Origin of the sequence: Pseudomonas sp. SJZ078 (genome assembly GCF_007828255.1) — a bacterium.
In the GTDB taxonomy this organism is placed as follows: Bacteria; Pseudomonadota; Gammaproteobacteria; order Pseudomonadales; family Pseudomonadaceae; genus Aquipseudomonas.
This window is the reverse complement of the sequence record NZ_VIUG01000037.1, coordinates 1-48,588: the sequence shown is the minus strand read 5'-3', so window position 1 is coordinate 48,588 and position 48,588 is coordinate 1. Positions and strand designations below refer to the sequence as shown.

Below are 48,588 nucleotides of genomic sequence, written 5' to 3'. Positions count from 1 at the left end.
ACCGGCCCGACCAGCGGCCCCGCGCCGGCAATGGCGGCGAAGTGGTGACCGAAGAGGATGTGCTTGTTGGTCGGGACGAAGTCCAGGCCATCGTTGTTGAGCACGGCAGGGGTGGCCCGGCGCGCATCGAGTTGCATCACGTTGTTGGCGATGAAGAGGCTGTAGTAGCGATAGGCGACCAGGTAGATGGCCACGGCTGCGACGACGATCCAGAGGGCGTTGATCGCCTCGCCTCGGCGCAAGGCCACTACGCCCAGGGCGCACGCTCCTACAACGGCCAGCAGGAGCCAGGGCAGATGGCGCAGCAGGCTATTATTGTTTTTCATTTTTATATTCCAGCCAGGGGTGGACAAGAAAGACAGCCACCGAAGTTTAGCTCTAACGGCAGCAAAGGCCATACCCGACATTCGTCTGTCATCGGCCAAACGGTGCCAGCGACGCGCCAGTTGGGTCTATAGTCAGTGAATCTTCAGAGGGATTGGGCAATGAGCGAACGCCGCCGCTTCGTACGAATCGAGTTTCATGCCAGGACCGAACTGAGCCAGCCCCCATACACTTGGCCAGTGGAATTGCTGGACCTGTCCCTGAAGGGCCTGTTGATCGAAAAGCCCGAACCCTGGCAGGGCAATCCTGAAAAAACCTTCGTCGCCAACATCCACCTGGGCAATGACGTGAAGTTGAGGATGGAGGTTCGGTTGGCCCACGACGACCACGACCACCTGGGCTTCGTCTGCGAGCATATCGACCTCGACTCCATCGCCCACCTGCGTCGGCTGGTGGAGCTGAACCTGGCCGATCATGATGAGCTGGAGCGGGAATTGGCGGCGTTGATTCAGGTTTAAAATCGACCAGGCCTGTTGAGGGCTGCCATGCAGCCCAGCGGGGATAAATCCCCTTGCCACAAAAAACCCACACAAAGGCCACTGCACAGCCTTTGTTTACTCAAACAACGCATCCAACGCCTGCTCCAACCGCGTCACGGCAATGATCTGCAACCCCTGCGGCGCTTCCTTCGGTGCGTTGCCCTTGGGCACGATAGCGCGCTTGAAGCCATGCTTGGCTGCCTCCTTGAGTCGCTCCTGCCCGCTGGGCACCGGCCGGACTTCGCCCGACAGGCCGACTTCACCGAATACCAGCAGGTCATGGGGCAACGGTCGATTGCGCAGGCTGGACATGACCGCTGCCATCAACGCCAGGTCGGAGGCGGTTTCCAGTACCTTCACGCCGCCCACCACATTGAGAAAAACGTCCTGGTCGTGGGTAGGAATGCCGCCGTGCCGATGCAGTACGGCCAGTAGCATCGCGAGCCGGTTCTGATCCAGCCCCAGGGTGACCCGGCGCGGGTTCGCCAGGTGACTGTCATCCACCAGCGCCTGCACCTCCACCAACATTGGTCGAGTGCCTTCCCAGGTCGCCATGACCACGCTGCCCGGTACTTCTTCCTGGGCACGCGTCAAAAAAATTGCCGAAGGATTGGAGACTTCTTTCAGGCCCCTGTCGGTCATACCGAACACACCCAGCTCATTCACGGCGCCAAAGCGATTCTTCACCGCCCGCAACAACCGCAGGCGCCCATCGGACTCGCCCTCGAAATACAACACGGTATCGACCATATGCTCCAGCACCCGCGGCCCCGCCAGCGCGCCTTCTTTGGTGACATGACCCACCAGGAAAATCGCCGTGCCGCTCTGCTTGGCGTAACGCACCAACAACGCCGCGCTTTCACGCACCTGGGACACACCGCCCGGCGCCGATTGCAACTGTTCGGTGAAAATCGTCTGGATCGAGTCGATCACCATCACCTTGGGCTTTTCCAGGCGCGCCGTGGCGATGATGGTTTCGATGCAGGTTTCGGTCATGACCCGCAACTGATCCTGGGGCAGCCCCAGGCGCCGGGCACGCATGGCGACTTGCTGCTGAGACTCTTCGCCAGTGACGTACAGCGCCGGCATGCGCGTGGCGATGTTGCACAAGGTTTGCAGCAGGATGGTGGATTTGCCAATCCCTGGGTCGCCGCCGATCAAGACCACCGAGCCGTCCACCAGACCGCCACCCAACACACGGTCCAGTTCACCGGACGCGGTGGAAAATCGCGGGATCTCCTCGACGCTGACTTCGGCCAGGGTCTTGATCTGCGCCTGCTGGCCGGCCCACCCGGTGCGTCCGGTGGGCGCCGCGGCAGCGCCACTTTCCACCATGGTTTCGGTCAAGGTGTTCCAGGCGCCGCACTCACCGCACTGGCCGGCCCATTTGGGAAAGGTCGAGCCGCACTCGGTGCAGCCGTACATGCGCTTTGCCTTGGCCATCTGAACTCCGGGAGAAAAACCGCGATGATAGCCCAGGCGAGGGTCAGCGCGGGGCCGGCATTCTGATTTCACCGCTGGCCAGATTCGCCGCCGTATTGCCCAACGGGTCCGCAGCGTCCATGTCGGCGCCCTTGGCCTTCAAGGCATCGAGCAGCTCGACACGGTTGAACAGGCCGGCATACATGGCGGCGGTCTGCCCGGCGCCGTTGCGCTGATCCGGGCTGCAATCGGTGGATAACAGGCGCCGCGCGATCTGCACTTCCCCCTTGAAAATGGCCCCCATCAACGCCGTGTTGCCGCGCTTGTCCTGGACACAGGCATCGGCCCCCGCGGCCAGCAGCCGCTCCACCGCAGGGCCGTGACCGTGGTAAGCCGCCAGGATCAGGGCGGTGTAGCCCTTTTCGTCCTGGGTATTGAGCGAGTAATGAGCGTCGATAAAGGCATCGAGCATGGACACATCACCCCGACGGGCGGCATCGAAGTAATAGGTTTGCAGCTCTTCTTGTACAACTGCCGGATCGGTCGGCAGGGACTGATCGGCCAACGCGGCCAATGACCAGGTGGCAAGCAACGAACACAGGAAATAACGCATCACGGTGCCTCCTTTTGACACAGGACTGTGGGAGCAGACCTTGCTCCCACAGGGCATGTACCTGACCTATGGATCAGTCGGTCAGTTTTTCCGCCAGCGCCTTGACGCGGGCCAGGTCACCCTTGGCGACACGGGCCACGCCAGTGCCATATTCCGGGTCGGCCTTGTAGAGGAACGACAGGATGATGTGCTTGCTCTCGTCATCGGTGGTGGCCAATGAGCCGCCGAAGCTTTCGATCAGGTCATTGCGCTCCTTCTGGCTGAACGAGCGGTACAGGTCGCCGGCCTGCTTGAAGTTCTGCTCGCGCTGGATCTTCGCCTGCTGGGTACTGCCGCTCAACGCGGTCTGGCTGTAGCGCGCCGATTGCAGCTCCTCGCGGGGCATCAGGCGGCTCGGCTGGTAATTCACCCCGGTGCTGGTGCTCCCCGGGTTCATCGCGCCGTCCTGGTTACCGGTGTTCACCGCCACCTTGGGGGCGTTGATCGGCAATTGCAGGGCATTGGCGCCTATCCGGTACATTTGCGTATCGGCATAGGAAAACACCCGGCCCTGCAACAGACGATCTTCCGAAGGCTCGATACCGGGAACCAGATTGGCCGGGGCCATCGCCACCTGTTCGGTTTCCTGGAAGACATTGGCCGGATTGCGGTTCAAGACCATTTGCCCGACTTTACGCTCAGGCACGCCCGGCCAGATCTTGGTGGCATCCAGCGGGTCGAAATCGAACTTGGACAAGTCCTGCGGGTTCAGGACCTGGACATACAAGTCCCACTTCGGAAAGTCACCCTTATTGATATGGCTGACCAAGTCGTTGGTCATGTGGCTGTAATCCTGCCCTTGAACCTTCACAACTTCTTTCGGATCGAGATTCTTCAGGCCCTGCAGACTTTTCCAATGGAACTTGACGTAATGAACTTCGCCCTTGGCATTCACCAACTTGTAGGCATGCACGCCATTACCGTCCATTTCACGGTAACTCGCCGGAGTACCGGAGTTTGAGTACAACTCGGTCAGTGTCCGAGTTGCTTCTGGTACATGGGAGAAGAAGTCGAAACGACGTGAATCGTCGTCCAGGTTGGTCCGTGGATCGGGTTTGAAGGCATGGACCATGTCCGGAAACTTGATGGCGTCGCGAATGAAGAAGGTCGGGAAGTTGTTCCCAACCAGGTCCCAGTTACCGTCGGCCGTGTAGAACTTGGTGGCAAAACCACGGGGGTCACGCAGGGTTTCCGGCGAATGATTGCCATGCACCACGGCAGAAAAACGCACGAATACGGGAGTGACCTGCCCTGCCGCAAAGACCTTCGCCTTGGTCAGATCACTGAGGTCGTTGGACACGGTAAAGGTGCCATGGGCACCGGTGCCACGGGCATGCACCACGCGCTCGGGAATGCGCTCACGATCGAAACGCTGGAGTTTCTGGATCAGCTGCACGTCCTGCAGCAAAGTCGGCCCATTGGGGCCTGCCGTCTGCGAGTTCTGGTTGTCGCCGACAGCGGCCCCGTTATCGCGGGTCAGGGTGGCAGCGTTGACGGAAAAAGACAGCAGGCCAGCGGTCAGCACAAAAAGGGCGCGACGTTGGGGAAGAGTCCCGCCGCCAAGGGAAGTGTTCATAGAATTTCCTCTGATGTTATAGAGCGCATCCATGTGCGCTTGTCAGAGGCTAGTGCTCGAAAAAGCAAAACCTAAATAGAAATGCCATACCGCACTGATAGAGAAAACCTTATAGGGAGCCCACTTGAAACCGGGTATCACGCGCGATTGATAGCACTTTGTAAACCTTTAGCGGGAAGCCAGGTCGATAGCTGGGGAGCTTTGTAAGTAGACGTGTCGAGCGAGGTGCGTTTGACTGGATTACACTGCCACTCAACTCATTTGTCACAAGGAACCATTCATGGGCATGTTAAGCGAGTTCAAGGCCTTCGCGGTCAAAGGCAATGTCGTCGACATGGCCGTCGGGATCATCATCGGCGCCGCTTTCGGCAAAATCGTTTCGTCATTTGTTGGCGACGTGGTCATGCCGCCAATCGGCCTGCTGATTGGCGGGGTGGACTTCAGTGACCTGGCCATCACCCTCAAGGCTGCCCAAGGTGACACACCGGCGGTGGTGCTGGCCTACGGCAAATTCATCCAGAGCACCATCGATTTCATCATCGTTGCGTTCGCCATCTTCATGGGCGTCAAGGCAATCAACCGTCTCAAGCGTGAAGAGGCCGTTGCCCCGAGTGCGCCACCAGTTCCCAGCAAGGAAGAACTGTTGCTGAGTGAGATTCGCGACCTGCTCAAGGCCCAGAACGAAAGGTCCTGAGCGCTATTTGCTGAGGTGGTTCGTCAATTGAACACTGTCTATCAGCAGCCCTGACTTGGGGCTGCTGCGCAGCCCGGCGGGAGCAAGCTCCCTCGCCACAAGCTTCCTGCTGGCACTGGCCTACCAATAGTTTTCCACCGCCACCTGGCCCGGCCGCCGGGAAAGGCTCAGTTGCAGGCCCCTGGCCTTGAGCAGCTTGCGCGTGTCATCGATCATCTGCGGATTGCCGCACAACATGACCCGCGAATGCTCCGGCGTCAGCGTGACCCCCGCCGCTCGCTCCAACTCGCCATTTTCCAGCAGCGTCGTGATACGTCCGTTCAATGCCCCGGGATGCTGCTCCCGGGTCACGGTTGCGATAAAACGAAACTTGTGGGCGTGCTCGGCCAGGTAATCGCGCTGGCCCAACCCATCAATAAGTGCCTGATACGCCAGCTCCTTGGCCTCGCGAACACTGTACACGAGGGTAATCCGCTCGAATCTTTCCCATACCTCGAAATCCTGGAGAATCGAAAGAAACGGCGCCACTCCCGTCCCGGTGGACAGTAGCCATAAATCCCGTCCATCAACGAAGCGGTCAAGCGTCAGGTAACCAAATGCCTGGCGATCTACCAACAGGCTGTCATCCGGTTTCAAACGGCTGAGTTCACTGGTGAACTCGCCATCCGGAACGACGATGGAAAAAAATTCGAGAAACTCGTCGAACGGCGAAGACACCATGGAATAGGCCCTCCAGACAGTATTACCGTCCGCCTTGGCCACCCCCAAACGGGCGAACTGCCCCGCCCGGAAACGAAAGCCACGATCCCGGGTGGTGCGCAAGGTAAACAAATGGGAGGTCAATGGTTGCACGTCCATCAGGGTCTGACGGGTGAACTTCTCTGCGCTGTCGGTCATGAGCCACTCCAAAGGGACGAGGATCACAGTGTCCCGCAAAGTGCGCGCATTAACCACCGACAAAGAGTAGTGGCATTTTAATTACTACTGTTCTATTCACTGTTTGAAACATCTACCAAAGCTATACAAACATGAGAACCTTGTAACAGGACCAACTCTACGCGGTATTTTCGTAAGTACCGTCCGTAATCTGTGAAATTAAAAATTCTAACTACCGCGTAGGAAAAGTCCTACACTGTCCTTTCGCAGCATATTGGATCCACGCCGCTGAACGTCAATCCAGGAGAAGACGATGGACAAGTGGAAGGACTTACAGTTAAGGAAGTTATCTTGCGAAAAAGACCTGCAGACAGCCTATCGCCTGGTCCTGAATTTCTTTAATAATCAAGGCTTTGAATTCTGCGCATTTGCGTCTTATCTCGGCAGTCCGGATAAACATGCCAACAAGGTGAACCTGAATAACTACCCCTATGGCTGGGACAGGTTATATGAACAGAATGGTTATGCCTCCTGCGACCCGGTAGTAGCACACTGCAATCAATCGCCTCTTCCCATTCTTTGGGATGAGAGCCTTTTTGCCCAGGCTCCGAAGTTATGGCTCGAACTGAATCGACAAGGTCTGCGGTATGGTTGGACACAGGCCGTTCATGACGAACACGGGGGTTATTGCAGCCTGTTCAGCCTCGCTCGGACTCATAGCCCTATCGATATCGAGGAGCATTATGGGAACCTGGGTTACGCCATCTTCGCCAGTCAAAGGCTGCATGCGCTGGCGAGCAAGAAAATGGCAGACACCACTACGACCACGCAGAAATACCATTTGTCACCGAGGGAAATCGAAGTCCTGAGATGGTCAGCCGAAGGGAAGACCGCGTCGGAAGTCGGCAGGATACTGTGTCTATCCGAACGTACGGTGAACTTTCATGTCTGCAGTTGCATGCGAAAGCTGAACGTCAACAATAAGATTTCAGCCGTGGCCAAGGCAGCTCACATCCACGTGATCTGATACGGATCGGCCTCCTCGACTTTGAAAACCCTTGGGTATTGCACAGCAAAAAAAAGTACCATCACGGCCCCACTTGAATGATGTCGTCCTCAGCACGATGCAGTTCATTCAAGCGGCCCCGCTGAAACACCTGCCTCAGGGCAGCGGGACATTCGTCGATTGCCAGAGTCCCCACCATGCCTTTGCTTGCCAGCCCCTTCGCTCAACTCGATCTGATCCGCCAACCCGAACAACCGAACGAACCGCTGCAAGCTTTCGATGCAGCCGATGAGTACCTGCTCGCCCATCTGGCCGAACAGCGACCGGCTGCAAATACTCGGGTCCTGGTGCTCAATGACGGTTTCGGTGCCCTCGCCGCCAACCTGGCCGGCCAGGTTGAAGTAATCAGCAGCAGCGACTCGTTCCTGGCCTTGCAAGCATTGCAGAAAAATCTGGTCCGTAACGGACGCCCCTTCGATGCGGTGCCGACACTCCCGGCCAGTGAACCGTTGACCGGGCCCTTCGACCGCGTCCTGATCAAAGTGCCAAAGACCCTGGCCCTGCTGGAAGAACAACTGATTCGCCTGCAAGGCCAACTGGCCCCCGGCGCCCAAGTGGTGGCGGGCGCGATGATCAAGCACCTGCCACGGGCGGCCGGCGACCTGTTGGAGCGTTACATCGGTCCGGTGCAGGCCTCGCTGGCGGTCAAGAAGGCTCGCCTGTTGATCGCCACGCCGCAAGCCGCCTCGTCAGCCCCGCAGGTATCACCCTACCCCACCCGCTACTGGCTGGACGAGCCGAAGATTGAATTGCTCAACCACGCCAATGTGTTCTGCCGCGAAGGACTGGACATCGGCACCCGGGCGTTTTTGCCGCATCTGCCCACAAACCTGGGGACAGCCCGGGTCGCTGACCTGGGCTGCGGCAACGGCGTGCTGGCCATTGCCAGCGCCCTGCGCAACCCCGAAGCCCATTACACGTTGGTGGACGAGTCCTTCATGGCCGTGCAATCGGCCGCGCAGAACTGGCGAGCGGCCCTGGGCGAGCGCGAGGTCACCGTACGGGCCGGCGACGGCCTGTCCGGGCAACAAGCACAGTCGCTGGACGTGGTGCTGTGCAATCCACCGTTCCATCAACAGCAGGTGGTGGGCGACTTCCTGGCCTGGCGGATGTTCCAGCAGGCTCGTGAAGCGCTGGTGGTCGGCGGTGCGCTGTACATCGTCGGCAACCGGCACCTGGGCTATCACAGCAAACTGGCGCGGCTATTCCGCAGCGTCGAGCAAGTGGCCGCCACGCCGAAGTTCGTGATTCTCAAGGCTCGGAAATAATTTGCCATTGTTGTTTGAAGGCAAGGAATTAAGCCTCAAGCGAAATATGCTAGAGTCCAGAGCATATTTAGAGGGTACAGCGTGAACAAACCAGCTCAACGGAAAACTACGCGGCTTGCAGCGGGCAAAAAGACCTCGATTACCATCCGAGACAAGGACGGTCGGGTAACGGCTTTCCTGTCAAATGCTGATGCCGTGGTTGAGCGGCATGCCACGCAAAGCCTCGCTGGTCGAATATTGGGGCATGGGATACCTAAGGGGCGCTCAGTACGTGCGCTTCACTTGTCGGACGTTGAGCGCGAGCTGGCAGAACTCAAGAGGGTAGTTGCTGCATTGGCCGTCCGCTCTGTCGCGCATGAAGAAAAGGCTCTTGATTTTGATGTCGAGGGGATGACCCGGCTTGATGCCGACACTGCATATCAATTGCTCGACAACCCTCCAGAGCCCACTGAGGCTCTTCGCAATCTGCTTACCTTGCGGTGAGGGCTTTCAATGGATTTCATCACCGTCGATTTCGACAGGTCGATTGATCGCTCTGCGTTTGACTGCGAAGTACACCCCGCTTTAAACACATATATCGCCCAACATGCTGGGCAAGACGAGAAACGCAATATCTCACGCACATTCATGTACGTCGAAGACAGAGTATTGCGAGGCTACTATAGCTTGGCGAATACCTCTGTGGCCCTCAGTGAACTCAACGAAGAGCAAAGAAAGAAGGTGCCTCGGTATCCCATGCCGGCGGTGCTGCTGAGTCGCCTGGCTGTTGACAAGAGTATGAGGAGAAAAGGGCTTGGCCAGCGGCTGATGTCTGATTTCTTCCGACGCGTGTATGCGGTTTCCAAGCAATCAGGTGTGGCGTTTATCGTTGTCGACGCCAAAGACTTGGATGCCGCCGATTACTATCAGAACAAGCTTGGTTTCGTACCATCGACAAATAGCCCGCTGCGACTGCTGCTTTCCACCGCAACTCTGATTCAGGCATTCAAGCAGGGCTAACTTCAGTCCAGACACTCAATCGGCAACGCCATTGCGCACACGACTACCTTCTCAGTGAGTCGTCAGCCCCGCAGCATTCATGAACATCCGCATCAGGCTGGCGACGATGAACAGCGCCAGCACGCTCCCCATCCAGATTCCCGCCAGCCAACCGAGACGCTGCCAGAGCGGCTTGCGTTCGGCGGCTTCGATGTCCTTCAAGTCCGGCTTGGCCATTTCAATACCTCGCAGCTCGATCAATGGTAGCCGTCGTCATGGGTCACCTTGCCGCGGAACACGTAGTAGCTCCAGAAGGTGTACACCAGGATCAACGGAATGATGAACAGCGTACCCACCAACATGAACCCCTGGCTCTGGGGCGGCGAGGCGGCGTCCCAGATTGAGATGGATGGTGGCACGATGTTCGGCCACAGGCTGATGCCCAGGCCACTGTAGCCGAGGAATATCAGCACCAGCGTCAGGATGAACGGCGTGTAGTGCGCGTTGCGGGCGACCGCGCGGAATAACCCGTACATGGTCACCAGTACCAGGATCGGCACCGGCAGGAACCAGAACAGGTTCGGCAGGGTGAACCAGCGCGCGGCGATATCGGCGTGGGCCAGCGGTGTCCAGAGGCTGACGATGCCGATCACCGCCAGCACCACGAACGCCAGCGGCCTGGCGAGGTCGTGCATCTGCTCCTGCAGTTTGCCCTCGGTCTTCATGATCAGCCAGGTACACCCGAGCAAGGCATAGGCTGCGATCAACGCCAGGCCGCAGAACATGGTGAACGGCGTGAGCCAGTCCAGGGACCCGCCGGCGAACTGGCGATTGACCACCTGGAATCCATCGATGAACGCGCCCAGCGCCACGCCCTGGAAGAAAGTGGCCGTCAACGAACCACCAATGAACGCCTTGTCCCAGAGATGTCGCTTTTCAGCCTTGGCCTTGAAGCGGAACTCGAAGGCGACACCACGAAAAATCAGGCCGATGAGCATCAGGATCAGCGGCAGATACAGCGCCGACAGCACCACCGAGTAGGCCAGTGGAAACGCCCCGAACAGGCCGGCACCGCCGAGCACCAGCCAGGTTTCATTACCGTCCCAGACCGGTGCCACGGTATTCATCATCACGTCGCGGTCGCGCTCGCCCCTGATGAAGGGGAAGAGAATGCCGATTCCCAGGTCGAAACCGTCCATGATCACGTACATCATGATGCCGAAGATGATGACCACGGCCCAGATCAGCGGAAGATCAATACCCATGACTCAATTCCCCTTGTTCGAGCGGTCGTTGTGGTCCATCTCTTCGTCGCCCTCGTTGGCGGCCGACAGTGGCCGCGCCGGGGTACGTTTCTGGCCCGGGCCGCCATCGGTCGGCTCGGCCTCGTGGGCCACCGGCCCCTTGCGCACCAGGCGCATCATGTAGCTCAGGCCGGCACCGAACAGCGCGAAATAGACCACGACGAACAACACCAGGGTGATACTCATCTGAGTGAAACTATGCCCCGACGACGCATCGGCCGTACGCATCAGGCCGTAGACCACCCACGGTTGGCGACCGATCTCGGTGGTGAACCAGCCGGCCAGGATCGCGACCAGACCGGACGGGCCCATCCATAGCACCAGGTGGAGAAACGGCCGCGATTGATAGAGCCGGTCGTTGCGGCGCAACCAGAGGCTGCACAGGCCGGTGAAAATCATCAGCAGGCCCAGGCCCACCATGACCCGGAACGACCAGAACACGATGGTCGAATTCGGTCGGTCCTCGGGCGGGAATTCCTTGAGGGCCGGCACCTGCTTGTCCAGGCTATGGGTCAGGATCAGGCTGCCCAGGTAAGGAATTTCCACGGCGAAGCGGGTCTTCTCCGCCTTCATGTCCGGCAGTCCGAACAGGATCAGCGGCGTGGGCTCGTTGCCGACGTTTTCCCAATGGCCTTCGATGGCCGCGATCTTCGCTGGTTGATGCTTGAGGGTATTGAGGCCATGGAAGTCGCCGATCACTGCCTGTACCGGCGCTACCAGCAATGCCATCCACATCGCCATCGACAGCATCCGGCGGATGGCCGGGGTATCGCGCCCGCGCAACAAATGCCAGGCGGCCGATGAGCCGACGAAGAACGCCGTGGCGACAAACGCCGCGATGGACATATGCAACAGGCGGTAAGGAAACGAAGGGTTGAAGACCACCGCCAGCCAGTCCACCGGTATGACCCGGCCATCGACGATTTCATAGCCCTGGGGCGTCTGCATCCAGCTGTTGGAAGACAGGATCCAGAATGTCGAGATCAATGTGCCTATCGCCACCATGACCGTGGAAAAGAAGTGCAGGCCTCGGCCGACCCGACTCCAACCGAACAACATCACGCCGAGAAAACCCGCTTCGAGGAAGAACGCCGTGAGTACTTCGTAGGTCAGCAGCGGTCCGGTGACGGCGCCGGCGAAGTCCGAGAAACGGCTCCAGTTGGTGCCGAACTGATAGGCCATCACCAATCCGGACACCACCCCCATGCCGAAGTTGACGGCAAATATCTTCGACCAGAAGTGGTACAGATCGCGGTAGGTATCGTCGCGGGTCTTGAGCCACAGGCCTTCGAGTACCGCCAGGTAACTCGCCAGGCCGATGGTGATAGCCGGAAACAGGATGTGGAACGAGATCGTGAATGCGAACTGGATCCGGGCGAGATCGAGCGCCTCCAAACCGAACATAAGTCTTCCTCTGTCAGGTAAAACCGGCTGCGGGCGGGGCCTGCATCGCTGCCCCCTCGGATATGGAGTGCGATGCCTTTCAAATCGTTCTTTTTAAAACCGTCACGACGCAGGTATCTGGCCGAATGGCCGCCAGGCCAACGCCTCGGACGGCATTGATCTGGGTCAAGCAATGTTCAAAGAGTAGTCGCATTCTGGCCGATGAACGGCGTGGTCTTTTGTCGCGTGACAGGTTGACTCAGTGGCTGGCAACGCTGTTGCAGCTTGGCTGTGCTCAAATCTGTGGAAGCATGGCTTGCCCGCGATGCAGACACCTAGGTCTCAGGGATACTTCGAACAGCATCGCGAGCAAGCTTTGCTCCCAAAAGAAATTCGGTGTTCTACCCATAGGTCGATGTCTGGCTAACTATTTTTTCGCTGGTCGCAACTTCCAGTTACAGCTCGGTGATAATCTCGCTGCCTTCATCAGTGGATCCGTCATCGATGCCCAGCCAAGCGCCCACGCTGCTCCGTCACCACCGCCCCTTCATCGCCTTCTGGCTGGCCCGGATCTTCACCGCCAGCGGCTTTCAGATGCTCACCGTCGCCATCGGCTGGAACCTCTATCAACTGACCGGCAATGTCCTGGACCTGGGCCTCGTCGGGCTGGTGGAGTTCGCGCCGCGGGTGCTGTTCATGTTGCACACCGGGCATGTAGCGGACCGCTATGACCGGCGCAAGGTCGCGGCCCTCTGCCAGTCTTTGCAGGCGATGATCGCCCTGGCGCTGGTGATCGGTAGCGCCACCGACAACGTCACGCGGGAGATGATCTTCATCCTCGCCTTCCTGCTGGGCGCCGCCCGCTCCTTCGAAATGCCGACCACCCAGGCACTGTTGCCGAGCATTGTGCCAGCCGCCCTGTTTCCCCGTGCCGTGGCCGCCGCGCAATCGGCCCAGCAATCGGCGACCATCGTCGCCCCGGCCCTCGGCGGCCTGCTGTATGCCTTCGGCAGCGTCTGGGTTTATGGGCCGACCGTGGTGCTCTACCTCATCGCCTGCTGCCTGATGCTCAACCTGCCCGCTCGTCAGACGCCGCTGAACAAAGGCAAGGCGACCCTGGATTCGTTGCTGGCCGGGATTCGTTTCATCCGCAGCCGTCCGGACATTCTCGGCGCCATTTCCCTGGATCTGTTCGCGGTCCTGCTGGGCGGCGCGACGGCGCTGCTGCCGGTGTTCGCCAAGGACATCCTGCTCACCGGCCCCTGGGGCCTGGGCCTGCTGCGCTCGGCCCCGGCGGTAGGTGCCCTGCTGATGTCGCTGTGGTTGGCACGGTTCGCCGTGGAACGCCAGGTGGGCCGGGTGATGTTCACCGCCGTGGGCGTGTTCGGCGTCGCCACCATTGCGTTCGGCCTCTCCACGTCGTTCTGGTTTTCCCTGGCGGTGCTGGTGGTGCTGGGCGCGGCGGACATGATCAGCATGGTGATCCGCGCGTCCTTCGTGCAGTTGGAAACACCGGATGAGATGCGCGGCCGGGTCAGCGCGGTGAACGGGTTGTTCATCGGCGCGTCGAACCAGCTGGGTGAATTCGAATCCGGCCTGACCGCCCACTGGTTCGGCACAGTGCCGGCGGTGGTCATGGGCGGTGTCGGTACGCTGTTGGTGACCGGGGCCTGGATCAAACTGTTCCCGACCCTGGCCAACCGCGACCGGATGCATGAGCCGGTGGACGACGCTAAAGCAGCTTATCCAGGGTGATGGGAAAGTCCCGGACCCGCTTGCCGGTGGCGTGATAAATCGCATTGGCCACCGCTGCCGCCACGCCGACGATACCGATTTCACCGACGCCCTTGGAACCCAGAGCGTTCACGATGTCGTCCGGCTCTTCGACGAAAACCACATCGATGTCACCGATATCGGCATTCACCGGCACGTGGTATTCGGCAAGGTTGTGATTCATGTGGCGCCCCAGGCCATGGTCGGTCAGGGTCTCTTCGTGCAACGCCATGCCGACGCCCCAGACCACACCGCCCAGGATCTGGCTGCGGGACGTTTTCGGGTTGATCACCCGTCCCGCCGCAATGGCACTGACCACCCGATTGACCTTCACCGTCCCCAAGTCCTCGTCCACCCACACTTCGACGAATACCGCGGAGTGCGTGGCCGTGGCATAGGCTTGGCGTTTCTTGTCCGGCTCGGCGGTCACCTGGGCCTGCAACGGTGTCTCGCCACTGTTTCGAGCCAACTCGGCCAACGACACGCAGGCATCGCCCAAGCGCAACTGACCGTCGGCAAATGTCACTTGCTCAAGGGTCGCACCGCTGAAGGCCGGACAAGTCTGTCGGGCCACGGCCAGCAGTTTTTCCTTCAGGGCTTCACACGCCTGTTGCACCGCCGTGCCCACCGACGAGACGGTGAACGAGCCACCTTGCAACGGTGCGGTAGGCAGCGATGAATCGCCGAGGATGAACCGGACATCGTCCAGGGCAACCCCTGACGCCTCGGCGGCGATCTGAGTCATGACGGTGTAGGTGCCGGTGCCGATGTCCGTGGTGGCACTGCTGACGGTCAGCTTGCCATCCGCCTCCAGCGAAGCCTGGGCACTGGCCTTCTGCTGCATGGCTTCCCAGACACCGCCCGCCATGCCCCAGCCCACCAGTTGCCGGCCCGTGCGCATGCTGCGCGGCTCCGGGTTGCGCTTGTCCCAGCCGAAGCGCCGGGCACCTTCGGCATAGCATTCGCGCAACGCCTTGCTGGAATACGGCTTGCCTTCGTTCTCGTTACGCTCGGCATAGTTGATCAACCGCAACTGGAGCGGATCGATCGCCAAGGCACAGGCCAGCTCGTCCATGGCACACTCCAGGCCGATCAACCCGAGAGCTGCGCCAGGCGCACGCATGTCCAGCGGCGTATAGACATCCAGCGGCACCAGTTTGTAGGTCAACTCCACGTTGTCGCAGTGATAGAGCATGCCGCTCCACTCCACCACGTGCTCGGTGAAATCTTCAAAGCGCGACGTCTGGCCGATGGCGGTGTGGGCCACGGCCAGCAACCGTCCATTGGCCGCGGCGCCCAGTTGCAGGCGCTGGAAGGTCCGCGGCCGATAACCGAAGGTGAACATTTGCTGGCGCGTCAGGCTGACCCGTATCGAGCGCTTGAGCGCCAGCGCGGCCATCACCGCCAGGGGCAGTTGGTATTGCGGCCTCAGCCCGGAACCGAAGGCACCGCCGACAAACGCGGCGAATACGCGCACCTGTTCTTTCTCGAGCCCGAACACTTTTTGCACGTAGGCCTGGCAGTTTTGCGTGCCCTGGGTCTTGTCATGGATGTGCAGGCTGCCATCAGGTCGATACAGCACCGTACTGGCGTGAGGCTCCATCGGGTTGTGATGTTCCACAGGGGTGCTGTAGGAGACATCCAGGCTGATCGCAGAACTGGCGTACTCACCCTGAAAATTCCCACGGGGCTTGGGCAGTTCGGCCGGCGCCGGATGGGCTTCGTTTTGCAAAATGGTCAGATCGGTCTGATGATCTTGGGCTTCATATTCGATTTCAATGAGTGAACCGGCGTAATGGGCCAGTTCGAGATTGTCCGCAACCACCAAGGCCAGCGGCTGACCACTGTAGAGCACCTGGTCGTTGTACAACGGCCGGAACGGCGAACCGTCCGCCGCGTCGGCATCCTGGTAGGGTTCGTCATAGCTGGCGATCCTGGGCCGGTTGGTGTGATCGATCACCGCGACCACGCCGGGCAGCGCCAGGGCTCGGGAGGCATCGATGCGCACCACGCGGCCACGAGCGACAGTACCGGACACGACGCTGCCGTGCAGCAAGCCTTCCTCAGGGTATTCGCCCGCATAACGGGCCCGGCCCGTCACCTTGAGCAGGCCATCGACCCGGTCCAGCGGCTGCCCCATGGGTTTGTTCGGTGCATTCATCTGGCTTCTCCTCCCAGTGCGGCATCGCTCAAGGCGCGAACGATCGCCCGGCGCGCCAGCCTGACCTTGAAGCCGTTGTGTGCCAACGGCTCGGCGTTTTGCAGCAGGGCATCGGCGGCGGTCGTGAAGGTTTCGCGGCTGACGGTCTGGCCCACCAGCCAACTCTCCACGGCCCGGTCGCGCCAGGGTTTGTGGGCCACGCCCCCCAGGGCCAGGCGCGCCTGGCGGATGACCGGCCCATCCAGCTCCAGCGCCGCCGCCACGGAAACCAGCGCAAACGCGTAGGAAGCCCGGTCCCGAATCTTCAGGTAATGGCTGTGTTCGGCAAAACCGGCGGCAGGCAATTCGATGGCGGTGATCAGCTCATCATCGGCCAATTGATTGTCCCGCTCCGGTGCATCGCCGGGCAGGCGGTGGAAGTCGGCGAACTCGATGGTCCGCGCCCCGCCCCGGCCAAGGACATGGACCACCGCCTCGAGGGCGGCCAGTGCGACACACATGTCGGAAGGGTGAGTCGCAACGCAATGATCGCTCGCGCCGAAAATCGCATGGATCCGGTTCAGTCCATCCCGCGCCGGACAGCCACTGCCGGGCCTGCGCTTGTTGCAGGGCACGTTGGCGTCATAGAAGTAATAACAGCGGGTCCGTTGCAGCAGGTTGCCGCCGGTACTGGCCATGTTGCGCAGCTGCGGCGAGGCGCCCGCCAGGATCGCCTGGGACAACAGCGGATAACGACGCTCGATCCACGGATGCCAGGCCAGGTCGGCATTGCTCACCAAGGCACCTATCATCACGCCGCCGGAAGGGGTTTCACTGAGGTCCGCCAGGGGCAGGCCGGTAATGTCAATCAGGTGTCCGGGGCGGGTGAGGTTTTCTTTCATCAGGTCCAGCAGGTTGGTGCCCCCGGCGATGAAGCGCGAAGTGGGACTCGACAAATCAATGGCCGCCTGCACGGTGTCGGGCTTGCTGTAGTGGAAGGGGTTCATTGGTTATCCCCTTGTTGCTGGCACTGCGGGAGCGCCTCTTCGATGGCGTCACGGATATTGTTGTAGGCGCCGCATCGGCAAAGATTGCCACTCATCAGCTCGCTGATGTGGGCGCTCGTCTGCGCCCTCCCCTCGTTGACCAGCCCCACCGCCGAACAGATCTGCCCAGGCGTGCAGTATCCACACTGGAAGGCGTCGTGCTTGATGAAAGCCTGCTGCAAAGGGTGCAATCGATCGCCATCGGCCAAGCCTTCAATGGTGGTCAGCTCAACGCCGTCGCACATCACGGCCAGGGTCAGGCACGCGTTGATACGCTTGCCATCGCGCAGCACGGTACACGCACCGCATTGGCCATGGTCACAGCCTTTCTTGCTGCCCACCAGATCCAACTGCTCGCGCAACAGGTCCAGCAATGTGGTCCAGGGCAACACCTGCAACTCATGCACTTGCCCATTGAGTGTCAGACGGATCGGATGGCGGACAAAGGACGCCGGCGTCGCTTCGGACAGGGTCGCGCTCATGGAACACCTCACGGTTGGTCGTACACGCGGCGTTTTGAAAAACCGCCGTCATAAGGGGTACGACTTCGGGGTGAGGTGAGTGTTCAAGGTAATTGCGCAGGTCTGAAAGACAGTGCCCGATGTCAGTCAGGCCAGCAACTCCGCCGCCACCACGGCGCGCACACCTTTGCCACTGAGCTGTTCCACCAGCGTCAAGGCAAACGCCAGGGCAGCCGCCGAGCCCTGGGCGGTGACGCAGTTGCCATCCACCACTACGGGTTGATCGACGAAACTGCAACCGGACAGTTGCTGGCTGACGGCGGGCAGGCAGGTCATACGCCGCTGGCGCAGCACGCCAAACGCCTGCAGCGCCAACGCCGGCGCTTCGGCGATGGCGGCGAAGAAACGTCCGGCGGCGGCCTGGTCCTTGACCAACTGTTGCAGGGGCTGATGGGCCGCCAGGTGCTGGGCACCGACGATGCCGCCCGGCAGGACGATCAGGTCAAAGTCCTGCACCAGCATGTCCACCAACATGCCATCGGCCGTCAGGCGTGTACCGCGGGCACAGGTCAGCATCCGTCGCCCTTCGATACTCGCCACGACGACTTCGACCTGGGCCCGGCGCAGCACATCGATCAGGGTGACGGCCTGCAAATCGTCGACCCCTTCGGCGACGGCGATCAGGGCCCTGGGGATCTTGGTTCCAGGAATCATGGCGACTCTCCGTTGAGTGATTACTGGAAGCCTAGTCAGGTTTGCCGGATTGCGTGCCAAGCATCGTGTGGGCTATTTGATGTACAGCTGGGTCGACATGCGATTGCCCGGGGCGTTGATCGAGGTATTGCTGAAGCTGAAGGAGCCTTCCTGTTTGCCCTTCAGATCGAAGACATACAGATAGCCGACCACTTGGGTCCGGGTGGAACAATCGGTGAGATTGCCATTGCTGAACGCACACACCGGCGAACGGGTGCCGTCGACTTCGAAACCGTCCAGCGTGACATGGGGCTGGTGGCCGTAGCCAACCTCCAGCACATAGACCTTGATATTCGATCCACCGTGATCACAGCGGGTCTGGGCCTGCCCTTCGGCGATGTCTTCGAAGCCACAGGCCGGCGACTCGACCTTGAGCACCTTGACCTGGCTCAAGGGCGGAGCCGATGCGGCGTTGACGACCTGACCGGGCAACCACAGGCTCACTGCGCATGCCACTGCCAGCAGATTTCTTCTCATTGGACACCTATCGAACCTTCGGGAAACGCGCGCAGTATGGCCCTCTTTTTGCTTCGGTAAAACGTCGACGACGATCGCAGTCACATCGCCACGCTGCTGGTATGATGCGCGGCTTTTTCCGATCCGCAGAAAACTCACCGACGCCATCGGCCGTCTGTGCTTTGCTGTTGAGGTCGATACATTCACGGCGCCCGGCGCGCCACGGGGAGCAGACATGCTGGAAAGGCTGTTTCAACTCAAGGCACACAACACCAACGTGCGGACCGAGATCCTGGCGGGCGTCACGACATTCCTGGCCATGGCCTATATTCTGTTCGTCAACCCGAGCATCCTCGGCGAAACCGGCATGGACAAGGGCGCGGTGTTCGTCGCCACCTGCCTGGCGGCGGCCATCGGTTCCACGGTCATGGGCCTGATCGCCAACTACCCGATCGCCCTCGCTCCGGGCATGGGTCTGAACGCCTTCTTCACCTACACCGTGGTCCTGCACATGGGCCATACCTGGCAAGTGGCGCTGGGTGCGGTGTTCGTCTCCGCCGTGTTGTTCTTCCTGCTGTCGATCTTTCGCATCCGCGAATGGATCATCAACAGCATCCCCTTGCCCCTGCGCTCGGCCATTGCCGCCGGCATCGGCCTGTTCCTGGCGCTGATCGCCCTGGGCAATGCCGGCATCGTGGTGAAGAACCCGGCCACCATGGTCGGCCTTGGCGACTTGAAGCAACCGGCGCCGATTCTCGCCACGCTCGGCTTCATCCTGATCGTCGCCCTCGAAGCACTGAAAGTGCGCGGGGCCGTACTGATCGGCATTCTCGCGGTCACCATCGTCGCGATCCTGATGGGCTTCACCCCGTTCGGCGGCGTGATGTCGATGCCGCCATCCCTGGCCCCGACCTTCCTGCAACTGGACATCAAGGGCGCCCTGGACATCGGTCTGGTCAGCGTGATCTTCGCCTTCCTCTTCGTCGACCTGTTCGACAACTCCGGCACCCTGATCGGCGTCGCCAAGCGTGCCGGGCTGATGGGCAAGGACGGCCACATGCCGAAGATGGGCCGTGCGCTGATCGCCGACAGCACCGCCGCCATGGCCGGTTCGCTGCTGGGCACCTCCACCACCACCAGCTACATCGAATCGGCGGCCGGCGTCAGCGCCGGCGGCCGCACCGGCCTGACCGCCATCGTCGTGGCGATCCTGTTCCTGCTGGCGCTGTTCTTCTCGCCACTGGCCGCCAGCGTGCCAGCCTTTGCCACCGCCCCGGCCTTGTTGTTCGTGGCCGTGCTGATGACATCGGGCCTGGCGGAAATCGACTGGGACGACATCACCGTCGCCGCCCCGGTGGTGATCACTGCCCTGGCGATGCCATTCACCTATTCCATCGCCAACGGCATCGCCTTCGGTTTCATTGCCTGGACCGCCATCAAACTGGTGTCTGGCCGTGGCCGTGAGCTGAACCCGGCGCTGGTCATTCTGTCGATTCTGTTCGTGATCAAGTTGGGTTGGTTCAACGCATGACTTTTGATACCCAGGCCTACACCGCTCAGCTCCAAGACAAGGTCGCCCGCCTGCGCGACCTGCTGGCCCCGTTCAATGCACCGGAGCCGGCCGTGTTTGACTCGCCGCTGCAGAACTTCCGTTTGCGCGCCGAGTTCCGCCTCTGGCGCGAAGCCGGCGAACGGCATTACGCGATGTTCTCCCAGGAGGACAAGCGCACGCCGATCCTCATCGAAGAGTTCCCGATCGCCAGCCTGCGCATCAACCAGCTGATGCCGCAACTCAAGGCAGCCTGGCAGGCCAGCACGCCCCTGAGCCACAAGCTGTTCCAGGTGGAATTCCTGACCACCCTGGCGGGCGATGCGATGATCACCCTGTGTTATCACCGTCCCCTGGATGAGCACTGGCACGCAGCGGCCTCCAAGCTGGCGAGCGACCTGGGCGTCAGCATCATTGGTCGCTCCAAGGGCAAGCGGGAAGTGATCGGCCATGACTACGTGGTAGAAAAACTGGACGTGGGCGGTCGCACCTTCAGCTATCGCCAGCCCGAAGGCGCCTTCACTCAGCCCAACGGCACCGTGAACCAGAAAATGCTCAACTGGGCCTATGAAGCCCTGGGCGATCGCAACGACGACCTGCTGGAGTTGTACTGTGGCAACGGCAACTTCACTCTGCCCCTGGCGACCCGGGTGCGCAACGTGCTGGCCACTGAAATCAGCAAGACTTCGGTGAACGCGGCGCTGAGCAACCTCAGTGAAAACGCGGTGGATAACGTGACGCTGGTGCGTCTGTCGGCCGAAGAGCTGACCGAAGCCTTGAACGAAGTCCGACCGTTCCGCCGCCTGCAGGGCATCGACCTGAAAAGCTACGCATTCGGCAGCGTCTTCGTCGACCCGCCCCGTGCCGGCATGGACCCGGACACGTGCGAGCTGACCCGACGTTTCGACAACATCCTGTACATCTCCTGCAACCCGGAAACCCTCGCAGCGAACATCGCACAACTGCACGACACCCACCGCATTACGCGCTGCGCGTTATTTGACCAGTTTCCATGGACCCACCACATGGAATCCGGGGTGTTGCTGACCCGGCGGTAAGCCCTTCCTTTTGAGGTGGAGGATTCCCCTGTGGCGAGGAGATTTAGCGAAACGTCGCACCGCCCCGCTGGGCTGCGAAGCAGCCCCAAGCTCTTCAATCCTGTAAAAGCTTGCGAGCGCTGCGCACTCGAGCGGGGATAAATCCCCTCGCCACAATGCCCCCCCTTTAACCTCGGCAAGCCCATTGTTCGATCATCGAACACTTATTGCCCGACGTCATCGGCTTTGCTTTGACCAAATTAACCATCTAGTACAATTTATCTCCACCGGTTGAAACCCGACCGAGGCCAACAATAAAAAAGTGGAGAAACTGCAATGCCTCCAATCGTTCTGGTGCTCAACGGCCCGAACCTTAACCTGCTCGGCACCCGTGAGCCTGCAACCTACGGCCATGAAACCCTGGCGGATATCTCGGCGCTGTGCGGCCGTGCCGCTGAAGAATTCGGCCTGGCGGTGGAATTTCGCCAGACCAACCAGGAAAGCGAGCTGCTGGACTGGATTCACGGCGCCCGTGGCCGGTGCGCCGGTATCGTCATCAACCCAGCGGCCTGGACCCACACGTCGGTGGCGATCCGCGATGCGCTGGTCGCCAGCGAAGTACCGGTGATCGAAGTCCACCTGTCCAACGTCCACGCCCGGGAAACGTTCCGTCACCACTCCTTCGTTTCATCCGTCGCCATCGGTGTGATGTGCGGCTTTGGCAGCCATGGCTATCGCCTGGCCCTGGAACATTTCAGTCAGCGGTTGAAAGGTTGAAACGCATGTTGAATAGCACCGTACTGGCCGGCCTGATCGGCGCGGGCATCCAGGCATCTCGCACCCCCGCGCTCCACCAGCATGAAGGCGATGCCCAAGGCATACGCTATCTCTATCGACTGATCGACCTCGACGCGTTGAAACTCGACAGCAGTGCCCTGCCCGATCTGCTGACCGCTGCCGAACGCATGAGCTTCACCGGACTGAACATCACCTTCCCCTGCAAGCAGGCGATCATCCCGCTGCTCGATGAGCTCTCGGCCGAGGCGCGCGGCATTGGCGCGGTGAACACCGTGGTGCTCAAGGACGGCAAGCGCATCGGCCACAACACCGACTGCCTCGGCTTTGCCGAGGGTTTTCGCCGCGGCCTCGGTGATGTCTTGCGTCGATCCGTGGTGCAGATGGGCGCCGGAGGTGCCGGCGCGGCCGTTGCCCATGCGCTGCTGGCGGAAGGTGTCCAGACCCTGAGTATCTTTGATGTCGAATTCAGCCGCGCCGAAGCCCTGGCCAACAACCTGAACCAGCACTTCGGCGCTGGCCGCGCCCGTGCCGGACACGATTTGCCCACGGCCATGGCCGAGGCGAACGGCCTGGTCAACACCACCCCGATGGGCATGGCGAAGCTGCCTGGCATGCCGGTGCCGGTCGAGTTGTTGCGAGGCGAATTGTGGGTCGCCGAGATCGTCTATTTTCCGCTGGAAACCGAACTGCTGCGCAGCGCCCGGGCCCTGGGGTGCCGCACGCTGGATGGCGGCACTATGGCGGTGTTCCAGGCCGTGAAAGCGTTCGAACTGTTCAGCGGCATCGCCCCGGATGCGCAGCGGATGCTGGAGCATTTCCACAGCATGAATCACTGAAGGCCGGGTGACAGGCTCTGTGGGAGCGGGCTTGCTCGCGAAAACGCTTTGAAGGTCACCTCTATAGTGACTGTTCAACCCCATTCGCGAGCAAGCCCGCTCCCACAAGCGCTTGCATTCAGGCTTGCAGATACCGCAACACGGACTCGCAAATCATCTGGCGATGACGTTGCTTGATCGCTTCATCCGCCAGATCGATCTGGAAAATCTCACCGAAGGTGTGACGGTTGGACACGCGGTGAAAACAGAACGAACTGATCAGCAGATGCACATCCCGGGGTTCGAGGCCGGTACGGAATACGCCCTCTTCGGCGCCCCGGCGCAGGATCAGGTCCAGGGCGTCGAGGATGCTGCTGTTCATCGCCTTGATCACGCCTGATTGCTTGACGTATTCGGCGTTGTGGATGTTCTCGATAGAGACGATGCGCACGAAATCCACATTGCGGTCGTGGTGGTCGAAGGTAAACTCCACCAGGCGCCGGATCGCGTCGACCGGTGTCAGCTCCGTCAGGTGCAAGCGGCTCTCGGTGCTGCGGATATCACCGTAGAGTTTTTCCAGCACCTCGATGTACAACTGTTCTTTGCTGTTGAAGTAGTAGTAGATCATCCGCTTGGACGTGTGGATACGCTCAGCGATGGCATCCACCCGGGCACCGGCCAGGCCCTGCTGGACAAACTCGACGATGGCTTCCTGAAGAATGTTTTCCCGGGTCTTTTCCGGGTTGTTCTTGCGCCCCTTGCGCGGCGCGGCGAGAGGCTCGTCGAGGGCATCGGACAGTTCTGGATTCATAGTCATTGCGGGCTCACGGCCATCACTGCACAAGCTGGCGATTATGGGCTGCACCGTGCAGTGAAGGAAGGCACAGGATTGCCGTTTTGCTGCCGCGTTTACGATTTCCCTACAACTTGGCGTGCCGCAGGCCACCGCTGCGGGACTTGGCCATGGCCGCCAGCCGCACCGCGACGTTGGCCGCGCCATAGCCTGCATAACCGTTCTTGCGCTGGATGATTTCAAAGAAGAATCGCCCCTCGAACGGTTCAGTATAGACATGGAACAGTTCACCGCCCTGGGCGTCGCGGTCGTACAACACATTGAAATACGCCAGTTCGCTGAGAAACTCATCGTCGAAATCGAAACGTGCCGCCAGGTCGTCGTAATAGTTGAGCGGAATATCCAGCAACGGCACGCCGGCCTCCTTGGCGCGGCTGACCTGGGCGAAGATGTCGTCACAGTCGAAGGCGATGTGATGCACGCCGGAACCGCGATAGCTCGACAGCGCATGCGAGATCGCGGTATTGCGGTTTTCGGAAATATTCAGGGGCAAGCGGATCGAACTGCAGCGACTGCGCAGAGCCCTGCTCTTCACCAGGCCATAAGGGTCAGGCAACACCACTTCGTCATCGGCTTCGAAATCCAGCAGGCTCTTGTAGAACAGCACCCAACTGTCGAGGCTGTCGGCCGGCAGCGCCATCGCCATGTGGTCGATGCGCTTGAGCCCGGCCCCGATGACCGCGCCCGGTTGCAGGTTGAAATCCGTTCCATAGACGTCCGCCTCCTGGTCCACCAGGTAAATCAGGCTGCCGTCCGGTGCACGCACCGCCGCCAGTTCCAACTCATTGGGCCCCACCAGGCCGCGATAGGGCTGCCCCTTGTAATCCACGGCCCGCTTCAGGGCGCTGGCGCTGTCTTTTAGCCGCACGGCGGTGGCGCACAGCGACGGCCCGTGGGCTTCAAAGAAACTGTGGGCAAAGGAGTACGGCTCGCAGTTGAGGATCAGGTTGATATCGCCCTGGCGCAGCAGGCTCACATTCTTGGAGCGATGCTGGCCGGCCTTGACGAACCCCAACCGCTCCAGCCAATGAGACAGCTTGGCGCCAAGGTTATCGTCCACGGCGAATTCAAGAAACTCGATGCCGTCGTATTCACTGGCCGGTGGCGGGGCAAACAGTGTATCGAGGCTGTCCAGCGGCGCGGCCTCCGCGGCCAGACGCTGGCGGGTCTTCTCCTCCAGGTACAGCAACGAACGCAAGCCATCGGCGGCATTGGCCCGTGGCGGCGCGGCGCGGAAACCGTCGTTGAAGATCTCCAGCGACAGTGGCCCGGCATAGCCGCTCTTGATAATCGGTGCCAGGAACCCCGGTAGGTCGAATTCGCCCTGCCCCGGGAAGCAACGGAAATGCCGGCTCCACTCCAGCACATCCATCGCCAGGATCGGCGCGTCGGCCATCTGCACGAAAAAAATCTTCTCGCCAGGGATCTCGGCGATGGCACTCGGGTCGCCCTTGAGGGACAAGGTGTGGAAACTGTCGAGCAGGACGCCCAGGCTGGGGTGGTCGGCCCGGCGCACAATGTTCCAGACCTGTTGATAAGTGTTCACGTGCCGCCCCCAGGCCAGCGCCTCGTAACCGATGCGCAACCCCCGCGCACTGGCTCGCTCGGCCAGCAGTCGCAAGTCATCCACCAGCATCCGCTCGTCCCCCAGGCTGTCGGCCGAGGCGTTGCTGCACACCAGCACCAGGTCGGTGCCGAGTTCTTGCATCAGGTCGAATTTGCGCTCGGCGCGCTCCAGGTTGCGGGCCAGGCGATCGCGGCGACAACCTTCGAAGTCACGAAACGGCTGGAACAGCGTGATCGCGATGCCCAGGTCGGCGCACATCTGCCGGATTTCCCGAGGGCTGCCGTCGTAATAGAGCAGGTCGTTCTCGAAGATCTCCACTCCGTCGAAACCGGCGGCGGCAATGGCTTCGAGCTTTTCCGGCAGAGTACCGCTCAAGGATACGGTGGCAATGGAACGCTGCATGGGTTCGGCTCCCGGGACAGGCATCGGCTACAGAAGGTTCGCCGCTTTTGAAAGAGTGGACAGATTATTGAGGCGCCAATGCCTTTCAGCAATTTAATATGTACCACCCAGTTAGTTTTATGGGCGATTATCGAACAAAATGCCCTGTGGCGAATTGACGACTTTTCGTCCACTGCCCACCATCAGCTCCACATCGATGCAGGCCCGGAACGCCGACATCAATGGATGAAACTCAGACCACCCCATAAGAATTTCAAAAACGGGTACACCCTATGAATCCTTCCCAAAGTTCTCCCCTGAGCCCAGGCATGGGCGTCACGACCGGCGGCATCGGCGACAAGATCCGCGGCGCCCTGGCCGTGGGCAAGACCCGTTGGGGCATGCTCGCGCTGGTGTTTTTCGCCACTACGCTGAACTACATCGACCGCGCCGCCCTGGGCGTGATGCAGCCCATCCTTGCCAAGGAAATGAGCTGGACGGCGATGGATTACGCCAACATCAACTTCTGGTTCCAGGTCGGCTATGCGGTCGGCTTCATATTGCAGGGCCGGTTGATCGACCGGATCGGCGTCAAGCGCGTGTTCTTCTTCGCCGTGCTGCTCTGGAGCCTGGCGACCGGCGCCCATGGCCTGGCGACTTCCGCGGCGGGTTTCATGGTCTGCCGTTTCATCCTGGGCCTCACCGAAGCCGCCAATTACCCGGCCTGTGTGAAAACCACCCGGCTGTGGTTCCCGGCGGGCGAACGGGCCGTGGCCACCGGCATCTTCAACGCCGGGACCAACGTCGGCGCCATGTTCACGCCTATGCTGCTGCCATTGATCCTGCAGGTGTGGGGCTGGCAGGCGGCTTTCCTGTGCATGGCGGCATTGGGTGGGATCTGGCTGCTGTTCTGGGGCCTGAAATACTTCAATCCGGAAGACCACCCCAGCGTCAAACAGTCGGAACTGGACTACATCCAACGTGAGAGTGAACCGGAACTGGCCCGCGTGCCCTTCTCCCGCATCCTGCGCATGCGCGGCACCTGGGCGTTCGCCCTGGCCTACTCGATCACGGCGCCGGTGTTCTGGTTCTATCTCTATTGGTTGCCACCGTTCCTGAACCAGCAATACAACCTGGGCATCAACGTGACCCAGATGGGCATCCCGCTGATCATCATCTACCTCACCGCCGACTTCGGCAGCGTGGGTGGCGGCATCCTCTCTTCGTTCCTGATCGGCCGCGGGTTGAATCCGATCAAGGCACGATTGGTCTCCATGCTGCTGTTCGCCTGCTGCATCGTCGGCGTGATCATGGCCGCCGGCGCCAGCAACCTGTGGATGGCGGTGTTCGCCATTTCCCTGGCCATCGGCGCGCACCAGGCCTGGACCGCCAACATCTGGAGCCTGGTGATGGACTACACGCCCAAGCACATGATGAGCACCGTGTTCGGCTTCGGCGGCATGTGCGCCGCCATCGGCGGGATGTTCATGACCCAGCTGGTGGGACACATCCTGACGGTGACCCATAACAACTACACCGTGTTGTTCACCCTGATTCCGGCGATGTACTTCACGGCCCTGATCTGGCTGTACTTCATGGCACCGCGCAAGATTCCGACGCTGGATTGATACCGGTCAGTTAGAACAGACACCAGCTTTTGTGGCGAGGGGATTTATCCCCTCGCCACAGGTGGTCCGTGTCATTTGCGTCGCTGCTGCCACGCCGCAGCCAATCCGCTGAGACAGATCAGCACGATACCCAGCACCGTGGTCAGCGTCGGCGTGTGGCTGAACAGCAGCCAACCCAACAGACCGGCGAAGACGATCTGGCAGTAGCTGAAGGGCGCCAGCAGCGCCGGGGCGGCAACGCGGAAGGCCTGGGTCAGCATCAGATGCGCCGTCATCCCACAAGCCCCCAACGCCAGCATCATCGCCCCATGCAACAGGCTCGGCACCTGCCAGAAGAACGGTACCAGTGCACTCATCACCAATGTGTTGCACAAACCGGCGAAGAAATTACTGGTGGTCGGGCTGTCGACTTCGCTGAGCTTGCGCGTGAGCAACTGATAGAAACAGAAGAACAATGCCGAGCAGAACGGCAACAGCACGGCCGGAGTGAACAGGTCCCCGCCCGGATGGACGATGATCAGCACCCCGATGAAGCCGAAGATCACCGCCACCCATTGACCGCGTGTCACCCGCTCGCCCAGCAGCGGCACCGACAACGCCGTGACCAATACCGGGGCCAGGAAGTTGACCGCCGTCGCTTCGGCCAACGGGATGTACAGCAGCGACGTGGTGAAGAAGAGACTGGTGCCCAGCAGGCACAACGCCCGCGCCGACTGCCACAACGGGCGCTTCGTACGCAGCACCCGCAACCCAGAGCGCGGCAGGAAGATGCCCGCCATCAGCAGGGTATGCACCACATAACGGGCCCACACCACCATGATGATCGGATAGAAACCCGAGAGGTATTTCGACAGGGCGTCATGGCTGGAAAACAGGAACGTCGCGAAGACAATCAGCAGGATGCCCTTGAAGGCCTGATTGACACCGGAAAGCGGGGTGCTGACGGTCATGGGGTGATCCTGGGTGACATAATTTAGGGGCCAATCTCTGCTTGTATCAGCTGAATAACTCCGACGCCTGGCTCGCTTGCGACAATTCCTCGGCAAACGCCAGCAAGGTTGGGGCCAATTCATGCAACCGTACCCGCGTCATCCGTGCGCTGGGCCCGGCAACGCTGAGTACGCCGACGACCCGGTCGTCCTGCGGATGACGCACCACGGCGGCAACGGCCGAAGTGCCAATCGCCGAACTCTCTTCGACACAGGCATACCCCTGTTCGCGGGCCGCACGAAGGTATTCCAACAGTTCATGGGTGCTATGGGGCGCGTTTGGCCCCACATCCACCGGTACCTGGGCAGCCTGGCGCTCGACCAACGCCAACGCCTCGGCATCGCTCATGCACGCCAGCCAGGCATGACCCGACGCCGTATAGAACAGCGGCGTCTCGCGGCCCATGTCCGGGTCGTAGCGCAAACCGGACCGCGCCCCTTGAGACTTGGCGATCCAGGTCTGGCGATCCCCTTCGATGACCCCCAGGCGCACCAGTTCACCGGTTTCCCGGGCCAGACGGTCCAGCACCGGCTGCACGATGTCGGCGCCGCTGCGCGAGAGATAGCGAAACCCCAGGGCGACCAGCCGGGTGGACATGTGATAACGCAGGTTCTCGGGGTTCTGGCGCACGTAGCCCAGGCGCATCAGCTCGGCGAGCAAGCGGTGGGTGGCACTCTTGGGGATCTGCAGTTGTTCGGCCAGCCCTTGAAGTGGCCAGCCGCGAGGTTCGCCGGCGAGACTTTCCAGCACATCGAAAACCCGCTCAATCTGACTTCCAGCCATGGGACCCCGATGCAATGTTATCAATTCCAGAATTTTTAAAGTCTAATGCAAATTCTGGAACCAAGTACACTTTCATCGGCTGATGCTGTCTCTTGGGGGAGCTTATGTCACAAATCTGTTAGTAAACTGGCGTCATTCCCACTCAACGGCAACACTGTCCACACGGTCAATCAGAGGACTCCCACATGCTATGGAAAAAAGGTCGCCGCAGTGACAACGTGGTGGACGCCCGTGGCGATGGTGACGGCGGCGGGATGCGCTTTGGTGGGGGCAAGGGGCTGAGCCTGACGGCCATTCTGTTGATCGTTGGCATCGGCTGGATCACCGGCCAGGATCCGATGCAGATCCTCGGGCAACTGGCCGGGCAGATGGATCAGTCCGCACCGACCTCCTCTCAAACCCGCCAGGCGCCACCGGCCAACGATGAACAGGCCGAGTTCGTGCGTTCGATCCTCGGTGATACCGAAGACACCTGGGGCCAGGTCTTCCAGCAGGCCGGACGCCAATACCAGCAGCCCAAACTGGTGCTGTTCAGCGGTCGGGTCAACTCGGCGTGCGGCCTCGCCTCATCGGCAACCGGGCCGTTCTATTGCCCGGCGGATCGGCAGGTCTACCTGGACATGAGCTTCTTCAAGGAGATGTCCCAGCGCTTCTCCGCCGCCGGAGACTTCGCCCAAGCCTATGTCATCGCCCATGAAGTCGGCCACCATGTGCAGACGTTGCTCGGTGTGTCGGCGAAAATCCAGGAAGCTCGCCAACAAGGCCGGCAGATGGAAGGCGACGGCGGCTTGCTGGTGCGTCAGGAATTGCAGGCCGATTGCCTGGCCGGCGTCTGGGCCAATCATGCGCAGAAGCGCCTGAACTGGCTGGAGCCCGGAGACGTCGAAGAAGCTTTGAACGCCGCCAACGCCATCGGTGACGACCGCTTGCAGCAACAAGGCCAGGGCCGCGTGGTGCCGGACTCCTTTACCCACGGCACGTCGGCGCAACGGGTGCGCTGGTTCAAGGCCGGGTTCGCCCAGGGCCTGGTCAGCCAATGCGACACTTTTGCGGCGAAAAACCTGTAGATGAAATGGGCCGCATCGATCGCACTGGTGCTGTGCAGCCTCTTCGCCCAGGCTGACGAACACGCTGTGAACACGGTGGCGCAGGGGCGGCTGCAGCTCAAGGGCGGCAGCATGGTGGTCGGGGTGAGCCCGCCCCCAACGTCTATCCAACGTGTGCTGATCATCCTGCATGGGCGGCTGCGCAACGCCGACACCTACCTGCACAGCGCCGAGAAAGCCGCCGGCCAGGCCGGACAACTGGCCACCACGTTGATCATCGCCCCGCAGTTCCTCAATGAGCAGGACGTCGCCCGTCATCAACTCCCCAATGAGTTGTTGCGCTGGCAAGGCAACGACTGGATGGCCGGCGGTTTATCCACAGGGCCGAGTCCGGTCAGTTCCTACCAGGTTCTCGACGACATCGTTGCACGGGTCAGCGACCGGCAGCAGTTTCCCGACGTGAAGGAAATCGTCGTTGCCGGTCATTCCGGCGGCGCCCAGGTGGTTCAGCGCTACGCCCTGCTCGCCCATGGGCAGTACCGGATCGCCCCGCGTTTCGTCATCGCCAACCCGTCCTCCTATGCCTACTTCGATGCACAGCGGCCCATGGCGTTCGACCCAGGCGGTTGCCCCGGTTTCAATCGCTGGAAATACGGCCTGCACAACCTGCCCGCCTATGCCGCCGGGCAGACAGCCGCCCAACTGGAGGAGAACTACATCAAGCGTGACATCACCTACCTGCTCGGACAACAGGACGTCGATCCGGAGCACCCGGCGCTGGATAAAAGCTGCGAGGCGCAGACCCAGGGGCCGTATCGGTTGTTGCGCGGGCATTTCTACTTCGACTACCTGACCCGGCGCCACGCCGAGGGGCTGAACCAGCGGCTGATCGAAGTGCCGGGGGTGGGGCATGATGGGGATGGGATGTTCAATTCAGCCGAGGGGCTGAAGGCGTTGTTCGGGCAGTAAGTCTTCTGCCAACTGACAGGCCCCCTTCGCGGGCAAGCCCGCTCCCACAGTTTGACGGAGTTACTTCAGATAAAATGCGATCGAATGTGGGAGCGAGCCTGCTCGCGATAGCGATTGACCTGTCGATCTGTCTCTCAAGCCAAAAGCATCCGCCGCAATTCGCCACAATCCCGGGCATGCCAATCCGCTAGCTCCGGCCACGGATTGTCCGGCAGGTTCACCAGCACGGTCCGCGCCCCCGCCGCACGACCACAGTCCAGGTCGAAGCGATAATCGCCGACCATGACCATGTCCGCAGGCGCCACGCGCCAGGCTTCGGCCAGTTTCAACAGGCCACCCGGGTGCGGCTTGGGCGGTGCTTCGTCACGACCCAGCACGTCCTCCACAGCGAAACAATCGGCCAGGCCGATGGCCTCGAGTGTCACATGGGCCAGTTCCCGGGCGTTGCGGGTCAGGATCCCCAGGCGATAGCCACGCCCGGCCAGGTCACGTACCAACTCGACCGCACCCGGCGCCGGTCTGGAGCCCAGCGCCAGGTCCCGCTCGTGCTCCAGCAGCCAGGCATGCTTGGCCGCGGCTTCATCCGCCGGCAAGGCCGCCAGGTGGGTCAGGATGTCGTCTTCGGCCGGAATCGCCAGGGCCACCCGGATGGCCGCGAAATCATGCACGGCAATGGTCAGCGTGCCATCCATGTCGAAGACCCAGTGCCGTACGTCCGCCAGGCTCATGCCCAGTCCTTGCGATGGCGGATCAGGCCTTCCTGGGTCACCGAGGCTACCAGTTGGCCGGCGCGATTGAACACGCTGCCGCGGGAAAATCCGCGGGAATTGCCGGCCCAAGGGCTGTCCATGGCGTAGAGCAACCAGTCGTCGGCACGCAGGTCGGCGTGGAACCACAAAGCGTGGTCGAGACTGGCGACCTGCATGTCCTTCTGCCAGACCGATTTGCCATGGGGCAGCATCGACGTGGTCAGCAGGCCGAAGTCCGAAGCGTAGGCCAGCAGGTATTTGTGCAACGCCGGCGAATCCGCCAGAGCGCCATCGGCGCGGAACCACACGTATTTGATCGGGTCGGCCGGCTGCGGGTTATACGGGTCCTTTTCCGTGACCGGGCGTACCTCGATCGGCTTGGGGCACAGCAGTTTTTCCCGCATGTGCTCGGGCAACAGGTGCGCCCGCTGCTGGGTCAGCTCCAGCTCGGAGGGCAGGTTTTCCGGCCCGACGACCTGGGGCATGGTGCTCTGGTGCTCGAAACCCTGTTCGTCGTACTGGAACGATGCACTGCAGGTGAAAATAGGATTACCTTTCTGGATCGCCGTGACCCGGCGGGTGCTGAAGCTGCCGCCATCGCGTACCCGGTCCACCTGGTAGACCACCGGCAACGCCGCGTCGCCCGGACGCAGGAAATAGCCATGCATCGAATGCACATGGCGCGCCTCTTCCACCGTCTGGCTGGCCGCCGACAACGACTGGCCCAGCACCTGGCCGCCGAACAACTGGCGGAACCCGAGGTCCTGGCTGCGACCGCGGAACAGATTCTCTTCGATCGGTTCCAGGGTCAGCAGGTCGACCAGATCTTCCAACACATGGCTCATTCAGACTTCCTCACACAGCACACCGCGCAGTCTGAGCTGCGACGGTGGATCAATTGTTGGCCCACTAATGTAGACGTCCGTGTCGGTTAACCGTGCAGGGTCTGCAGCCACTGCTCGCGGTTGATGCGGTAGAGCACATGGTGACGCAATGGATGACCGACCGCGAGTTTTGGATGTTCGAAATCGTCAACCGGATCATGGTGCATGCCGATCGCCTGCATGACCTTTTGCGATGGCAGGTTATCGGTCGAGGTGAATGCCACTACCTCGTCCAGCCCCAGGCGGTCAAACCCACAGCGCAACGCCGTCCAGGCAGCCTCGCTGGCATACCCCAGGCCCCAGTGCTCCCGGGCCAGGCGCCAGCCGATCTCGATGGCCGGCGTGAAATGCGCGTCGAACCCCACCACACCCAGCCCGGTAAAACCGATGAAGGCACCGGTGTCCTTGCGCTCCAGCGCCCACAAGCCAAAACCATGTTCGGCAAAGTGCCCACGCACGCGCCCGATCAGCGCGGCACTTTCAAGGCGGCTCAGGGGTGCCGGGAAATAACGCATCACCTGCGAATCGGCAGACATGGCCGCAAACGCCGGCAGATCCTCATCGTGCCACTGCCGCATGAGCAGCCGCGCACTTTCCAGTTCCAGTATCGGCTCCATCTCTACTCCCCTTCCATGCCCCAAAGTCTACATCGCTGGTAGGATCCGTCATTCAATCATCGCTGAAAACACCATGCCGCTGCCGCTTATCTATCACGAAGACTACAGTCCCGAGTTCCCGGCGGAACACCGTTTCCCCATGGACAAATTCCGCTTGCTGCGCGACCACCTGGTTGACAGCCGGCTGACCCGCGACGCGGACCTGTTGCGCCCGTCGCTGTGCCCGCCCGAGATCCTCGCCCTGGCCCATGATCGCGTCTATATCGAACGCTACATGAGTGGCGAGTTGTCCCGCGAAGACCAACGGCGGCTCGGCCTGCCCTGGAGCGAAGCCCTGGCCCGGCGAACGGTACGGGCCGTGGGCGGTTCGTTGCTGGCGGCCGAGCAGGCCCTCGAACACGGGCTGGCCTGTCACCTGGCCGGAGGCACCCACCATGCCCACTACGACCACCCTGCAGGATTTTGCATTTTCAACGACCTGGCGGTGATCAGCCGCTATTTTCTCGCCAGTGGCCGCGTCTCGCGGGTGTTGATTTTCGACTGCGACGTGCATCAGGGCGACGGTACCGCCCGGATACTCCATGACACCCCGGACGCCGTGACAGTTTCCTTGCATTGCGAAAAGAATTTTCCCGCACGCAAGGCTCAGAGCGATTGGGACATTCCATTGCCGATGGGCATTGAAGATTCGGCCTACCTGCAGGTGGTGGACGACGCCCTCAACTATCTGCTGCCGCTCTACCAGCCGGACCTGGTGTTGTATGACGCGGGGGTCGATGTACACAAGGACGACGCCCTCGGTTACCTGAAGCTGACAGACGAAGGGCTCGCCGCCCGGGACGAGAGCGTCATGCGTCATTGTCTCGGGCGCGACATCCCGGTGGTCGGGGTGATCGGCGGCGGCTACAGCAAGGACCGCAGGGCTCTGGCCCGGCGTCACGGGATCCTGCATCACAGCGCACAAAAAGTCTGGTCGTCATCAGGGTGTCATTGAAGTCTGGGTGCGTTACCCACAATGCCTGTGGAGCGGCCTGTGGATAACCTGAGCGAAACGGCCTACAGGCTATATTAGGTATAGCTTGCAGAGGTCTGGTTGTTTTTTAACCACAGACTCAAGAACACCTCCATCCCTGTGGGAGCGGGATTGCTCGCGAAAGCGGTATTTCAGTCGACATCTTCGTTAACTGACACACCGCTTTCGCGAGCAAGCCCGCTCCCACAGAATCTGTGCTGATAGAATGCCGCGCTTATCCCCTCCCTGCAGTTCACGCCATGACCTCGACCGCCCCATCCAACACTCCAACCATCGCGATCATCGGCGGCGGCCCTGCCGGTCTCATGGCAGCGGAGGTTTTGAGCCAGGCCGGCATCCAGGTCGACCTGTACGACGGCATGCCCTCGGTGGGCAGGAAGTTTCTGCTGGCCGGTGTCGGCGGCATGAATATCACCCACTCGGAAGCCTTCCCGGCATTCCTGTCCCGCTACGCCGAACGGGCCGCAGATATCGCCCCGTTGCTGCGGGCCTTCGGCGCGGATGAGCTGTGCACCTGGATTCACGGTCTGGGCATCGACACCTTTGTCGGCAGTTCCGGGCGAGTGTTTCCCACCGACATGAAAGCCGCCCCGCTGCTGCGTGCCTGGCTCAAGCGCCTGCGCGACGCCGGGGTGAAGATCCACACCCGCCATCGCTGGCTCGGCTGGAACCCCGACAACAGCCTGCGAATAGCCAGCCAGGAAGGTGAAAAAACCCTCCAGCCCGTCGCCACGCTGCTTGCGCTGGGCGGCGGCAGTTGGTCACGCCTGGGCTCCGACGGGGCCTGGATGTTGGCGTTGGAACAGCGCGGTGTTGCCCTTGCTCCGTTGCAACCGAGCAACTGCGGCTTCGACGTGCAGGCCTGGAGCGAGCTGATGGTCAGCAAATTCGCCGGCGCCCCGCTGAAAAACATCGCCATCGGCTTGAACGACGACGTTCCCCGTCTCGGCGAATGCGTCATCACCGCCACCGGTATCGAAGGCAGCCTGATCTACGCCTTGTCGGCACCGATTCGAGAAGCCATCAATCGCCACGGCAGTGCGACGATCCATCTGGATCTGTTGCCGGGCCGGCCTATGGATAAAGTGCTCCAGGCCTTGAGCAAACCGCGCGGTTCACGCTCGATGGCCAAGCACCTGCACAGCCAGTTGGGGATCGATGGGGTCAAGGCGGCGTTGTTACGCGAACAGACGTCTGCCGACTGTTTCGCAGACCCGACGCAGCTGGCCCGGGCGATCAAAGCATTACCGATCACCCTGGTAAAAACCCGCCCCCTGGACGAAGCCATCAGCAGCGCCGGTGGCGTGACATTCGACGCCGTGGATGAAAACCTGATGCTCAAGCGGATACCCGGCGTGTTCTGTGCGGGGGAAATGCTCGACTGGGAAGCACCGACCGGGGGGTATCTGCTGACGGCGTGCTTTGCCAGCGGGCGGGCGGCGGGGTTGGGGATGTTGGAGTTTCTGCGAAACAGCGGCAAGCCATAAGCTGCAAGTCGAACGCGTACTGCTTTTAACTTGCAGCTTGAAGCTTGCGGCTTCCCGCTGCTCCGCTACGGCTTGCGTTTACGCGGCCCGGTATTGAACACCGGCACTTTGCGCACCGGCTTGACCGAAGGCTCCACCGGCGCCGAGTCCCCGCTGTCCACCCATTTGCCGAGGTTGCGCTTGCCGCCACCGCCCGACGTCTTTGGCTTCTTCGGCTTTTTCGGCTTCTTGATCACCTGGCCACTGGCGTCGGTATCCGGTACCCGATGTTCAGGCTCGAAGTCCTGCTCCATCTGGCGAGTCAACGTCTGGCGGGTCAACATCTCGATGGCTGACAGCAGGTTCACTTCATCGGCACACACCAGGGAAATCGCTTGCCCCGTGGCGCCCGCCCGGCCAGTACGGCCGATGCGATGAATGTAGTCTTCGGCGACGATCGGCAAATCGAAATTCACCACCAGAGGCAGGTCTTCGATATCCAGACCACGGGCGGCGACATCGGTGGCCACCAGAATCTGGATGTCACCGAGCTTGAAACGGTCCAGTGCGCGCTGGCGGGTGGCCTGGGGTTTGTCGCCGTGGATGCCGTCAGCATTGACGCCCAGTCCCTGGAGTTTTTCCACCAATGCATCGACACCGTTGCGGGTCTTGGCGAACACCAGTACCTGCTTCCACTTGTTCTTGCGCATCAGGTGCACGAACAATTCCGGCTTGCGCTTTTTGTCCACCGTCACCACCCATTGCTTGACGGTGCTGGCGGCGACGTTGCGCGGGCTCACTTCAATGCTCAGCGGATCGTTGAGCATCTGCCCGGCCAGCAAACGGATGGCGTCGGAAAAGGTCGCCGAGAACAGCAGCGTCTGGCGTTTCTTCGGCAGCGCCTTGTAGATATTCGCCAGTTCCTCGGAGAAGCCCAGGTCAAGCATGCGGTCGGCTTCGTCCAGCACCAGGGTCTGCAACTGGTTGAACTTCAGCGCGTTCTGCCGGAACAGATCGAGCAAGCGCCCCGGCGTGGCGACCAGCAGGTCGACGCCTTTGCGCAGTTTCATCATCTGCGGGTTGATGCTGACGCCACCGTAAACGGCGTAGGTGCTCAACGGCAGGTTCTGCGCGTATTGGCGCACGCTTTCATGGACCTGCTCGGCCAATTCGCGGGTCGGTACCAGGATCAGCGCCCGCACCGAGTTGGCGGCCACTTTCGGCCCTTCGGTGGTCAGCAACTGCAACAGCGGCACGGCGAAACCGGCGGTCTTGCCGGTGCCGGTCTGGGCCGCGGCCATCAGGTCGCGACCGGCCAGCACCGCCGGCATGGCCTGAGCCTGCACCGGGGTCGGGGTCTGGTAGCCGAGCGTCTCGAGGGCGCGCAACAAAGGTTCGATCAGGCCAAGGGTGGCGAAAGTCATGGAAGTACCGTCGGAAAAATCAGCGCAGGGTGTGCAATGCGCGGCAGTTTACCTTAATTCAGGATTCAACCGGCGCAGGCTTGGGCTTGCGCCACTGAGGCAGCCCGATCAACACCACGGCACTGATGATCACCAGCATCGCCAGGGACTCTTCGACGCCGATACTTTCGCCGGCAAACACGATCCCCAGCAGCACCGCTACCGCCGGGTTGACGTAGGCATAACTGGTGGCCGCCGCCGGCCGTACATGCTTGAGCAGATACATGTAGGCGTTGAAGGCAATGATCGAACCGAAGAACGTCAGGTAGGCCAGCGCGAACCAGCCCTCGAACGGCGGGATGCGCTCCAGGTGTTCGCCACTGGCGAAGCTGCCGATCAACAGCACCACGCCGCCCACCAGCATTTCCACGGCACTGGCCATCGCCCCCGCCGGCAAAGGCAGATGTTTGCTCAGCACCGAGCCGAAGGCCCACGACGCCGCCGCGAACACCAGCAAGGTTGCCCCCAGCGGACTGGATTGCAGGTTGGAGCCCAGGTTGAGCATGGCGATGCCGATCAGCCCCAGCACAATACCCGCCCATTCAAGGCGTGTATTACGTGCGCCCCAGAAATACCCGCAAAGCAGGGTAAACAAAGGCACCGTCGCCACGGCCAACGCCGCGACCCCGGAAGCCACGCCGGTGTGCTCGGCGACACTGACCGCGCCGTTGCCGAAACTGAGCAGCAACACGCCGATGATGGCTCCGGCCTTCCACTGCGCCCAGGTCGGCGCCGGTGCCCCGCGCCAGCGCAGGAAGCCATACATGAGCGAGCCGGCCAGCACGAAGCGAATCCCGGCCAGCAACAACGGCGGCCAATGCTCCACGCCGATGCGAATCACCAGATAAGTCGATCCCCAGATGACATACAGGGCGAAGAAGGCAGCGATCAGCGGCAGTGGAAAACGGCGTGGGCCAGGCATGGTCAGCTCGAAGTCAGGACAATGAGAGACGCTATTCTAGAAAGGCGATGAACGGAAAATAAGCTACAAAACCTGTTTATCTGGCCCATACACTTTTCAAAACACGGAGATTGGCGCTATAAACCAGCCTTTCGAAAGCCACCCGATCTGGAACCTGAACTGTGGATAAATACGACCGCATGCTGCTCAGCGCCCTGTTGGAAAACGGTCGTGCGTCCTACGCCGAACTGGCCCGCAAAGTGAACCTCTCGGCCCCGGCCGTGGCCGAACGCGTCAGCAAACTGGAAACCAGCGGGATCATTACCGGCTACCAGGCCAAGGTCGACATGGCCAAGATCGGCCTGCCGGTGCAGTGCGTGATCGAATTGCGGATGAACCAGCACGGCAACCAGAAGGCCTACGACGACTTGTGCAAGATTCCCCAACTGACCGAATGCCACCGGGTGACCGGCGACCCCTGCGTGATCATGCAAGCGGCGGTCGGCTCGATGCCGGAGCTGGAAGAGCTGATCAACCGGATCGCCAAGTTCGGCTTCAGCAAGACCTCGATCGTGCTGTCCAGTGCCATTGAAAAGCGGGTGCCGCTGGGGCAATTGGAAGGCAACGGAAAATAATCGGTTCAAGACAAATCAAAACTGTGGGAGCGGGCTTGCTCGCGAAGGCGGTGTATCAGTCGACATCTTCATTAACTGACGCACCGCATTCGCGAGCAAGCCCGCTCCCACAGGGGTTTTGTGGTGTATTTAGCAGTCGCGATAACGCTTGAGATGCTCATTGATCTTCGCCGCCGGCACTTTCTGCAAGCTGCACAGCAAATCATGGGACAACTCCCGCAGCCCATGCGTCTGCCGCAGTTCCGAAGCCAGATGCGCGGTGAGGTTGGCGGCCATTTCAGCGTCGGCCATGGCCCGGTGAGCTTGGCCGGTATGGGGCAGGCCGGCGAAGGCGTTGAGGGTGCCGAGCTTGTGGTTCGGCGCGGCCGGCATCAGGCGTCGGGCGAGCAGCAGCGAACAGGCAAAATTCTGCAGGCGGGTACGCTTGATCCGCCCCAGTTCGAAGTCCCAGAACTTCTGGTCGAACGCGGCGTTATGCGCCAGCAGCGGCGTGGTGCCGACGAACTCGTTGACCTCGTTCATCACCCGCTCGGCCGGCGGCGCGCTGCGCAGCATGGCATTGCTGATGCCAGTCAGTTGCTCGATGAAAGCCGGCACCCGCACGCCGGCATTCATCAGGCTCTGGTAGCGGTCGACGATCCGGCCTTGCTCAAGCATTACCACGGCGATTTCCGTGGCTCGGCAACTGCTGCTCGGGGTGATTCCGGTGGTCTCAAAGTCGATGACTGCGATGCGTTCCAAACCTGTCTGAACTCCGTAACGATCAATTCTTGAGCAGCAGCGCGCCTTCGATGGGCACGTAGCGACTGGCGGCACGGATCAGCGAGTTGGCCGTCAACCCCGGCACGCCGTACGCCACCGCCTGCACACCGTGCTTGCTGATGATGCGTTCGAGCAGCATGTCGAAGTCGCCGTCACCCGAGGCCAGCACGACCTCGTCGACATGGTCGGCGGCGTCCATGATGTCCAGCGTGATGCCCACGTCCCAATCGCCCTTGGCCGAGCCGTCGCTGCGCTGGATGTAGGGCTTGAGCTTCACGGTGAAACCCAGGTTGCGCAGGATCTGCTGGAATTGCTGCTGCTTGCTGTCGCCGCGATCGATCGCATAGGCGTAGGCCTCGACGATCTGCCCTTGTTTGCTGATGTCGGCCCACAGGGCGGCGTAGTTGAAGTGACAACCATAGGCCTGGCGCACGGTGTAATAGAGGTTCTGAACATCGGCGAACACTGCGATTTTCTTCACCGCGGTTCCTCTTGAATGCACAAGCGCACAGGCTCTGGGTCAGGCATCAGTGGCCGATGTGGCCACCAAGCCCGAAAAGGCGCCCAGTATGCCAGCCCGAAGGAGGGTTCCGCGAATAATCGGTCCGAGGCGCGTGGGCACCCCGGACGAATGGCAGGTCAGACGAAGGAATCGTCGTCGCCAAAGAAGGAAGAGTCGTCGCTGTAGTCCGCGTCGCTGAAGCCGCCCTGGTCGTTGCCGTAGTTATCGTTGTCGGCCATGCGCTGGTCGTCGCCCCAACCGTTGTCCCCGCTGTTACCCACGTCGCTGGCCGGTTGGGCCGGCTCTTGCTTGATGATCTCGACGATTTCCTGGGGCTGCTGGCCGCTGTGGAACAGACTGCTGATACCTTGCGCCAACATCACACCACCGGCCACGCCGGCCGCGGTTTTCAGGGCGCCACCCAGGAAGCTGCTCGCTGCCGGGGCTTGTTGTTGTGCAGCGCCATAGCCCGCTGGCGGCGCACCGAAGCCCTGCTGAGCCGGGGCGTTGTTGAACGACGGCCGCGCCGGCTCGCGCCAGCCGCCACCGCCGGTTGCCGGAGCGCTTGGGACGGGGGCCGGTCGCGAATCGCGGCTGCTGCCACCAAAAATACTCGAGAGGAAACCACCGCCACCGCTGGGTGCCGAGGCCTGGCTGCGAGCGTTCTGCAGGTCCGTCTGCAGTTGCTGGACTTGCTCGGTCAGTTGCCTGTTCTGCTCGTCGAGGCGTTTGATTGCCGCCTCCTGCACAAGAATCGCCTGGGCCATGAAATAACCGGCCGCGGGCTGGCTGGCCAAGTGCTCCTTGATCCGCGCCTCGGCCTGGGCGTCGCGCGGGCCTGAATCCTTTTCGGCCTGTTGCAGCCGTGAAAACAGTCCATCGATCAGGGTTTGTTCTTCGCTGTTCATGGCGACCTCATCAGATTGCCGGGTAGAAAACCAAGCCGGTTCCGCAGAACCGGTGCTCATCAGTAATGGGGCTTGCCACGAAGGTTTCAATGGTCTTTACCTGATGTTTACGTTTGCTTGTGCGGGTGCCTGATCGGTTAAAGTGTCGGACCGCTTCTGGACCTGCGATCCGACTCATGAATCCGTTTGACGTGCTGCGCGACTCTTTGTATTTCTTCAAGCGCCATCTGGGCCGGATCGCCCAGCTGTGCCTGCCACTGGTGATACTCGAGGCCGTGCTGCAACAAGCCGTCGACAGCGCTCTCGGCCCTGATGGTTTTCCGGGCTACAGCGTGATCGTCGGGCTGCTGGTATATCCGGTGTACACCGCTGCACTGATCCTGTTTCTCGACGCCCGCAGCCGAGGCGAATCGCCGCACATTCGCGACCTCCTAGCCGCGGCCCTGATCCTCTGGCCGCGCTTCGCGTTGCTGACCGCCCTCAACACGCTGCTGATCCTGCTGGGTATTTCGTTGTACATCCTGCCGGGCCTGTGGCTGATGGTGACCCTGGCGTTCAGCGAGTACCTGCTGGTGCTCCGAGGCCTGGCGCCGCTGGCCGCGATGAAGGAAAGCCTGCGCATGAGCCGCGGCCGGTTCTGGCGGATCCTGTTGTGCATCATGGGCGTGATGGGGCCGCTGTGGCTGCTCAAGGGCGCCAGCGTCTCGGTGTATCCGCCGCCCCAGAACCCCTGGCTCGGCCTGTTGATCGACAGCATTCACAGCTTCCTGCAACTGTTCACCAGCGTGGTGCTGTTCCGGATATTCATGCTGATCGGGGAAAAAACCGAGCCATGACCCGTTTACTGCGCTACACATTGCTGAGCTTGTTGCTGATCGTCTGCCTCGCTGCACTGGCGATCTACGGCCTGACCTGGCGCCCACAAGCCCGGGAAACACTACCGGTCAATTGCACCGCGGGCGCCGCGCCGCTGATGCCCGGCCAAGCGGTAAAGGTGATGACCTGGAACGTCCAGTTCCTGGCCGGCAAACGCTACGTGTTCTGGCACGACCTGGCCCAGGGCGACGATGAAAGCCCAACCCCGGAAGACATGGCATTCAGCCTCGACGAAGTGGCACGGGTCATCCGTGACGAGCAACCCGGCATCGTCCTGCTGCAGGAATTGGACAACGGCGCCAAGGCCAGCGACTACCAGGACCAACTCAAGTTGTTGCAGGAGCGGCTCGCCGACCTTTACTCCTGCAGCACCAGCGCCTTCGACTGGAAGGCCGATTTCATACCCAGCCCCCATATCTTCGGCAGCGTCGGTCGACAACTGGCAACGCTGAGCCGCTACCGCATCGATCACGCCGAACGGGTGCAACTGCCAGTGGCCGAGACCAACTTCATCAGCCGCCAGTTCCAACCGAAAAATGCCCTGCTGGTGAGCTACATACCGCTGAGCGATGGCAGTCAAATGGCGGTGCTCAACACGCATCTGGAGCGGGCCACACAGCCGGACGAAACCCTGCCCAAGCAAGTCACTGCCGTATCCAAGGCCCTGGACAAGTTCGAATCCCGAGGCATGCCTTGGCTGATCGGCGGTGACTTCAATCTATTGCCCCTGGGGCAGTACCTGCGCCTGCCGCCCGAACAGCGCACCCCCTACTCCGTTGACAGTCCGCTACACCTGCTGTGGGACAAGTACCCGATGATTCCCACCAACAACGAGGCCAGTGGCATCGACCGTGCGCACTGGCTGACCCACTACCCGAACGACCCCGGCCTCAACGGCCCGGACCGCACCGTCGATTATCTGTTCTACAGCCCGCGCATCAAACGGGTCGAGGCCCAGGTGCGACAGGACGACACGTTGCGCATCTCCGATCACTTGCCGGTGATTGCACGGTTCCTGCTGCCCGTTACGCCATAGCCGGACAGCTGTGGGAGCCTGCTCGCGATAGCGTCGGGTCAGTCAATTCTGGGCTAGTTGATACACCGCCATCGCGAGCAGGCTCGTTCCCACAGGGTTCAGCTTCCCTGCGGATTACTCTTTGCTCACTTACGCGGCTTGACCCGCGCCGTCGCCTCCGCCACCAACGGATCATCCGGCCAGTAATGCGCTCTATCAAGTACCCGGCGCACCTTTGACACCTGTCAAAGCCCGTATTTCCAAGGTTTTTAGCCAATTCCCCGAAAACGCATTGACAGTCAATCCTGATGAGTAGTTTGACTGAAAAATGGCGCGTAGTGGTTCTGTGTTTGACTGCGAAATTGCACTCTATTATCCCACCCGCTTGCATTCGACCTCGTCAGAAAACGGCCAATAGGAGACCATCAGGGCCAAAACTTCGGCGTTACCTCGGCATGACCACCACCAAGCGCCGTTGGCCAGCACCTGACTAATCGGTTACTTCTGATACTGACGTTTGCGATGCTCGGCGACCTTATGCCGGTTGCCGCAGAGTGCCATGGCACACCAGCGACGTCGGTGCGACTTGGTGCGATCGTAGAACCAGAGCGTGCAGTCCGAATGTTCACACTGGCGGACCAGAGTGAAATCGCCATGGCATAGCAAGTCTGCCGCCCGTTCCGACAGGGGGGCCAGCCATTGCTCCGGCGATTGGCGCTCGGCAATCCGCAGTAGACGCGGCTCGGCGGAATGCTCCCAGACCAGTTGCGAATGGCTGGCCGCTTCGCACAAGAAACGGTTGAGCGTCGTTGGATCGCCGTACACTCCGGCCTTGCGTTGCTCGACCAGGACACGTACGGCTTCGCGCAAGGCTTTCGCCGCCTCGAGCACAGCCCCTTTGGCAAAGCGTGGCACAGGAGCCTCCCTTAACCCGGTGCGTTTCATCCAGGTGTGCACATCGGCATCGCTCTGCCAGAAATCGGTAGCGACGCCATCGCGAGTGGCAATGGTGTTGAGCATATCCAGCGCCGGATGATCGGCGATTACGAAGGGCTCGGTGACAGGGGTGGCCATGGCATTTCTCGCGGAAGATCGTTGCCGTCATGGTAACCGTTGTACTAGACGATTCAAGTTACATATCCGCCAGAACTGCCAGTCGTCGGTCATGACCATAACCTCTAAAATAATCATTGACTGGTTACCGTGTGCGTGCGAGATTGACCCTCGTAGTAACCCACCGCCTTATTTTCGCTGGTTACAGAGGGCTCATCCGATGAACACCATCTGCCGCTCCGCCCATTCAGTCCGCCACCAGTTCGTCGAAGCCGACGGGGTTCGTGTCTTCTACCGTGAAGCCGGCAAGCCGGATGCCCCGGTGCTGCTGCTGTTGCATGGTTTTCCCAGCTCATCGCATCAGTTCCGCAACCTGATCCCGCTGCTCGCCGACCGCTTCCGCCTGATCGCACCAGACCTTCCCGGTTTCGGCTTTACCGAAGTGCCAAGTGAACGCAACTATAACTACAGCTTCGACGCCCTGGCCCATACCCTCGGCGCCTTCGTCGACGCGCTCGGGCTGACGCGCTACGCCATGTACGTGTTCGACTATGGCGCACCGACCGGCCTGCGCCTGGCCGTCGCGCATCCCGAACGGGTGAGCGGCTTCATCTCGCAGAACGGCAACGCCTATCTGGAAGGGCTCGGCGATGCCTGGGCACCGGTACGTGCTTACTGGGCTGATCCGTCCGCCGCCAACAGGCAGGTCGTCCACGATGCCATGCTACATCTGGAGGGGACCCGCTGGCAGTACCTGCATGGCGTCGCCGACCCGACGCAGGTCGCCCCCGAGTCCTACACCCTCGATGCGCTGCTACTGGAACGTCCGGGCAACAAGGATATCCAGCTGGACCTAATTCTCGACTATGCCACCAACCTCGAGCGCTACCCGGAGTTCCAGGCGTTTTTGCGCAACTCCCAAGTGCCAGCGCTGATCATCTGGGGTCGACACGACCCGTTCTTCATCCCGCCAGGCGCCGAAGCTTTCAGGAAGGACAAGCCGAACGCCGTGGTCGAGCTGCTCGACACGGGCCACTTCGCCCTGGAAACCCATGTGGAGCACATCGCCGCACGGATCCGCGAGGTAATAGGCAGCGCGGCTGCCTGATCACTGGAGTGCCGAATGGAGCGTGTACTCTTCGGCCACCGTTGAATCCAAGGCCGTATCGCCATGGCGTCACTATCAAAGATTGAATGGAAATATTCGAATTCCGATACTTCAGCGAGGTAGCCTGGGCGGCCACTCATGGAAAACGCCACGAGGCGTTCCACGGGTTGGCCATTCGCCCTACGCGAATTCGGGAGCTGTGTAGGGTGGACAACGTTTAGTTGTCCACCCCCTTCTGCGATTGGCCGCAAAGGGTCGTTCTCTGCCGGTCATGTCCACAAAATGTGGTGGTTAACCCCCTCTTCCTCGTGGTCCAGGTTTGGACAATTGATCAATGCGGACGTCTGAACTGCTTGACGTTAGCAGTGCCCGTATTTTTCAACGAATATTCCAAATCACGTACCCGATCCCATAATTTCATATTCTGAGCAAAAACCTTATCGCGCTGAATTTGGGCCGTTAACAGCTCTTTTTCTAGCGAAGCTAACTGACTTTCCAACTGTCGGATTCGACGACCATTTGACGAAGTCCCTTTGCCGGCCCCTGCCCGAACAGACTCAATCTTTGCGAGTAGCTGTAAGTGCGACTTACGAGATTTCTTTAAGTACCCACGGTCAAACCCCGCCTCCAGACTAACAATGCTCGCAGTGAGCTTCGAAAGGTCTAGGCCTACATGCTCAGCGACAACGGGATTGCCATCTAGGAGTCGCTGGAAAGCGTTCTCACATGCACTCAGGCCGCTACTATCAACCAGGCCACTCTTCATAGCGATAACTCCACGGTATCAATCAACCGAGCTTTGTAAGCCGTCAAACGCTCAATATCACCCCTCACAATCTGATATTCGCCAGAGTTTTCCGGGTAATTACACAATTCTTCCGTCGCGTCCTCGATAGCCGCATCTAGGTTCGAGCGTTTTATAATGGCCCCCTCACAAGTCAAGCACTCAGTGTAATCACCCAACAGAAACGAATCGCAACGACCTACCTTGGTACAACCACCGAGAAGCGTTGGCCTGTAACTGATTGCACCATTTTTAACCCGCTGTTCAGTGTCAGCACGGACATCTTCAATTCGAACCTCACCCGCCTGAAGCCGTTTTTTCTGCTTCTCCATATACGAACCAGTGCCGCCAAATAACGGCTCCTCACTGAATAGAAGATCAGCAATCAGTTGATTGGCTACAGCCATGGGCATAGCCATCTAATATTCGAAGGCAAAGTGATTGCGTGGCAGCAAAAATTCATTTCTGCTCTCATCGTAATAGCCAAATATCGTTCGCAAATTCTCGTAGTTATTAGCGTAATATCGAGCCATCTGGATGGTCATGTGTTTAAACTGTGTTCGAAGCGTTGGCAGCGAGAGAAAGCCGCTGCTACTACCATAAAACGCCAGCGAACGTCGGAACTGATGCGTGGTCAGCGGCCAGGGCTGGCCGACTGCGAATTCCGGATCGTTGTGAAAATCACGAGAAGGGTCGCTTTGACATAGTTCTTTAACATCCTCGTCCTTAATCAAAATCAATCGTAAGGTAGACTCTTGAGTAGACCTTAAAGAAAAGCTCGTAACACCAACCTCTGCTTTACCTCTCGTAAAACTCAATATCGATGGATTGAGAAAAAGCGGACAGCGATCATCTAGCTCGACCTTATATAGCTTAGCGAGACCACGGCAAATCGCTTTAGCAATCTCGATAGCCTTGACGACTTCATCTGGGGCGAACCAAGTACTTTCTTTCTTGTAGCCCGAAAATTTCGTGGTGGTCGATAGAATATTTACCGACTGTGACTTATCTCGGAGTATACCTTCATCATCAAGAACCGCTTCCTGGGCAATTTTATCGGATAAACAGATATAGGACATTCGCATGACCTCTTGATCGCGCATGCCGGTATAAAGGTGGACTACGGTTGCCAGCGTATACTGCATCTTGAGCAAGACGGTCTGTAAATGTCTCTTATGAGCGCACGCAAACTCTCCGGAGAACACCGCGCTCAGATCGTGGTCCTTGAGTGCCTGAGGCATGTCAGGGTGAAAGCTCGCGTTGTAGCCCAGATCTTTTTTTTGCCTTATGCGCGTACGGCCATAGTGCTCATTGGCGAAACACTCTATAAATGACTCGAATCTGTTTAAACCGGGGTGTAGCTGATCGATGAGGTCACCAGTTACATTGATCAGGCTCAAATAGATACGCGTAGGAATAACGGGATGTTGTTTGAAATCTGGAGCTTTAAGATCAAATGCACTTGGGTTGAGCACGGCGTACCCCAGTCGATTACCGCCTACGCTAACCAAGGCCCGCAATATTCCAGTCAGAACCTTGCCAACAGGTTTTTGCTCACGAATAAACGCCGCAAGATATACCGGCACTGTGAACAACTGTTCCAAAGAAAGCACGCCGACCAAACGCTTCTGCTTCTGCTCGTAACAAAACTTCATGGCCATGCGCAAAACCATCCAGTACTGACTCAACGTGGATACACTGAGCGTACCGCGTCGTCCACCGCCTGCAAAATAGATCAGACAGTACAGCAAATACTTGACATCATCGATCAATACTGACTGCTCTTCCCCTTCATCATCAAAAACTGTATCAAAGGATATTCGATTAACTTTTTTTGCACTCAACCTGTATGGATTGAAGTCCCAAGAAGCACCGTTATATATCGCCGTTGCTATGCCATTCTCATCGCGACATAGCACAAAATTTGGACTAGGCTTCCCATATAAATGAAAGGCATTATCTGGCTCGGAAGTACCAGCGAAGTGACCGCTAGCAAAGAGACTGCCTATGGACTGAACAACATCACTCAAAATGTCACCCCCAACCGTTCATAACGGCTCAATCGGCTTTCCCAAAACGCAGTAATTTCACCATACTCAAACACTTTTATTTTGACCGCTTCGACAGTCTGCCTCGTTGAATCAGAGCGTTTGCAAAGCGCTTCGATGATAAACTCAATTCGGATAGAGAGATCTTTGTATAGTGCCTCAGCGTGCGCCACGTCAGGAACCGTTTTACGCACGGAATTGATTACGTACTGCAAACTCAACAATTTATGTAGATCCTCTTCGTCACTGTGGCAGATATAGTGCTCGCAATATAAACACCCGTACTGTGTGCGGCAGTTCAGCTCGACAAATTTCCCCACACCCGCTACGGGCGTCGGATGGTTGAAGCCATCGCAGTGACCCGCTGCTGTTCCGATCACGCCATTGCTGTGAACCTGGCTGCGCTCACGTATGACTTGGGCTGCATGGCGCATGGATTGCCAAAATTGGCCGAATTCGGCGTCTTGCTGCTCAGGTGTCGCATCAGCGTAAGTCGATATGTTCACTGCCTCAGTGTGGTTCAACGATACCGCTATCGTAGAGGGCGAAATGCGAGCAGAGTCTGAGGGATCCCCACAAATCTATTCCAATGCCTGCGCCTCTTGATGTACCTCTGCTCGCAACGCGTGCTCAAGTCTCTCCAAAGTTTTTCGAGAG

50 protein-coding genes and 1 pseudogene are annotated in these 48,588 nt (G+C 60.2%); 21 read left to right on the top strand and 30 right to left on the bottom strand.

Annotation, left to right across the window (positions count from 1 at the left end; all coding sequences use genetic code 11):
- On the bottom strand, positions 1 to 326 hold a 326-nt coding region (locus FBY02_RS24435; RefSeq protein ID WP_306085256.1), incomplete at its 3' end, for a carbon starvation CstA family protein.
- A gap of 159 nt (positions 327 to 485) precedes the next feature.
- Between FBY02_RS24435 and FBY02_RS24430 the strand changes: the two genes are divergently transcribed.
- Entirely contained in the window at positions 486 to 842 is a 357-nt protein-coding gene (locus tag FBY02_RS24430) for a PilZ domain-containing protein (protein WP_144930686.1), read from the top strand.
- Between the two features lie 96 nt (positions 843 to 938).
- Here FBY02_RS24430 and radA read toward each other — a convergent pair whose 3' ends face one another.
- The 3 genes from radA to katB form a co-directional block, all read right to left on the bottom strand.
- The gene (radA, locus tag FBY02_RS24425) at positions 939 to 2,306 is read right to left on the bottom strand and encodes a DNA repair protein RadA (protein ID WP_144930684.1); all 1,368 of its coding nucleotides are present in this window, start codon (positions 2,304 to 2,306) and stop codon (positions 939 to 941) included.
- Positions 2,307 to 2,349: 43 nt separating this feature from the next.
- Positions 2,350 to 2,898 carry an ankyrin repeat domain-containing protein gene (locus FBY02_RS24420; protein ID WP_144930682.1) on the bottom strand — a complete coding sequence of 183 codons (549 nt, stop codon included), beginning with the start codon at positions 2,896 to 2,898 and terminating at the stop codon, positions 2,350 to 2,352.
- 73 nt (positions 2,899 to 2,971) lie between these two features.
- On the bottom strand, positions 2,972 to 4,513 hold the full coding sequence (katB, locus tag FBY02_RS24415) for a catalase KatB (RefSeq protein WP_144930680.1): 1,542 nt from the start codon (positions 4,511 to 4,513) through the stop codon (positions 2,972 to 2,974).
- Positions 4,514 to 4,793: 280 nt separating this feature from the next.
- Between katB and mscL the strand changes: the two genes are divergently transcribed.
- A complete protein-coding gene (gene mscL / locus FBY02_RS24410; protein ID WP_144930678.1) occupies positions 4,794 to 5,207 on the top strand; it encodes a large-conductance mechanosensitive channel protein MscL in 414 nt (137 codons plus the stop codon).
- Between the two features lie 120 nt (positions 5,208 to 5,327).
- On the opposite strand, the gene FBY02_RS24405 is transcribed toward mscL, so the two are convergent.
- Positions 5,328 to 6,104, bottom strand: a complete 777-nt coding sequence (locus FBY02_RS24405) for a ferredoxin--NADP reductase (RefSeq protein ID WP_144930676.1) — start codon at positions 6,102 to 6,104, stop codon at positions 5,328 to 5,330.
- Positions 6,105 to 6,396: 292 nt separating this feature from the next.
- Between FBY02_RS24405 and FBY02_RS24400 the strand changes: the two genes are divergently transcribed.
- The 4 genes from FBY02_RS24400 to FBY02_RS24385 all read left to right on the top strand — a co-directional run bounded on the left by FBY02_RS24400 (position 6,397) and on the right by FBY02_RS24385 (position 9,416).
- Positions 6,397 to 7,110, top strand: coding sequence for an autoinducer binding domain-containing protein (locus FBY02_RS24400; protein WP_144930674.1), 714 nt, complete (start codon positions 6,397 to 6,399; stop codon positions 7,108 to 7,110).
- Between the two features lie 176 nt (positions 7,111 to 7,286).
- Positions 7,287 to 8,417 carry a class I SAM-dependent methyltransferase gene (locus FBY02_RS24395; protein ID WP_144930672.1) on the top strand — a complete coding sequence of 377 codons (1,131 nt, stop codon included), beginning with the start codon at positions 7,287 to 7,289 and terminating at the stop codon, positions 8,415 to 8,417.
- Positions 8,418 to 8,498: 81 nt separating this feature from the next.
- Positions 8,499 to 8,900, top strand: coding sequence for a hypothetical protein (locus FBY02_RS24390; protein ID WP_144930670.1), 402 nt, complete (start codon positions 8,499 to 8,501; stop codon positions 8,898 to 8,900).
- 9 nt (positions 8,901 to 8,909) lie between these two features.
- Entirely contained in the window at positions 8,910 to 9,416 is a 507-nt protein-coding gene (locus FBY02_RS24385; protein ID WP_144930669.1) for a GNAT family N-acetyltransferase, read from the top strand.
- A gap of 51 nt (positions 9,417 to 9,467) precedes the next feature.
- On the opposite strand, the gene FBY02_RS24380 is transcribed toward FBY02_RS24385, so the two are convergent.
- From FBY02_RS24380 to FBY02_RS24370, 3 genes are read right to left on the bottom strand one after another with little or no spacing between them, the layout of a single operon-like run.
- Positions 9,468 to 9,632: a DUF2474 domain-containing protein gene (locus FBY02_RS24380; RefSeq protein WP_081993294.1), complete on the bottom strand. Its 165-nt coding sequence runs from the start codon at positions 9,630 to 9,632 to the stop codon at positions 9,468 to 9,470.
- 20 nt (positions 9,633 to 9,652) lie between these two features.
- Positions 9,653 to 10,660, bottom strand: coding sequence for a cytochrome d ubiquinol oxidase subunit II (gene cydB, locus FBY02_RS24375; RefSeq protein WP_144930666.1), 1,008 nt, complete (start codon positions 10,658 to 10,660; stop codon positions 9,653 to 9,655).
- Positions 10,661 to 10,663: 3 nt separating this feature from the next.
- Positions 10,664 to 12,103: a cytochrome ubiquinol oxidase subunit I gene (locus FBY02_RS24370; RefSeq protein ID WP_144930664.1), complete on the bottom strand. Its 1,440-nt coding sequence runs from the start codon at positions 12,101 to 12,103 to the stop codon at positions 10,664 to 10,666.
- Positions 12,104 to 12,586: 483 nt separating this feature from the next.
- Between FBY02_RS24370 and FBY02_RS24365 the strand changes: the two genes are divergently transcribed.
- A complete protein-coding gene (locus FBY02_RS24365; RefSeq protein WP_144930662.1) occupies positions 12,587 to 13,837 on the top strand; it encodes an MFS transporter in 1,251 nt (416 codons plus the stop codon).
- Here FBY02_RS24365 and FBY02_RS24360 read toward each other — a convergent pair.
- The 5 genes from FBY02_RS24360 to FBY02_RS24340 all read right to left on the bottom strand — a co-directional run bounded on the left by FBY02_RS24360 (position 13,815) and on the right by FBY02_RS24340 (position 18,732).
- A complete protein-coding gene (locus tag FBY02_RS24360) occupies positions 13,815 to 16,016 on the bottom strand; it encodes a xanthine dehydrogenase family protein molybdopterin-binding subunit (protein WP_144930660.1) in 2,202 nt (733 codons plus the stop codon). The genes FBY02_RS24365 and FBY02_RS24360 overlap by 23 nt on opposite strands.
- On the bottom strand, positions 16,013 to 17,002 hold the full coding sequence (locus FBY02_RS24355; RefSeq protein ID WP_144930658.1) for a xanthine dehydrogenase family protein subunit M: 990 nt from the start codon (positions 17,000 to 17,002) through the stop codon (positions 16,013 to 16,015). The genes FBY02_RS24360 and FBY02_RS24355 overlap by 4 nt, the downstream gene beginning before the upstream one ends.
- The gene (locus FBY02_RS24350; RefSeq protein ID WP_144930656.1) at positions 16,999 to 17,523 is read right to left on the bottom strand and encodes a (2Fe-2S)-binding protein; all 525 of its coding nucleotides are present in this window, start codon (positions 17,521 to 17,523) and stop codon (positions 16,999 to 17,001) included. The genes FBY02_RS24355 and FBY02_RS24350 overlap by 4 nt, the downstream gene beginning before the upstream one ends.
- 126 nt (positions 17,524 to 17,649) lie before the next feature.
- Positions 17,650 to 18,216: a DJ-1 family glyoxalase III gene (locus FBY02_RS24345; RefSeq protein ID WP_144930654.1), complete on the bottom strand. Its 567-nt coding sequence runs from the start codon at positions 18,214 to 18,216 to the stop codon at positions 17,650 to 17,652.
- Positions 18,217 to 18,288: 72 nt separating this feature from the next.
- On the bottom strand, positions 18,289 to 18,732 hold the full coding sequence (locus FBY02_RS24340) for a DUF4879 domain-containing protein (RefSeq protein WP_144930652.1): 444 nt from the start codon (positions 18,730 to 18,732) through the stop codon (positions 18,289 to 18,291).
- Positions 18,733 to 18,946: 214 nt separating this feature from the next.
- Between FBY02_RS24340 and FBY02_RS24335 the strand changes: the two genes are divergently transcribed.
- The 4 genes from FBY02_RS24335 (at position 18,947) to FBY02_RS24320 (ending at position 22,931) form a co-directional block, all read left to right on the top strand.
- Positions 18,947 to 20,242: an NCS2 family permease gene (locus FBY02_RS24335; protein WP_144930650.1), complete on the top strand. Its 1,296-nt coding sequence runs from the start codon at positions 18,947 to 18,949 to the stop codon at positions 20,240 to 20,242.
- Positions 20,239 to 21,318 (top strand): tRNA (uridine(54)-C5)-methyltransferase TrmA, encoded by a 1,080-nt coding sequence (trmA, locus tag FBY02_RS24330; protein WP_144930648.1) that lies wholly within the window; start codon positions 20,239 to 20,241, stop codon positions 21,316 to 21,318. Before FBY02_RS24335 ends, trmA begins: the two co-directional genes overlap by 4 nt.
- A 315-nt stretch (positions 21,319 to 21,633) precedes the next feature.
- The gene (gene aroQ, locus FBY02_RS24325) at positions 21,634 to 22,074 is read left to right on the top strand and encodes a type II 3-dehydroquinate dehydratase (RefSeq protein WP_047702651.1); all 441 of its coding nucleotides are present in this window, start codon (positions 21,634 to 21,636) and stop codon (positions 22,072 to 22,074) included.
- A 5-nt stretch (positions 22,075 to 22,079) separates the two neighbouring features.
- The gene (locus FBY02_RS24320) at positions 22,080 to 22,931 is read left to right on the top strand and encodes a shikimate dehydrogenase (protein ID WP_144930646.1); all 852 of its coding nucleotides are present in this window, start codon (positions 22,080 to 22,082) and stop codon (positions 22,929 to 22,931) included.
- Positions 22,932 to 23,049: 118 nt separating this feature from the next.
- Here the strand turns inward: FBY02_RS24320 and FBY02_RS24315 are convergent, their stop codons facing one another.
- Both FBY02_RS24315 and quiC read right to left on the bottom strand, forming a co-directional pair.
- The gene (locus FBY02_RS24315) at positions 23,050 to 23,727 is read right to left on the bottom strand and encodes a TetR/AcrR family transcriptional regulator (protein WP_144930644.1); all 678 of its coding nucleotides are present in this window, start codon (positions 23,725 to 23,727) and stop codon (positions 23,050 to 23,052) included.
- Positions 23,728 to 23,830: 103 nt separating this feature from the next.
- Positions 23,831 to 25,732: a 3-dehydroshikimate dehydratase QuiC gene (quiC, locus tag FBY02_RS24310; protein ID WP_144930642.1), complete on the bottom strand. Its 1,902-nt coding sequence runs from the start codon at positions 25,730 to 25,732 to the stop codon at positions 23,831 to 23,833.
- 272 nt (positions 25,733 to 26,004) lie between these two features.
- On the opposite strand from quiC, the gene FBY02_RS24305 reads away from it, so the two are divergent.
- Positions 26,005 to 27,339, top strand: coding sequence for an MFS transporter (locus tag FBY02_RS24305; protein ID WP_144930640.1), 1,335 nt, complete (start codon positions 26,005 to 26,007; stop codon positions 27,337 to 27,339).
- 71 nt (positions 27,340 to 27,410) lie between these two features.
- Here FBY02_RS24305 and FBY02_RS24300 read toward each other — a convergent pair whose 3' ends face one another.
- Positions 27,411 to 28,289 carry a DMT family transporter gene (locus FBY02_RS24300; protein ID WP_144930638.1) on the bottom strand — a complete coding sequence of 293 codons (879 nt, stop codon included), beginning with the start codon at positions 28,287 to 28,289 and terminating at the stop codon, positions 27,411 to 27,413.
- Positions 28,290 to 28,335: 46 nt separating this feature from the next.
- Entirely contained in the window at positions 28,336 to 29,112 is a 777-nt protein-coding gene (locus tag FBY02_RS24295) for an IclR family transcriptional regulator (protein ID WP_144930636.1), read from the bottom strand.
- 185 nt (positions 29,113 to 29,297) lie between these two features.
- On the opposite strand from FBY02_RS24295, the gene FBY02_RS24290 reads away from it, so the two are divergent.
- Positions 29,298 to 30,179: a neutral zinc metallopeptidase gene (locus tag FBY02_RS24290; RefSeq protein ID WP_144930635.1), complete on the top strand. Its 882-nt coding sequence runs from the start codon at positions 29,298 to 29,300 to the stop codon at positions 30,177 to 30,179.
- Complete coding sequence (locus tag FBY02_RS24285) at positions 30,180 to 31,127, top strand: alpha/beta hydrolase (protein WP_144930633.1); 948 nt, start codon at positions 30,180 to 30,182, stop codon at positions 31,125 to 31,127. It begins immediately after the preceding gene.
- 134 nt (positions 31,128 to 31,261) lie between these two features.
- Here the strand turns inward: FBY02_RS24285 and FBY02_RS24280 are convergent, their stop codons facing one another.
- The 3 genes from FBY02_RS24280 to FBY02_RS24270 form a co-directional block, all read right to left on the bottom strand.
- Positions 31,262 to 31,855: an HAD family hydrolase gene (locus FBY02_RS24280; RefSeq protein WP_144930632.1), complete on the bottom strand. Its 594-nt coding sequence runs from the start codon at positions 31,853 to 31,855 to the stop codon at positions 31,262 to 31,264.
- Positions 31,852 to 32,721, bottom strand: coding sequence for an acyl-CoA thioesterase II (tesB, locus tag FBY02_RS24275; protein WP_144930630.1), 870 nt, complete (start codon positions 32,719 to 32,721; stop codon positions 31,852 to 31,854). The genes FBY02_RS24280 and tesB overlap by 4 nt, the downstream gene beginning before the upstream one ends.
- 86 nt (positions 32,722 to 32,807) lie before the next feature.
- Complete coding sequence (locus FBY02_RS24270; RefSeq protein WP_144930628.1) at positions 32,808 to 33,377, bottom strand: GNAT family N-acetyltransferase; 570 nt, start codon at positions 33,375 to 33,377, stop codon at positions 32,808 to 32,810.
- 73 nt (positions 33,378 to 33,450) lie between these two features.
- Here FBY02_RS24270 and FBY02_RS24265 point away from each other — a divergent pair, with 73 nt between their 5' ends.
- Complete coding sequence (locus tag FBY02_RS24265) at positions 33,451 to 34,371, top strand: histone deacetylase (RefSeq protein WP_144930627.1); 921 nt, start codon at positions 33,451 to 33,453, stop codon at positions 34,369 to 34,371.
- A gap of 278 nt (positions 34,372 to 34,649) precedes the next feature.
- Complete coding sequence (locus FBY02_RS24260; RefSeq protein ID WP_144930625.1) at positions 34,650 to 35,897, top strand: TIGR03862 family flavoprotein; 1,248 nt, start codon at positions 34,650 to 34,652, stop codon at positions 35,895 to 35,897.
- A 65-nt stretch (positions 35,898 to 35,962) separates the two neighbouring features.
- Here the strand turns inward: FBY02_RS24260 and FBY02_RS24255 are convergent, their stop codons facing one another.
- The gene (locus tag FBY02_RS24255; RefSeq protein WP_144930623.1) at positions 35,963 to 37,300 is read right to left on the bottom strand and encodes a DEAD/DEAH box helicase; all 1,338 of its coding nucleotides are present in this window, start codon (positions 37,298 to 37,300) and stop codon (positions 35,963 to 35,965) included.
- Between the two features lie 58 nt (positions 37,301 to 37,358).
- A complete protein-coding gene (yedA, locus tag FBY02_RS24250; RefSeq protein ID WP_144930621.1) occupies positions 37,359 to 38,261 on the bottom strand; it encodes a drug/metabolite exporter YedA in 903 nt (300 codons plus the stop codon).
- A gap of 161 nt (positions 38,262 to 38,422) precedes the next feature.
- Between yedA and FBY02_RS24245 the strand changes: the two genes are divergently transcribed.
- Together FBY02_RS24245 and FBY02_RS28495 are read left to right on the top strand one after the other, a co-directional pair.
- A complete protein-coding gene (locus FBY02_RS24245) occupies positions 38,423 to 38,875 on the top strand; it encodes an Lrp/AsnC family transcriptional regulator (RefSeq protein ID WP_144930620.1) in 453 nt (150 codons plus the stop codon).
- Positions 38,872 to 38,988 (top strand): annotated as a pseudogene (locus FBY02_RS28495) (metal ABC transporter ATP-binding protein); the annotation flags it as partial. The gene FBY02_RS24245 and the pseudogene FBY02_RS28495, both read left to right, overlap by 4 nt.
- Positions 38,989 to 39,004: 16 nt before the next feature.
- Here FBY02_RS28495 and FBY02_RS24240 read toward each other — a convergent pair.
- From FBY02_RS24240 to FBY02_RS24230, 3 genes are all read right to left on the bottom strand, one after another.
- Positions 39,005 to 39,616, bottom strand: a complete 612-nt coding sequence (locus tag FBY02_RS24240) for a PolC-type DNA polymerase III (RefSeq protein WP_144930619.1) — start codon at positions 39,614 to 39,616, stop codon at positions 39,005 to 39,007.
- A 22-nt stretch (positions 39,617 to 39,638) separates the two neighbouring features.
- Positions 39,639 to 40,118 carry an NYN domain-containing protein gene (locus FBY02_RS24235; protein WP_024780298.1) on the bottom strand — a complete coding sequence of 160 codons (480 nt, stop codon included), beginning with the start codon at positions 40,116 to 40,118 and terminating at the stop codon, positions 39,639 to 39,641.
- Between the two features lie 158 nt (positions 40,119 to 40,276).
- Entirely contained in the window at positions 40,277 to 41,047 is a 771-nt protein-coding gene (locus tag FBY02_RS24230) for a DUF2076 domain-containing protein (RefSeq protein ID WP_144930617.1), read from the bottom strand.
- A 176-nt stretch (positions 41,048 to 41,223) separates the two neighbouring features.
- On the opposite strand from FBY02_RS24230, the gene FBY02_RS24225 reads away from it, so the two are divergent.
- On the top strand, positions 41,224 to 41,883 hold the full coding sequence (locus tag FBY02_RS24225; RefSeq protein ID WP_144930616.1) for a hypothetical protein: 660 nt from the start codon (positions 41,224 to 41,226) through the stop codon (positions 41,881 to 41,883).
- Positions 41,880 to 42,959, top strand: a complete 1,080-nt coding sequence (locus tag FBY02_RS24220) for an endonuclease/exonuclease/phosphatase family protein (protein WP_144930615.1) — start codon at positions 41,880 to 41,882, stop codon at positions 42,957 to 42,959. The genes FBY02_RS24225 and FBY02_RS24220 overlap by 4 nt, the downstream gene beginning before the upstream one ends.
- 477 nt (positions 42,960 to 43,436) lie before the next feature.
- Here the strand turns inward: FBY02_RS24220 and FBY02_RS24215 are convergent, their stop codons facing one another.
- A complete protein-coding gene (locus FBY02_RS24215; RefSeq protein ID WP_144930613.1) occupies positions 43,437 to 44,012 on the bottom strand; it encodes an ABATE domain-containing protein in 576 nt (191 codons plus the stop codon).
- A gap of 199 nt (positions 44,013 to 44,211) precedes the next feature.
- On the opposite strand from FBY02_RS24215, the gene FBY02_RS24210 reads away from it, so the two are divergent.
- Positions 44,212 to 45,099, top strand: a complete 888-nt coding sequence (locus FBY02_RS24210; RefSeq protein WP_144930612.1) for an alpha/beta fold hydrolase — start codon at positions 44,212 to 44,214, stop codon at positions 45,097 to 45,099.
- 331 nt (positions 45,100 to 45,430) lie between these two features.
- Here FBY02_RS24210 and FBY02_RS24205 read toward each other — a convergent pair whose 3' ends face one another.
- From FBY02_RS24205 to FBY02_RS24195, 4 genes are read right to left on the bottom strand one after another with little or no spacing between them, the layout of a single operon-like run.
- On the bottom strand, positions 45,431 to 45,865 hold the full coding sequence (locus FBY02_RS24205) for a hypothetical protein (protein WP_144930610.1): 435 nt from the start codon (positions 45,863 to 45,865) through the stop codon (positions 45,431 to 45,433).
- Positions 45,862 to 46,290 carry a hypothetical protein gene (locus FBY02_RS28490; protein ID WP_256662558.1) on the bottom strand — a complete coding sequence of 143 codons (429 nt, stop codon included), beginning with the start codon at positions 46,288 to 46,290 and terminating at the stop codon, positions 45,862 to 45,864. Before FBY02_RS28490 ends, FBY02_RS24205 begins: the two co-directional genes overlap by 4 nt.
- Before the next feature lie 12 nt (positions 46,291 to 46,302).
- The gene (locus tag FBY02_RS24200) at positions 46,303 to 47,913 is read right to left on the bottom strand and encodes an integrase (RefSeq protein ID WP_256662559.1); all 1,611 of its coding nucleotides are present in this window, start codon (positions 47,911 to 47,913) and stop codon (positions 46,303 to 46,305) included.
- Positions 47,910 to 48,455: a hypothetical protein gene (locus tag FBY02_RS24195; RefSeq protein ID WP_178112079.1), complete on the bottom strand. Its 546-nt coding sequence runs from the start codon at positions 48,453 to 48,455 to the stop codon at positions 47,910 to 47,912. The genes FBY02_RS24200 and FBY02_RS24195 overlap by 4 nt, the downstream gene beginning before the upstream one ends.
- Positions 48,456 to 48,588 lie beyond the last annotated feature (133 nt).

Excerpts from the sequence above, each read along its gene's own strand:
- FBY02_RS24430 (WP_144930686.1), top strand. The coding sequence starts at position 486 with ATGAGCGAACGCCGCCGCTTCGTACGAATCGAGTTTCATGCCAGGACC.
- radA (WP_144930684.1), bottom strand. The coding sequence starts at position 2,306 with ATGGCCAAGGCAAAGCGCATGTACGGCTGCACCGAGTGCGGCTCGACC.
- FBY02_RS24420 (WP_144930682.1), bottom strand. The coding sequence starts at position 2,898 with ATGCGTTATTTCCTGTGTTCGTTGCTTGCCACCTGGTCATTGGCCGCG.
- katB (WP_144930680.1), bottom strand. The coding sequence starts at position 4,513 with ATGAACACTTCCCTTGGCGGCGGGACTCTTCCCCAACGTCGCGCCCTT.
- mscL (WP_144930678.1), top strand. The coding sequence starts at position 4,794 with ATGGGCATGTTAAGCGAGTTCAAGGCCTTCGCGGTCAAAGGCAATGTC.
- FBY02_RS24405 (WP_144930676.1), bottom strand. The coding sequence starts at position 6,104 with ATGACCGACAGCGCAGAGAAGTTCACCCGTCAGACCCTGATGGACGTG.
- FBY02_RS24400 (WP_144930674.1), top strand. The coding sequence starts at position 6,397 with ATGGACAAGTGGAAGGACTTACAGTTAAGGAAGTTATCTTGCGAAAAA.
- FBY02_RS24395 (WP_144930672.1), top strand. The coding sequence starts at position 7,287 with ATGCCTTTGCTTGCCAGCCCCTTCGCTCAACTCGATCTGATCCGCCAA.
- FBY02_RS24385 (WP_144930669.1), top strand. The coding sequence starts at position 8,910 with ATGGATTTCATCACCGTCGATTTCGACAGGTCGATTGATCGCTCTGCG.
- FBY02_RS24380 (WP_081993294.1), bottom strand. The coding sequence starts at position 9,632 with ATGGCCAAGCCGGACTTGAAGGACATCGAAGCCGCCGAACGCAAGCCG.
- cydB (WP_144930666.1), bottom strand. The coding sequence starts at position 10,660 with ATGGGTATTGATCTTCCGCTGATCTGGGCCGTGGTCATCATCTTCGGC.
- FBY02_RS24370 (WP_144930664.1), bottom strand. The coding sequence starts at position 12,103 with ATGTTCGGTTTGGAGGCGCTCGATCTCGCCCGGATCCAGTTCGCATTC.
- FBY02_RS24365 (WP_144930662.1), top strand. The coding sequence starts at position 12,587 with ATGCCCAGCCAAGCGCCCACGCTGCTCCGTCACCACCGCCCCTTCATC.
- FBY02_RS24360 (WP_144930660.1), bottom strand. The coding sequence starts at position 16,016 with ATGAATGCACCGAACAAACCCATGGGGCAGCCGCTGGACCGGGTCGAT.
- FBY02_RS24355 (WP_144930658.1), bottom strand. The coding sequence starts at position 17,002 with ATGAACCCCTTCCACTACAGCAAGCCCGACACCGTGCAGGCGGCCATT.
- FBY02_RS24350 (WP_144930656.1), bottom strand. The coding sequence starts at position 17,523 with ATGAGCGCGACCCTGTCCGAAGCGACGCCGGCGTCCTTTGTCCGCCAT.
- FBY02_RS24345 (WP_144930654.1), bottom strand. The coding sequence starts at position 18,216 with ATGATTCCTGGAACCAAGATCCCCAGGGCCCTGATCGCCGTCGCCGAA.
- FBY02_RS24340 (WP_144930652.1), bottom strand. The coding sequence starts at position 18,732 with ATGAGAAGAAATCTGCTGGCAGTGGCATGCGCAGTGAGCCTGTGGTTG.
- FBY02_RS24335 (WP_144930650.1), top strand. The coding sequence starts at position 18,947 with ATGCTGGAAAGGCTGTTTCAACTCAAGGCACACAACACCAACGTGCGG.
- trmA (WP_144930648.1), top strand. The coding sequence starts at position 20,239 with ATGACTTTTGATACCCAGGCCTACACCGCTCAGCTCCAAGACAAGGTC.
- aroQ (WP_047702651.1), top strand. The coding sequence starts at position 21,634 with ATGCCTCCAATCGTTCTGGTGCTCAACGGCCCGAACCTTAACCTGCTC.
- FBY02_RS24320 (WP_144930646.1), top strand. The coding sequence starts at position 22,080 with ATGTTGAATAGCACCGTACTGGCCGGCCTGATCGGCGCGGGCATCCAG.
- FBY02_RS24315 (WP_144930644.1), bottom strand. The coding sequence starts at position 23,727 with ATGACTATGAATCCAGAACTGTCCGATGCCCTCGACGAGCCTCTCGCC.
- quiC (WP_144930642.1), bottom strand. The coding sequence starts at position 25,732 with ATGCAGCGTTCCATTGCCACCGTATCCTTGAGCGGTACTCTGCCGGAA.
- FBY02_RS24305 (WP_144930640.1), top strand. The coding sequence starts at position 26,005 with ATGAATCCTTCCCAAAGTTCTCCCCTGAGCCCAGGCATGGGCGTCACG.
- FBY02_RS24300 (WP_144930638.1), bottom strand. The coding sequence starts at position 28,289 with ATGACCGTCAGCACCCCGCTTTCCGGTGTCAATCAGGCCTTCAAGGGC.
- FBY02_RS24295 (WP_144930636.1), bottom strand. The coding sequence starts at position 29,112 with ATGGCTGGAAGTCAGATTGAGCGGGTTTTCGATGTGCTGGAAAGTCTC.
- FBY02_RS24290 (WP_144930635.1), top strand. The coding sequence starts at position 29,298 with ATGCTATGGAAAAAAGGTCGCCGCAGTGACAACGTGGTGGACGCCCGT.
- FBY02_RS24285 (WP_144930633.1), top strand. The coding sequence starts at position 30,180 with ATGAAATGGGCCGCATCGATCGCACTGGTGCTGTGCAGCCTCTTCGCC.
- FBY02_RS24280 (WP_144930632.1), bottom strand. The coding sequence starts at position 31,855 with ATGAGCCTGGCGGACGTACGGCACTGGGTCTTCGACATGGATGGCACG.
- tesB (WP_144930630.1), bottom strand. The coding sequence starts at position 32,721 with ATGAGCCATGTGTTGGAAGATCTGGTCGACCTGCTGACCCTGGAACCG.
- FBY02_RS24270 (WP_144930628.1), bottom strand. The coding sequence starts at position 33,377 with ATGGAGCCGATACTGGAACTGGAAAGTGCGCGGCTGCTCATGCGGCAG.
- FBY02_RS24265 (WP_144930627.1), top strand. The coding sequence starts at position 33,451 with ATGCCGCTGCCGCTTATCTATCACGAAGACTACAGTCCCGAGTTCCCG.
- FBY02_RS24260 (WP_144930625.1), top strand. The coding sequence starts at position 34,650 with ATGACCTCGACCGCCCCATCCAACACTCCAACCATCGCGATCATCGGC.
- FBY02_RS24255 (WP_144930623.1), bottom strand. The coding sequence starts at position 37,300 with ATGACTTTCGCCACCCTTGGCCTGATCGAACCTTTGTTGCGCGCCCTC.
- yedA (WP_144930621.1), bottom strand. The coding sequence starts at position 38,261 with ATGCCTGGCCCACGCCGTTTTCCACTGCCGCTGATCGCTGCCTTCTTC.
- FBY02_RS24230 (WP_144930617.1), bottom strand. The coding sequence starts at position 41,047 with ATGAACAGCGAAGAACAAACCCTGATCGATGGACTGTTTTCACGGCTG.
- FBY02_RS24225 (WP_144930616.1), top strand. The coding sequence starts at position 41,224 with ATGAATCCGTTTGACGTGCTGCGCGACTCTTTGTATTTCTTCAAGCGC.
- FBY02_RS24220 (WP_144930615.1), top strand. The coding sequence starts at position 41,880 with ATGACCCGTTTACTGCGCTACACATTGCTGAGCTTGTTGCTGATCGTC.
- FBY02_RS24215 (WP_144930613.1), bottom strand. The coding sequence starts at position 44,012 with ATGGCCACCCCTGTCACCGAGCCCTTCGTAATCGCCGATCATCCGGCG.
- FBY02_RS24210 (WP_144930612.1), top strand. The coding sequence starts at position 44,212 with ATGAACACCATCTGCCGCTCCGCCCATTCAGTCCGCCACCAGTTCGTC.
- FBY02_RS24205 (WP_144930610.1), bottom strand. The coding sequence starts at position 45,865 with ATGAAGAGTGGCCTGGTTGATAGTAGCGGCCTGAGTGCATGTGAGAAC.
- FBY02_RS28490 (WP_256662558.1), bottom strand. The coding sequence starts at position 46,290 with ATGGCTGTAGCCAATCAACTGATTGCTGATCTTCTATTCAGTGAGGAG.